The sequence below is a fragment of the Limnohabitans sp. 2KL-51 genome, assembly GCF_003063645.1.
Taxonomy (GTDB): Bacteria; Pseudomonadota; Gammaproteobacteria; order Burkholderiales; family Burkholderiaceae_C; genus Limnohabitans_A.
Genome location: NZ_NESJ01000002.1, coordinates 1 through 55,704, shown reverse-complemented (window position 1 = coordinate 55,704; position 55,704 = coordinate 1). Strand labels below are relative to the sequence as shown.

Here is a 55,704-nt window from a genome sequence, read left to right as displayed (position 1 = left end):
GCGCTCAGGCATCTGCGCCACAAACAAGATGGCCTGGCCCATGTCTTCGGCCTGGACCATCAGTTCGCGTTGCTCGGCAGACGGCGGGACGGGCCGCTTGTTCAGAATGGGCGTGGCCACCTCTCCGGGCAAGAGCGAGGTGGCGCGGATGCCGTGCGTGCATTCTTCCATGTTGATGGACTCGGTCAGGGCCAGCACGGCACGTTTGGTGGCGTTGTAAGCCGGGCCGGTGAGCTTGGACGCATACAGACCCGCCCAAGACGACACGTTGATGATCAAGCCGCTTTGCTGCTGGCGCATGGCGGGCAGGACGGCGTGCACGCAATAAAACAGGCCCGACAGGTTGATGGCCACTACATCGTCCCAGGCCTCGGGCGTGACCACGTCGAAATTGCGCTGCGTGGCATTGGTGCCCGCACTGGTGACCAAGATGTCGATTCGCCCATGTTTGTCCAGAATTTGTTGCGCCGCCGCCTTGACGGCGTGCTTGTCGGCCACGTCCAGCAGCAGGGCCTCTGCACTGCCCAGGGTCTGCAGCGTCGCCAAAGCGCTGGCATTGGTGGCGGCGTTCCGGCCCGAAATCACCACATGAACGCCATCCTTGGCCAAGGCCATGGCACCCGCCAGCCCGATGCCGCTGCCCCCGCCGGTGATCCAGGCGATTTGGCCTTTGAGGGATGTGGTCATGGAGGGCTCCTGTTGAAGTGTTTGAGGTGGTTTGGCCGATGGGGCCGATGGGGCTGATGTGGCAGTTTGGGCCTACAGTGCCTGTATTTAAGCAGCCTTTGCGCTCGGGCCTGCTGCTCAGGTGACAACCGGTGACAGGGCGAGCAGGACCCGTCGTGATGAACAGGCGATCCCTCGGGGCCAGTTGGTTCGTGCTGATGGGGCATGCGGTTTGCGTATGATCCACGTTCTGAACGAATGGAGAGAACATGAGTAACTTTGCTGCCCAGTTGAAAACCGAGATTTCACGCATCGCCAAAAAAGAAACGCGCGCGCAAGCGACGGTTCTGAAAAAGGCTCAAGCCACGCACCGCGCCGAGATCGCCGATCTCAAAAGACGCATCGCCAGCTTGGAAGCCGTGGTGCGCCGCTTGGCCAAAACGTCTGCCCGCCCCACCACACCCCCCAAGGAAGAAGATGAGCCCCAGGGCTTGCGCTTTCGCGCCGATGGCTTTGCGTCCTTGCGCAAAAAATTCGGTGTGTCGGCCACCCAGATGGCCCAGTTGCTGGGCGTGTCCAACCAGTCGGTCTACCACTGGGAGACGGGCAAGTCCAGGCCCCGCGCCGCGCAGCTTCAGGCCATCGCGGCCGTGCGCAAGCTGGGTAAAAAACAAGTGGCGGAGCGTTTGGCGGCGCACGCACAAGAACCAACTGCGAAATAAGTGGGTCAGAGGGCGAGGGGGGCCCCAAGTTCAGCTGTGCGTTTGGCGGTCTGCATTCACTTTCTGACCCCGAACTGCGCGCGTTGTCAGTGACGCCCTTCGTTCTGGTTGTAGCGCATGATGCGCCCGTGACGGCCTGCCTTGTCGCGCTCGATGTCGTAGCAGTCACCCGCAGGGCCCGTGCGCCGTGCCAGCAAGGGGGCCAACAGAGCGTGGTCCTGTGCGTCCAGGCGCATGGCCTCAATGCGTTGTGTGGCCGGCAGGTGGCGCGTCGAGGTGAAACCCATGATGGCGCTGCCCACTTGGGGACGGTCGATCACCCAGCGCGTGGCCACATCACCCAAGCCCACGCCATGGCGCGTGGCGATGGCCTGCAGGGCTTGCAGCAGTTCCTGAAACAGGTCCCAGCCGCCGAAATCTTCGATGATCAGTTTGTATTTGGTGTGTGAGCGGTTGGCCAGGGGCTCGGTGGGCTCGGCTTGGCCCAGCCACGCTTCGCTGAGCAGGCCGCCAGCCAGGGTGCCGTAGCAAAGGAGTTGCACACTGCGCTCTTGGCACAGCGCGACCAGGCTTTGGTTGGGGCGGCTGTCCAGCAGGGAGTACTGCACCTGCGTGCTGACCAGCGGGATACCCGCATCCAGGATTTCCCGGGTCACGGCGGTGTTGAAGTTGGTCAACCCGAGGTGCGCGATTTTGCCTTCGCGTTGCAGATCGCTCAGGATGCCCAGCGCTTGCACATAGCCCGGCTGGGCCAAGTTCCACCAGTGAAACTGCACCAGGTCCAGCTGGTCCACGCCCAGACGTTCCAGCGAGCGGTCGATGATCTCGGTGAGGTAGGCGCGGTCGCATGAGGTCAGGCGGTCGTAGTCGGGCACGCATTTGGTGTGCACCTGAAGCTTGCGGGCCAGGTCAGGGTGCTCGCGACGAAATCGGCCGATCAAGGCTTCCACGCCGATGTAGTGGTCGGCGCAGTCAAAGGTGGTGAGCCCGGCCTGGACGAAGTCGGCCATGTCTTGCACAGCTTGCGCTTGGTTGACCTCTCCGTGGCCGCCTGCCAAGTGCCAGCAGCCCTTGATCAGTCGTGACGCGCGGTAACCTGGTGCCAGCTCGGTGGTGGAAATGCTCATGGTTTTTTGGAGGGGTCTTGTGGAGATGTGGCCAAAGGCTCTGCAGTGACGGCCGCGTGGTTAAACGACCGTGTGCCGCAGCGCCGGATCACAAAGCGGGCCTTGCAATTCGGATCGGGGCAGGCCACGCGGGCGTCGGTGCTCATCCAGTCGTTGGGGTGGCAGGGGCGCTGCTTGGCGGGCAAGATGGGCAGCAGCGCCGCCAGGGTGTAGATGGACCAGCTTTGCCCCGGCGGAAAATGCAGCTGCTCGCCGTGCAGCTCGAAGTGGTCGCCGGCTTTGGCCTTGCACCAGCAAGGACCATCGCCTTCCCACTCCACCCGCAGGTCGAACAATTCAAATTGGTCGTCGCCTGCGGGCTGGCTCATTTGCTCACGCCCAACTCGCGCGACACGCTGGTGATGAGGCCACGGTACTCGTCCAGCGCTTGTTTGGCCGCAGGGGATTTCTTGCTCGCGTCTGCCAGCCATTCGTCTTGCACAAAAGCCAGCTTGCCGCGCAGCTCTTGCAGCAGGGGGCCTTGCACGTCGGTGACCTTGACTCCAGCGGCGGCCAACAGGCGGTCTGCGTCATCTTCCTTGGCCTGCCAGACGGCGGCAAAGCGGCGCACCATGGTTTCACCCGAGAGCTTTTCAATGGCCGCGCGATCACGTGCCTCCAAGGCTGCCCACTTGGCGGCGTTCACCACCACGAACTGGCTGGAATGCGCAAAGCCACCCGGCACATAAGAGGCCGTGGGCATGTGTTGGGTCATCTTGAAGGCGACCACGGTTTCCTTTTGCTGGAACATGCCCTGGATCACGCCCCGCGAGATTTGTTCGTAGGCTTCAGACAGTGGCGAGGAGATGGGCGTCATGCCCAGCGAACGGGTGATTTTTTCGACCGTGGTGCCGGGCACACGGATCTTGATGCCACTGACCGCGTTCATGGAGGTCAAGGCATTGGCCTTGGTGAACAGCTGGTAGGAACCGTTGGTCCACAGACCGAGCAAGACGGTGCCTTCGTGTTCGTTGGCTTGCGCAAAGTGTTTTTGGTAGGTGCGCCAGTAAGCCAGCGAGTTCACCACAGCGTGGTCGGTGGTAAAGGGCAGCTCGCCCATTTCGGTGAACTTGAAGCGGTTGGGTGTGTAGGCGTGCACGCTGAATGCGATGTCGGCCACACCGTTTTTGACCAAGTCAAAGTGGGCTGGCGGCGCACCGAGTGCGGGCAAGACCTGGATTTTGACGCGACCCTCGGTGGCTTTTTCAACATCGGCGGCCCAAGGCTGGATCATTTCGGTGACCACATGGTGCGTGGGGGGCAGCCAGTTGGAAAAGCGCCAGACGGTTTGGGCTTGCGCTGCAAGGGCAAGACTGCCCAGTGCAGTGATCAGCAGGGATTGACGCAGAAAACGGGGGGTGATCATGGGAAAGCTCCTTGGGTTGAGGGTGATGGAGGGGGCGAAGGATTTTTGGGAAGAATCAGGTGATGGAGGGCAGCCACAACGCAATGGCCGGCACAGCGAGCAAGATGCCCAGGCGGATCACGTCGGCCGCCACGAACGCGCTGGCCCCGCGAAACACCACATTCAGCGGGACCGATGGAATCTGGCTGGCCATCATGTAGACGTTCATGCCCACGGGTGGGGTGATCAGAGCCACCTCGATGAGGGTGACGATCAGCACACCGAACCAGATCGGGTCAATGCCGTAGCTGACCACTAGGGGAAACACAATGGGCAGCGTCAGCAAAAGCATGGACATGCTTTCCAAAAAGCAACCCAGCACCAAGTACATGGCACAAATGATGAGCAGAAATTGCATGGCCGACAGGTCCAGGCCCTGAAACACGCCTCCCAACCAGGGTGTGAAGCCCGAGATGGTGATGTACTTGGACAAGACCAATGCGCCAACCAAGATGAAAAACAAGCTGGTGGTGGTGACCGCGGTCTCACGCAGCACCTGTGCCAGCAACTTGCGCGTCAGTCGCCCGCGTGCAATCACCATCGCAAAGGCGCCTGCAGCGCCGATGCCCGCCGCTTCGGTCGGGGTGAACCAACCACCATAAAGCCCGCCAATCACCAAGCCGAACAACAGGACCACACTGCCAATGCCACGCAAGGAATGCAAGCGTTCTGTCCATGTGCTGCGCTCGCCTGCCGGACCCGATTTGGGGTGACGCCATGTGTACACCATGACCGCGCCTACATACAACAAGGCGCCCAACAGGCCGGGCAGAACACCGGCAAGGAACAGCTTGCCGATATCGGTCTGGGTCATGATGCCGTAGACCATGAGGGCCACGCTGGGCGGAATCATGATGCCCAAAGTGCCGGCCGATGCGATGCAGCCGGTGGCCAGCGCATCGCTGTAGCCGTAACGCTTCATCTCGGGGTAGGCCACACGCGTCATGGCGGCCGATGTGGCCAGGCTGCTGCCACAAATGGCCGCAAAACCCGCGCAGGCCAGCACGGTGGCAATCGCCAAGCCGCCACGCAAATGCCCTACAAAACGGTAGGTGGCGCGGTACAGCTCACGCGAGATGTCCGCTTCGTTGATCAGGTTGCCCATCAGGATGAACAAAGGCACCACCGTGAGCGAATAGTTGTTGACGGTGCTGAAGGCGGTTTCACCCACCATGAACAATGTGGGGCTCCAACCCAGGACGCTCAGGCAGCCGACCACGCCCGTGACCAGCATGGCCACGGCAATGGGCACTTCCAAGGCAATCAAGGCCAGCATCACGGCCATGGCGATCAAGGTAGCGGTCATGAGGCCACCTCGACACGGCGCTTGAACCACAAGGCCATCACCGCTGAAAGCGCCATGCTCACGGCCCCAAATCCGGCCACCCACGACAATGGAATCTCGATGTACGGTGCCCGGTCACCTGCTGCGCCGACCCGCAGCATGTACTGAAACAGGGCCCAGGCCAGATAAGCCAAGGCCATGCAGGACAAAATTTTGCGCAGTTCGCGCAGCACGCGCTCCAGGCCCTTTGGCGCACTTCGCCACATCTGCAAGATACCCGCTCGGACATGCTCGTCTTGGGCTGTCACCAGGGGCAAGGTGGCATACACCAGCAAGCCCATGAGCAGCGCCGTCAGCTCGTAAGCCCCGGTGATCGGTCGGCCTGCGATGCGCAGAACCACATCTAGAAAGGCCACAGCGGCCATGGCCGCGAGCACCCAAGAGGCCACATGGACAAACCAAAAAGCAGGCCGTGGCGCAGCTGCGGGCAGGGGGTCGGATGGGTTGGAATTCATGTATTTACCATAATGTGATCACATAATACGGTATCCCTCATGAACAACGCAAGCGTGGATATACTGCCCCATGGCCCGACCCCGACGTGATGCCCCCAGCCCAGAATCCCTGCGGTCGCCGATGCCGGTGTTGCGGCCGGTCTCGCGCGATTCGGTGCAGGACCGCATTTATGCCGAACTCTCGGACGCCTTGATTTGCGGTCGTCTGCAGGGCGGGCAAACGCTACAAATCAGGGACTTGGCCGACGCGTTTCACACCAGTGTGATGCCCGTGCGCGAGGCCTTGCGGCGCTTGGTGGCCGAGGGGGCGTTGGAGTCTGCCACCCAGCGGCCCGTTCGCGTGCCGTACCTGTCGGTTCAGCGGCTGGACGACATTCACCAGACCCGTCTTTTGGTGGAAGGGCATGCGGCCGAGCGGGCTGCCGAGCGCGCGGATGAGCATTTGTTGGCTGCACTTGAAGTGGCCGATGCCGAGTTTTCACACGCATTGCAAACCGGGGATGTGGAGGCCGAATTGCAGGCCAATCGGCGCTTCCATTTCACGTTGTACGAGGCCGCTCAATCGCCCACTTTGTTGTCGATGATTCGCAGCCTGTGGCTGCAAAGCGGCCCTTATGTGCGTGTGGCCGTGGCCCACCACAGCCCCGAGCAGGGGGCGCCACGCACCTTGCACCACCACGGCCTGATGCAAGCCTTGGCGCAACGTGATGCGAAAGCCGCTCGTCGGGAACTGGAGGCTGATCTGGACTGGGCCTGGCGCCTGATGCAGGACAAGGTAGGCCCCAATACCGAAGCATCAGGATTTGCATGATAGAAAAGCAAAAAGCCCACCTTGTGGGTGGGCTCTGTACTTTGTTGATTTGGCTCCTCAACCTGGGCTCGAACCCCAGCAAGATGTGGCCTCTCTAGATTCGGTGTTTGCGCCATGAATCTTTGACTTTGATTTTGTTGCCTTCGAATGTGAATAGGTCACAGCCATCTACTTCGATTCGGGCCCCATCAGATGTGCGTGTGCCGACAAAAGTCCACTCAGAAACACCACGCTGCCCAGCAACAAAGTGTTTGGCGCGGGTCCATTGAGCGTCAGGATAGTTTTGCCACGCTTGCATGAAGGCATGGCGAACGTTTTCCTTGCCGACCTGGCGGGTTCCACAGGCTTCGCTGCCAGTAAAGGTATGAAACACACACCCATCGCTCATGTAGGACATCAGTGAATCAATGTCGTGGTTGTTCCAGGCTTGGGCAAACTCGATGAGTGTTTGCTCTGTCACCTCTGCAGGCGCCAAGGTTTTATCCAAAAAATCAATTAAAGCCATACCGACTGTGGTTTTTTCAATGGCGCCATCCATGTTGTTTTGTTCCAGTAAAGCCACAGAGTCACGATCGTAAAAATGAGGCTTTTGTGGGACGAAATACCGACGGATGCCAATGCCTTTCGCTTCGGCTTTGTTGGCCATATTCAGGGTTCGATCGTGTATGCCGGGCAAGTCCATTTCACTGGAAAACATCAAAAGCGGCGGCTGACCTCGACCGCCATGGACGTAGTAGTCGGCATCATCCAAGTCAATGCCACCTGACAAGGAAACGATGGCCGCTGCGTTGATGCCCAGAGCGTAGGACGCATAAATGGAGGCGAATGCGCCAGCTGAAAATCCGCCTACAGCAATGCGCTGAGGGTCAATCCCCCATTGGTGAGCATGACTTTGAACAAACCTGAACGCGCTGGCGACATCCACGAATGCGCCTTCAATGCCGTTCAGTATTTCTTCGTCTGTCGCAGGTGCCAAACCCATCAGTTCACGAACATGGTCGATGCGGCCTCGACTGATTTGTTGACGGTTGCGCTTGATGGGCGCAGCCTGTGGTGCAGCAAGCTCTTGTGTTAATCGATAGCCCAAGCTGAAACACACATATCCCCTGGCCGCAAAAATTTTGCAGTATTCAGTGACCGGTGTGGTGTGGTGGCCGTCTTGTTCAAAATCGTCATTCGTTTTAGAGCCCCGGTGATAAGCACCCCCGTGCGACAAAATCAAAGCAGGTTTAAGGGCATTCCGATCGGTATTGAGGGGCTTGTAGATGTCCAAGGTCAAGGGGCGAGAACTCGGATGTGGGGTGCCAAAACCAATGGATCCTTCTCCATAGGGTACGTCTGAGAGCATTTCAATTTCAAAAATGGCATGGGCTGCTGGCGCGTTCATTTTTTATTCCTGAAATTCAATCGATTTTTGCACCCGAGCGTTTGACCAAATCGGCCCAAGTTTGGACGTCTTTTTTGAACATATCGCCCCATTGATTCGCCGTTGTGGCCGGCGTGACTGGAAAGCATCCGACGGCATGAATTTGGGTTTGAACCACAGCGGTAGAGAGGATCTGGTTGATGGTTCTGTTCAGTTTTTCAATGATTTCAGCAGGCACACCCGCTGGTGCAAATACGGCTTGCCAGCCCACAGTGTCAAAAGGAATGCCAGACTCCACCAGCGTCGGAACATCAGGGATGGAGGGCAGTCTGTTCAGGCCGTTCAGGGCCAGTGCGCGCATCTTCCCGGCTTTGACTTGAGGCGTTTGTGAAAGAGCATCAAGGATGGCCACTGTCAATCGTCCACCCAGCAGGTCCAAGGGGGCACCACCTGTTGAGTAGGGAACGTGGGTCATTGAAATCCCTGCCAGCCGGTTGATGCTTTCGCCGATCAAGTGCGAGGGGGAACCATTGCCAAAAGATCCGTAATTGACCGATTTGGGATCTTTTTTGGTCAAGGCAATCAAGTCGGCCATGGTTCGAAGGGGGGAGTCAGCCCGAACCAGAACCAGCAGGGGCGCCGTGGCCAGTTTTGTCACCGGGACAAAATCTCGAACCGGGTCATAACTTAAGTTGCGGTAAATGGCCGGTGATATCGCAAAAGAGGCCGATGTGACCAACAATGTGTTGCCATCGGCAGGCTGAGTCGCAGCCAACGCGGTTCCAATGTTGCCAGCAGCACCAGGGCGGGGCTCCACGATGACGGGTACACCCAATTCAGTGCTCAATTTTTCAGCAATCAACCTTGCAATGATGTCGGTCCCACTGCCAGCGGTCCAAGGGGAAATCATCCGAATCGCTTGGTTCGGCCAAACGCCTTTCGCGCCAGTACCCTGCGCCCATAGGTTGGGCAACAGGCTCATAGAAGCCAGGCCGCTGACACTTTGAGCGATGCGACGAATGCTTGTGCGGCGCTCAAGGTCTGCGCTGGGGCTGACCTCTGATTTATTTTGAGGGTGTTTCATCGGATGGATCCTTCAGTGAAGTGACTAAGGCAACGCCCATGATGTCGCATCCATGCATAATCTGAAAGGAATATTTGATTCTGTTGGTATTAGTAAATGCTTATGAAAAAGATTCAGCCAAATTCGAAAAAAATGGATGCTCAAAACCTGCTTCGCCGAATTCGATATCGCCATTTGCAGGTGTTGCTGGCTGTCTCAAGGCATGGCAGCTTGACGGCCGCCGCCGGATCTTTGGACATCACTCAACCTGCCGTCTCTCAGTGGCTTTCGGATATTGAATCGGCAGTGGGTGGGCGCTTGTTTGTTCGCGGCCAACCTTTAAAGCCAACGGCTTTGGCTGCACCCTTGCTGGCACATGCTGTTCGCATGTTGAATGATGCGCAACGTGTCGTTGAAGAAATCAACGCCATCAATGCGGGTGCCACTGGCATGGTTCGGATGGGTGCGATGCAAGTGGCTGCTGCGTCGCTGGTCCCCAATGTCCTGTTGAAGTTTCAAGAAGAATTCCCCACCATCAGTCTTTCATTGATTGAAGACGTCGCTGCGGGCCTATGGGCCAGATTTGAGAGAAATGAGATCGATTTATTGGTCACACGCCTGGATGCGCGTGCCATCGCATCCGGGCTGCCTCAAAAGCGACTTTTTGTAGATCAGCACCGAGTGGTTTGTGGTTTGAAGCACCCACTTTTGTCGCGCAAAAAAATTCAATGGAAAGACATTTCTGCATATCCTTGGCTCATGCCCACGCTTGGCACTCCTCTGAGAAATGCCGTTGAAATGACTTTTGCACGAGAGGGCATAGCCTTCCCAAGGATTTTGCTTTCATCGGTGTCACCGACCAGTAATCCCATTTTTTTGAATTCAACAAATGCTTTGGCCATCATGTCCAGCGCAGCGGCTTCTAACCTGGAGAAAAATGGTGTGCTCAGAACACTGCCATTGACATTGACTCAAGAAATTGGAGATGTTGGCCTGGTTTGGCGAGAAACTTCCCCCGGTCCAAGCTTGAGTGCATTGATCAATGCTTTCGAGTCTGAATGCGAATAGCTGGCAGGGCTGTTGACAGGGCGTTGCCAAACATCACTTCGCATTCGTTTGCAGACCAGGTCGCGCTTGTCCATGACGGTGTGGGGCGTCACTTTTTTGGCCATCGTTGAGTTGTTTGGGGATGCTCGAGCTCAGCATTCAGCCTGTATCCAATCAGGGCAGCCAATGAGCATCGGGTGAGAAGTGTTTCAGGCAAGAAAAAAAGCACTTGGAATTTCTTCTAAGTGCTTGTTTCTATTGGATTTAACTGGCTCCTCAACCTGGGCTCGAACCAGGGACCTACGGATTAACAGTCCGGCGCTCTACCGACTGAGCTATTGAGGAACAGCTTTGCATTATAGGGCGATTTTTAGCCTGTTTTGAGAGGGGCTGTAGATTTATTGAAAATCTTGCAGCCCTGGTTTCAGAAGCTGGCCTTGACCGCCAAACGCAGCGTGCGGGGTGCACCGGGGTACAAGTAATAGTGGCCGTATTGCTTGGGGGATTCGCGCCAGTAACGGCGGTCGGCCAGGTTGTCGATGGCCAGTGTCCATTGCGTGCGCGTGCCTTGTATGCGCGTGTCGTAATGCGTGGCCAGATCGAGCGTGGTCCAAGCGGGGAGTTGGATGGCGCCATCCTCGGTCACACGGCGCGTGCCTTCGTGGTTCAGTCGCAAGCTGCTGCGCAGACCGGGGACGTCTGCGAAGCGGTATTGCGCCACAGCGCGCAAGCCCAGGCTTGGCACGTTCAGGGCGCGTTGGCCGTTCACGCTGGGGTCAATCGCAGCCTCTTGACGCTTGGCATCTGTCCAGGTGGTGGCGATGTCCCATTGCCATTGCGCTTGGGAGAGGCCTGCCGACAACTCCAGTCCTCGGTGGCGGGCTTGTCCGTCGATTTTTCGGGTGCAGGTGTTGGCCTCATCGCAGGCGCCTTCGTCGCCCGCCACAGGGCGGGTGATGTCAAACCAGCTCGCTTGCCAGCGCGTGCGGGCCCATTGGCCTTTGACGCCGATCTCGAACTGTTTGCTTCGCAAGGCGGGCAGGGCTTGACCGGCGTTGGTGTAGCGGCTGCGGTTGGGCGCGACATCGGTTTCAAGGCCTTCGCCGTAGCTGCCGTAGACGAGGTACGCGGGCGTGATCTGGTGCGTCAAGGCCAGCCAGGGTGTGTTGAAGTTGCGCTCGTCTTGCACGGCGTGGCTGCCGTCGGTGCGCTCGCTGGCGCGGTTCAGGCGCGTGTGACGCCAACCCAGCCACAGGGCGGTTTGCGCGCTCAACTCAATCCGGTCATGTAGCGCGATTTCGGTGGTGTATTCGCTGCGTTGGGTGTTCAGCTCGCCCGGTGTGGGCTGGGCCTCGGGGCTGTCGAAGCTGCCGTTGATGTTGCCCGTGCCCGCCCAGTTGTAGGCCTGCATCGCCGAGGGGCGGTCCAGCATTCGGCTGCGCATCAGGCTCAGACCCAGTTGGTGTTGCAGACCGGCCAGCCGTATGGCGCCGCTGAGTTCGGTTTGCAGTGCGTCGCTGCTGCGGCGTTCGTGGTCGCTGCGGTAGTCGTACAGGTCAAAACCGCCATCGCTGCAAAAGCGGTCCCAGCGTTCTTGGGCGCTGCAGCCATAGGCAAAGCTCAAGCGGTCGTCGGTGCGCAAGCGTTGTGCGCCGTATTGCGTGCTCCACAACCAGCCGCCTTCCAAGTTTTGCTTGAAGCGCAAGGTGCCGGTGGTGCCTGCAAACACGCCGGGCACCGACCAATTTTGGCGTGTCAGGTTCCGCTTGCCATCCACCGGGGCGGGCAGGATGTCGCCAAGCAGGCTGTAGGCGTTGACGCCCATTTGCTGGCGTTCGCTGCGCTCAATTTCCCATTCCAGACGGCTGTCGGGCGTGAGACGCCAGTCCATGGCCAAGGCAAAGAGTCGGCGGTGGCCTTCGGTGTTTTTGATGTACGGGCTCAGATCTTCGTAGGCCGCATTGAAGCGGTAGCCCAGCGCCTGGTCTTGGCCAAAACGGCCGCCCAAGTCGAGGGCGATGCTGCTGCTGTGGGCCGGGCCGAAACTGGCGCTGACGTCGCGCACAGTGGTGTTTTGGGCCGAGGGCGGGCGCTTGACCACGTAGTTGACCAGACCACCCGGGGCGCTGGTGCCGGCCTGGATGCCGCTGGTGCCCTTGAACAATTCGATGCGGTCCTTGTTGTCCATCCCAATCATGGTTTCGGCTGAAATGGGCAAGCCTTCGCGGCGGTAGTTGTAGCGGTTGTCCAGCGTGTAGCCGCGCACGCTCAGGCTGTCCCAATACGCGGGCGAGTTGTAGCTGTCGGCCACGCTGGCGTCCAGGCGCAAGGCGTCGGACACGCGCTGCGCACCGATGTCTTGCAGTGTTTGCCGGTCGATCGTGATGGCGCTGAATGGTGCTTGGCGCAGCGGTACATCGGCAAAGCCGCTGACCTGCGAGGGCGCGGTGTCGGTGATGGTGATGTCGGTCAGGTTTTGCGCGCCCAGCCCGGTGGCCGTCAAAAGAGCGATGGCGCTGGCGACGTGGGTGGCGCGAAAAGCAAAGGGGCCGGTAGACCGGCGCGGATGAGACGAAAAGATGGGCGAAAAAAATGCCACGACGTTATTCCTTCAACGTTATGGCAGGTCGGCTGGCTGGGAACGTCATGCGGCCGAAACCGGACGCCGTTCTTTTGACTAGCTTCCCTGCGCGAGGATTACCTCAATCAGGTTCAAAGGGACTTTCTCAGTCGATGGCCTTGCAGCCACCAACACCCCTAGCGAATGCGCCGCTGAATTGCGGTGCGATGTGAATTTTAGGCGATGCCCAAACGCTGGTGCAGCAGCGTGGAGGTTGTCGTGTACTGCAGCAGGGTCTTTTCTTCGGGGCGCAGCAGGGCCACGGCACCGAAGGCGGACAGTGTGGCTTCGTGAAAACCGCACAAAATCAGCTTCTTTTTGCCCGGGTAGGTGTTGATGTCACCTACGGCAAAAATGCCCGGCTCGGAGGTGCCGAAATTTTCGGTGTTGACCACCAGTTGCTTGCGTTCCATCGCCAAGCCCCATTGCGCCAAGGGGCCTAATTTGGGCGACAGGCCCAAACAGGTTTGCAGCACCTCCAGGCTCAGCCATTCGGTTTCGCCTTGCGGGTTGAGCAGTTCCAGCGCTTGCAAGCGCCCAGCTTTTGTGCGCAGGCCTGTGGGCTGACCGGCCACAAAGCGCATGCGGCCTTCGGTGCAGGCTTGGCGCATTTGAGCGGTCAAGCCTGGATCGGCGGTGAACTGATCGCGGCGGTGCAGCAAGGTGACGCTGGCAGCGGCTTGCGGGCCTTGACATGCATTCAGGCAGGTTTGCAAGGCAGTGTCGCCGTCGCCTGCCACCACCAGATGCTGGCCTGCCCAATGCTCGGGCGAGGGGTGCTGCACAAAAACTTGTGTGCCCTCAAAATCCGCCAGGCCGCCCAACACCATGCGGCGCGGCACAAAGGCGCCGACGCCAGCGGCGATGAACAGGGTCTGGGTTAGGAAGCGTTGACCTGCATCGGTGATCACCTGCAGGCGCTGGTCGGGCAGGCGCTCGACGCTGTCCACTTGCTGGCCCAGGTGCAGGGTGGGTTTGAAGGGAGCCATTTGTTGCTGCAAGCGCTCGATCAGTTCAAGTCCGGTGCAATAGGGGATGCCCGGGATGTCGTATATGGGTTTGGTGCCGTACAGCTCGGCGCATTGGCCGCCCACATGGGGCAGGGCGTCGACGATTTGGCAGTGCAAACCTTGCAGGCCCAGCTGAAAGACCTGAAACAGGCCCACGGGACCTGCGCCAATGACCAGCGCGTCGGTGTCGATGGGGGTGGTCATGAGGGGTGGCTAGCGAGAAAAAAGGCCGAAACATTCGGCCATTCGCAAGGATCAGCGGATCAGCTCGGCCAGCTTGCCGGTCTTGTCTTTCCAGTCGTCGGCGTTGGGCATGGGGATTTTGCGCTTGGTGATGCTCTTCCAGCCGGGCAACAAAGCCAGCTCGGCGTTGAGCTTCGTCATGTGCTGCTGGTCGGCGGGCAGGTCTTCCTCGGCAAAGATGGCATTCACGGGGCATTCAGGGATGCACACAGCGCAGTCGATGCACTCATCGGGGTCGATGGTCAGGAAGTTGGGGCCTTCGCGAAAGCAATCCACGGGGCAAACGTCTACACAGTCGGTGTATTTGCATTGGATACAGGATTCGGAAACAACGTGGGTCATGATGGACTTGGAGTGAAAGAGTTTTGCGCAGCCAAACCACGCAGAGCCAACATTTTAAGGGGGTTTCAGGGTCGACCGGGCCCAAGGCTGGCTGTGTCTATGAGGTCAACAGGGCTTTGGGCACCAGGCTGGGGGGGCTTTCAGTTCACCAGCACCGCCCCCGAGGTCTTGTGACTGGCCGTGTCCACCAGCACCAGCGCGCCCAAAATGCGCGACTGCGCAAATGGCAGGGTGGTCAGCGGCTCTTGCAGGGCCAGCGTGACATGGCCGATGGCGTTGGGGGGCAGCGCGGTGGCATTTTCCTCGGCCAGAGTGTTCACGTTCAGGCGGTGAACCACACGCTGCACTTTCACCTTGACCCAGCGGTGGCCATGCAGCGCCCAATACAGGCGACCGGCCACCAAAGGCTCGTCGTCCATCCAGGCGATGGTGGTGCTCAGCTGGCGCTGGCCTTCGGGGCTGCCGTGTTCCGCCAAAAGCCAGTCGCCACGCGACACATCCACTTCTCGGTCGAGCACGATGCCTGCGCTGTGGCCGGCGGCCTTGCCTTGCGGCTGGCGAGTGGCCGACAGCACTTGCGAGACCACGGCGGTTTGGCCGCTCCGGAAGACTTTGACGGTCTGGCCTGGCTCGACGCTGCCGGTGGCCACGCGGCCCCAGAACACGCGGCGGCCCTGGGTGGTGACGCCGGAGTCATGGAACTTTTCGACCCACTGCACCGGGAAGCTGAAGGCCACATCGGTCTCAGCGGGCGTGACCGGCAGGTCTTCGAGGATGCTGAGCAGGCTGGGGCCGCTGTAGCCGCACCAGTCGGCTTGGTCATTGTTCTCGGTGGTCACCACGTTCCAGCCTTTGAGGGCCGACACGGGCACCATGGCGGCGACCTTGATCCCGGCTTCTTTGGCAAATTTTTCCAAAGCGCCCGCGATGTTTTTGTAGGCCACGGTGGCATCGGCCACGGCGTCAAGCTTGTTGATGGCGAACACGATGGAGGGCACGCGCAGCAGGTTCACCAGCAGCGAGTGGCGGCGTGTTTGCGGCAGCAGTTGCAAGTGGGGGTTGGCCCAGTCGAGCTTGATGGCGTCGACCAGCACCACGGCAGCGTCGGCACTCGATGCGGCCGTGACCATGTTGCGGGTGTACTGCTCGTGACCAGGCGCGTCGCCAATGATGAACTTGCGCGATTCGGTGTTGAAGTAGCGGTAGGCCACGTCGATGGTGATGCCTTGCTCACGCTCGGCGCTCAGGCCGTCGGTCAGCAGGGCCAGATCGGTTTCACCCGAGCGCTGCACGCCCGCCAGGTGGTCTTGCAGCACGGCCTTGGTGTCCACCAGCAGGCGGCCAATCAGCGTGCTCTTGCCATCGTCGACCGAGCCGCAGGTGATGAATTTGAGGGCGCTGGCTTGATTGGGGATCTTCATGTTTTTGTCCTGGATCGTGAAAAAAGTAGCTGTCAGGTTTGGCTAAAGCCTGTCATCGCGAGGAGCGAAGCGACGTGGCGATCCATGGGTCTTTGACCTTGCACAGATGCTGGATGGCTACGCTTTGCTCGCCATGACGAAGAGCGCGTGTCAGAAGTACCCATCTTTCTTGCGCTTCTCCATGGAAGCCTCGGACGTCTTGTCGTCCATGCGCGTGGCCCCGCGTTCGCTCACATCGGCGGCCAGCGTCTCGATCACGATCTGCTCAGGTGTAGAGGCCGTGCTTTCCACCGGGCAGGTGCAGGTGATGTCCCCCACGGTGCGAAAACGCACGTCGCGCACCACCACTTCTTCGCCGTCTTTGGGCGGTGTCAGCGCGGTCACCGGCACCAAGAGACCCCGGCGGTCCACCACTTCACGTTTGTGGGTGTAGTAGATCGACGGCAGCGCAATGCGTTCGCGGGCGATGTATTGCCACACATCCAGCTCGGTCCAGTTGCTGATGGGGAACACGCGAAAGTGCTCACCGGATTGCAACTTGTGGTTGAACAGCGTCCACAGCTCGGGGCGCTGGGCCTTGGGCTGCCACTGGCCAAAGCTGTCGCGGTGGGAAAAGATGCGCTCCTTGGCGCGGGCTTTTTCTTCGTCGCGGCGGGCACCGCCAATCAGCGCGTCAAAGCGGAACTCTTCAATCGCTTCGAGCAGTGTGACCGACTGGTGCACGTTGCGGCTCTCGCCCGGGTGGGCCAGGCGCACGGTGCCTTTTTTCATGGAGTCTTCGACGCTGCGCACGATCAGCTCGGCACCCAGTTCCTTGGCGCGCGCGTCGCGGAAGTCGGTCACTTCTTGGAAGTTGTGGCCGGTGTCGATCATGAGCAACGGGTAGGGGATGCAGCCGTTACCGGAGGGGCTTGTTTTTTTCCCGAAGGCTTTTTCGGCGCACTTGAGCATGACCAGCGAGTCCTTGCCGCCCGAAAACAGCAGGGTGGGGCGCTCGAAAGCGGCGGCGACTTCGCGCAGGATGAAGATGGTTTCTTCTTCCAACGCGTCGAGGTGGGCGTTGCTCAGGGTGTGCAGTTCGGTGGGTGTGATGGCGGTCATGGTTTTCTCTTTTCTTTTTGTAGGAGCCCACCCCTGTGGGCGATGCTTCTGTTTTGGGGAAGGGGAATCGCCCACAGGGTGGGCTCCTACAGGGACGGGTTTGACGTTTTTCAGGGCTTGACGTGCAGCCCACATTCCTTGGCGGCTTCGTCCTCCCACCACCAGCGGCCGGCGCGGAACGCTTCGCCCAGGCTGATGGCGCGGGTGCAAGGGGCGCAGCCGATGCTCGGGAAAAACTGGTCGTGCAAGGGGTTGTAGTCCACATGGTTCGTGGCGATGTAGTGCCACACGTCGCCCCAGGTCCACCTGGCCAGCGGGTTGAACTTGGCCAGGTTTTTGGAGGCTTCTTCGCTGGTGTCGCGCAGCGGCACTTCGGCGCGGGCATTGGATTGCTCCTGACGCAGACCCGTGATCCAGGCGCGTTGGCCCGTCAAGGCGCGGGCCAGAGGCTCCATTTTGCGAATACCGCAGCAGGCCTTGCGCAAGTCCATGCTCTGGTACATCGCGTCCTGACCTTTTTCACGCACGAACTGGATGACCGATTCGGGCACCGGGCGGAACACGTTGATGGGTGCGCGCGAATGCGCATGGGTGCGCTCCAGCAGCGCCAGGGTCTCGGTGTGCAGCGCGCCGGTCTCCAGCACAAAGACCGGGATGCCCAGCTGCAGACTGTTGATGAGGTGCGTGATCACCACGTCTTCGGCACCCAGGCTGGAGGCTTGGGTCACGGGCGTAAATTCGGCGGCAGCGCGTTGCAGCAGCGCCTGCGTTTCGGCCAGCTTGGCTGCAAAATTAGGGCTGGCCTTGGCGTTTTGCTCGGTGGCTTTGGCAGGGACATTGCGGGAAGAATTCAGGCTGGAAGTCATGGTGTGTCTTTTGTAGGAGCCCACCCCGTGGGCGATGGTGGGTGGTCCTTCGCAGGGGACATCGCCCACGGGGTGGGCTCCTGCAGGGATGTGCGTCGGCGGGTTGGTTTTGTTGAGAGTCCTGTGGCTGATGACCTCAGGCGGCTTTCGCAAATTGGGGTTTCGTTTCGACAGCCGAGCCTTGGTAGAACCCGGCAAACCTTTTAAATTGGCGTTGCGCCGCCGAAGCGTCCACGCCTTCGCGCAGCACAGCCACGTCAAAGCCGGTGCGCTCCATTTGCACCAACTGGTCAATCAGCACGTCGCCGGTCGCGCGCAACTCGCCCACAAAGCCCAAGCGGCGGCGCAGTAAAAAGGCCTGGCTGTAGGCGCGGCCGTCGGTGAATTTGGGGAACTGCAGATCAATGCGCGTGATGCCATTCAGGTCGAGTGTGCGGGGATCGGCGTCGTTGGCCAGTGTGACGAGCGCAGGCGATGCAACAGCTTTGTGTTCTTGGGCAGAAATGATTTTCATGGTCGTTTTTATTTTGTAGGAGCCCACCCTGTGGGCGATGGTTTCGCAAAATCGCCCACGGGGTGGGCTCCTACAAGAGGGCTTCAGATGGTGGTTTCTTCGGCGGGGTGGCGGGCGGCATTGGCCGCTGCCTTGAATGGGTCTTGCCCCACGCGGCGCAAGGTGTCGATGAAGGCTTCGGCCTTGTGGCCCTGGCTGGTGCGCAGGGCCTTGTAGGTGTCCAAAATCGCTTCGATCACGTCGGGCACTTCAAACGAAGAGAACGAGGGACCGACCACTTTGCCGGGGGTGGTGGGGCCTGAAAGGTCTTTGCCGTCCGAGCCGCCCAGCGTGACCTGGTACCACTCCTTGCCGTCTTTGTCCACGCCCAGAATGCCGATGTGGCCCGAGTGGTGGTGACCGCAGGAGTTGATGCAACCGCTGATGTGAAAGTCGATGTGACCCAGGTCGTTCAGCTCATCCAAGTCTTGGTAGCGCTCGGTGATGGCGGCGGCCAAAGGCAGGGAGCGGGCATTGGCCAGGGCGCAGTAATCGCCGCCGGGGCAGGCGATCATGTCGGTCAAGAGGCCAATGTTGGGCTGGGCCAGGCCCAGCGCTTTGGCTTCGAGCCACAGGGCGTGCAGCTGGTCCAGGCGCACCCAGGGCAGCACCAGGTTTTGGGTGTGGGTCACGCGGGCTTCGCCAGCGGAGTATTTGGCGACCAGTGCAGCAGCGGCATCGAGCTGGCCGGCGGTGGCGTCGCCCGGTGCCTGGCCCAGGCGCTTGAAGGACAGGCTCACGGCACGCAGGGCCGGGTTCTGGTGGGGCTTGACGTTTTGCGCGATCCAGCGGGCAAAGGCTGGCGTCTTGGCCGCTTCGATGCTGACATCCGCTTCGGCTTTAGCTGCCCACTCACCCTGATCTGAAGGCAGGTTCAGCGCCGGTGCCGCAAAGCAGGCGGCCACGCGGTCGAACTCGGCTTGCGGGATGGTGTGCAGCCCGCCGTCCTTGACCAGAATGTCCTGGTACTCGGCTTCGACTTCGTCAAAATAGCGCTGGCCTTCGGCCTTGACCAAAATCTTGATGCGCGCCTTGTACAGGTTGTCGCGGCGACCCCAGCGGTTGTACACGCGGATCACGGCTTCGAGGTAATTCATGATCTGGTTCCAGGGCAGGAACTCGCGAATCTGCGTGCCCACCACAGGCGTGCGACCCATGCCGCCACCCACTAGCACTTTGAAGCCCACTTCGCCCGCCGCGTTCTTCACCATTTGCAGGCCCACGTCGTGCCAGCCAATGGCGGCGCGGTCTTCTTCAGCGCCCGTGATGGCGATCTTGAATTTGCGAGGCAAAAATGCGAACTCGGGGTGCAGCGTGCTCCACTGGCGGATCAGCTCTGCGTAGGGCCTTGGATCGACCACTTCGTCCACGGCCACACCGGCCAGCTCGTCGGTGGTGGTGTTGCGGATGCAGTTGCCGCTGGTCTGGATGCCGTGCAGGTTTACCGTGGCCAAGAGGTCCATCACGTCGGCCGATTTGGAGAGGGGAATCCAGTTGAACTGCACGTTTTGGCGGGTGGTGAAGTGACCGTAGTTGGTGGTCAGCTTGGGCGAAACTTTGGATGAAGGCCAGTCAATTTTGTCTTGCGTGGCCTGGGCTTCGGCCAGCAGGGCGGCGTCGGGCGTGTCGTACTCGCGGGCAATTTGGGCCAGCACTTTGAGCTGGGGTGCCGAGATTTCGCCGTAGGGCACGGCCACGCGCAGCATGGGCGCATAGCGCTGCACGTACCAGCCGTTTTGCAGGCGCAGGGGCTTGAACTGATCGCCTGTCAGCTGTCCCGCTTCAAAGCGCTCGAGTTGGTCACGGTGTTGTGCAGCGCGGGCTCGCACGAACTGTTTGTCAAATTCGGTGTATTGGTACATGAGGGGACTTCTTCAGATCAAAACGAGTTTGGTGCCAGCCCAGGCCAGCAAGACGGAAAGCAAGGAGCGGATCACGCGATCCGGCGTGTGTTGGGTCAGGCGCGAGCCCAGCCAGATGCCGGGCAGCGAGCCCGCCAGCAACTTGGCCAGCAAGGCCCAATCGACCGAACCCATGGAGGCGTGGCCCAAGCCCGCCAGCAGCGTGAGTGGAACGGCATAAGCGATGTCAGCCGCCACGATGCGTGGCAGGGGCAGCATGGGATAGAGCAAGAGCAGCACGGTGACACCAATGGCGCCCGCGCCCACCGAGGTGAGGGTAACCAAGATGCCGATCAGAGCGCCAAACAGCACCGACAGGCTCCAGTGGCGTGGGGTGCTGGCATGGGCTTCGTCGGCATTGGCCAGGTGGCGAGGCACTTGCTTGCCACGCACGGCCTTGTAGAGCATGGCTGCCGCTGTCAGCAGCAGGGCCACGCCCAAAGTGCTGGTCATCAGCGACTTCACCTCGAGGGAGGCCGGCCCCACCCAGTGCAAAAAGCCCAGGGTGACCAAGCAGGCCGGAATGCTGCCCGCACTGAGAAAAATCACTACACGCCAGGGCACGATGCGCTGTCGGGTAAAACTGATGGTTCCGCCCAACTTGGTGAAAGCCGCAAACAGCAAGTCGGTGCCTACAGCCATGTAGGGCTTCACGCCAAAGAAAAAAATCAAGAGCGGCGTCATCAAGGACCCGCCGCCCACCCCCGTCAGGCCCACGATGGTGCCCACGAAAAAACCTGCAAAGACATAAGCCAAATCAACCATGGGGGCGACTTTAAGGGGGCTTTATGCCAAAACAAACGATTTTTTAGTTGGGCATATATTCTTTTGTCTTATATGAGTGGTGTCGGACTCTGGCTCAGTGTTCGCTGCGTTGGAAGGTTCGAAAGGGGTTGAATCCGGTGAGCAATGCCGAGGCGATCAAGATGAGCAGCACGCCAGGCAGCAGACCGGCCGTGAGGGGTTCGTCCAAAAACAAGGCCCCCCAAGACACACCGAAAAGGGGAATCAAAAAAGCCGAAGAGGTGGAGGCGCTGGCCGGGATCTCGCGCATCAGGCGCATGCTGATCCAGTAGGTGAAGCCCGAGGTGAACGCGCCCAGCACCAGCAAAGCCAGCAGCGCGGGCAGGCCCACCGCTTGGCTGGGGGCGGTGGCAGCCGCTGCGGGCACCAGCACCAGAGCGCTGGTCAAGTGCACCACCGCAGAGGCGGGCAGCGCGTGGTGGGCCAGGGTGGCACGCTTCATGAAGATGGCCCCAAAGCCATAACAGCCAGCGGCCACCACGCAGGCCAAGGCGGCCAGCACCACGTCCAGGTCCGGGTTCACTGGCCCCAAACCCAGCAACAAGGTCACGCCCAGAAAGCCGAGCACACAACCGACCCCTTTGCTGGGCGTGAAGCGTTCTTGGGCCCACATCACCCCAGCCAAGACGCCGAACATGGGGGCGGTGGCGTTGAGAACGGCCGAATACCCGGCAGGCAAGACCAGTCCGGCCCAGTTGTACAAAATAAAGGGCACCACCAGCGTCAATATGCCCAGCCCGGTGAGCGATCGCCAATGCGCGCGGGCGGGCCAGGCTTGGCGCGTCCAGCGCATGATGGCGCTGAGCACCAGCGCCGCCAGGGCACAACGCAGGCAAGCCATGGCAATGGGACCAAAAGCCGGGACGGCCACGCGGATGAGCGGAAACGAACCACCCCAAACGGCAGACAAAAGAACAAGTTGGGTGAATTGGCGTCCGTTCATGGCTAGGCCATTATCAGCCGGCATCCAGCGGCCTTGCTCGAGGGGCATGGACTTTTCAAGAGCCCTAAGGTGCAGTCCTCACACTTTCCGCCAAGACATCGGAGACCCTGCGCACCTGAATCTGGGGCGGCAGGTTTTCCCGAACCTTGTAGTTTTGTGCCCGCTCCTGTGATCGGAAGGGTCCTGTGATCACCACAAACTGGCCAAACGGGGAGGCGCTCTTGCGCATGAGCACGCGCGCATTGGCCAGTTCGTTTCGTGTTTGGATCAGGCTTTGGGCCTGCGCGGCGGTTCGAAACGCGCCATGCTCCAGGACAAAAAACTCTGGCGATTGCAGGGCCAGCCACCGCACGCCCCGCAGGGCGATGGCCGGCACTTCGTTGCGGGTGTCCGCGGCATCAGACGCTTGCGGCATGGCGGCGGATTCTGCCGCAACGGCGGATGCCACAAGGTCTTTGGGTTGACTTGGCAATGTATCAAGCGAAGGTGCCGAAGCCGCTGGCGTTGTAGCCTCAGACCGCTTGTCCGCCTCAAAATTTACGGAGTTGGGTTCAGAAAAGTGGAGCGCCGTGCCCCATGCGCCCAAGCCCAACAGGGCCGCCAAGCTCAGCCAGGCCAGACGCTTAAATGGTTGTTTGGATGCGGGGCTCGAGGCCGCTTCGGTCGCGAGGGGGATAGATGCCAGGGTGAGGGGCTCAACCATCCACTGAGGGTTGGGCTCGGAGAGGTTCATGCCCGCGATGGCCGCATTGTTGTGTTCACCCGAGGGATTAAGGCCAAGCAGAACCCAGCGCCAACGCAGGCCGGGCAGGTGCTGCGTGAGATCCTGCAACATCTGAACATCCGAAGCGGACAGCTCTTCGGCGTTGGTGATGATGGAGATTTGCCTCGGCAAAGAGGCTGACGATGGCGTTTGCATCGCCTGTTTCAACCCCAGCTGGGCAATGCCTTGGTTGATGTGGCTGAGCAAAGCCAGGCGTTGTTGACCTGTGAAGTGTTCTACCGCAACAGCTGGGGCCTCTGCGCGCCACAAGGTTTGCAAGGCGTGCTTTGCACGCAATATGGCCTCGTTGTCCTGACGCCAAATGATCAGGTTTTGATCATCCTTTAAAACGACTTGGCCCAGAGCTTCCAACGCAGATTCTGGTACTTTCGGTTGAGATGAGGCGGGTGGGTTGGGGTGAGGCGGACCAAGGAGCATTGGAAACTGAATGTTGCGAAATGGATGGCTCATTAAACACCAAGCAAGCCCAAAGTTTTGTCGCCAAAGCTGTGGGCTTGTCACCCAAGAAGGCGCACACCCATCGTCAGGGATCTGGTTCAGTTGGGCAGGGGGGCTGCGCCAGCGGGCACGCCCCAATGCCCCGCCTGGCTGGCATGCCAGAACTCGGCAAAGGGACTGGGCAGCGTGTGTGGCTCAGACGGCTCACGCAAGAGTTGATCGGGTGCCAGCGTGTCAATGCTGGAAGCCAGGGTACGGGCCTGTCCCTCGGCATTGCGGCCCATGAGGTGTTGCGCCGTGATGTCGCCCGGTTTTTGCAAACCTGCAGCGCCCACCAAGTCGGCCAGTGCGTGCAATGTGTTGGCATGGAAGTAATACACCCGCTCTGCCTTGTCGGTCACCACGATGGCGCGTTGGCGCACCGGGTCTTGCGTGGCCACACCCGTGGGGCAGTGGTCGGTGTGGCAGCTGCGTGACTGGATGCAGCCCAGGGCAAACATGAAACCCCGCGCCGAATTGCACCAATCGGCCCCCAGCGCCAGGCAACGCGCGATGTCAAAGGCCGAAATCACCTTGCCCGCTGCGCCTATCCTGATCCGATCGCGCAGGCCCGCCCCCACCAAACTGTTGTGCACCAGGCGCAGCCCATCGCGCAGCGGCATGCCCACATGGTCGGCAAACTCGATAGGCGCTGCGCCCGTGCCGCCTTCGGCGCCATCGACCACAATGAAATCCGGTGTTTGGCCGGTTTCCACCATGGCTTTGACCACCGAAAACCATTCAGCGGGATGGCCCACACACAGCTTGATGCCCACGGGCTTGCCGCCGGAGAGTTCGCGCAGTTGTGCGATGAAAGCCAGCATCTCCAACGGCGTGCTGAAGGCCGAGTGCCTAGCCGGGGACACGCAGTCTTGGCCCATGGGCACACCGCGCGCTTCGGCAATCTCTGCGCTGACTTTGGCTTTGGGCAAGACGCCGCCATGGCCCGGCTTGGCCCCTTGTGAGAGTTTCAGCTCGATCATCTTGACTTGGGGCGAGCGGGCTTGCTCGGCAAAGCGCACCGGGTCAAAGCGGCCCTCCGGTGTGCGGCAACCAAAATATCCCGAGGCTATTTGCCAAATCAGATCGCCCCCGGGTTCGCGGTGGTGCCGGGAGATGCTGCCCTCGCCGGTGTCGTGCGCGAATTGCCCCATGGCCGCGCCCTTGTTCAGGGCCTTGACGGCATTGGGCGACAAGGCCCCGAAACTCATGCCGGAAATGTTGAGCAACGACAACGCGTAAGGCTGCTGGCATTGGTGTGTGCCCACCGTGACCCTGAAGCCGGCCGGGTCCAGGTGAGTCGGTTGCATCGAATGCGTGATCCACTCGGTTTGCGCGTTGTACATGTCCTTGATGCTGCCAAATCCGCGCTTGTCGTTTTGCACCTTGGAGCGGGCATAGACCATTGCGCGTTGGCTTCGTGAGAAGGGCAGTTTTTCCTCGTCATCCTCCAGAAAATACTGCCGGATTTCCGGTCGGATGTACTCTAGCCCATAACGGATGCGACCCGTGAGCGGGTAGTTGCGCCGCACCGCCTGTCGGGTTTGGGCGTAATCTATGCAGCCCAGCACAAACAGCAGTCCAAAACCACAGCTGAACCAGATCGAATAGGGCAGTGTCACCAGCGCGGCGGGGGCCGTCACCAGCCAAGGCAAATACCTGGAAAAAGACGGCTGTGCCATGGAAGCTCCTGGAAAGTTAGCCGCTGGTCAGACCCGTCGGGGCCTTAGAAAGTGGCGATGAGCGCTGATATTGAATGATGTGGCTGACTTTGTACAGGGTATTGCTGCAAATGAAATTGATACGGCCCCTTGAAACCTGGAGGACTGGTCAAGGGATAGATTCTTGTAGGAACCCACCCCTGTGGGCGATGGGCGTGGCACACGCCCTGCAAAACATCGCCCACAGGGTGGGCTCCAACTCAAAAAAAATGCAAGCTGAAGTGGCTTGAAATCCTGCCCTTCAAGCGGACGCAAAACGCTCGGCCGCCAAGTGTTTGGCCAAAGCCTCGGACAAGGGCAGGGCTTCCTGGTTCATCCAGGCGGCGGTAAGTTCGCCGCACAGCACGGCCAGGCTGATGCCGCGTGCGCCCATCCCCGTGCTCAGACACAGGCCCGGCAGGCGCAGACGGTCGATGGGCCCGACCGCCGGCAAGCGGTTGGGCAAGGTGCAGCGCAATCCAGCCCAGCCGTGGACTCGGTCCGGCCCGAATTGGGTGGCCATGGCCTCGCCCAAGGTCGGCAAGAGCGTGGCCAAGCGCAGCCGGTTGGCGATGTGGTCCTCTGCCCGCACGGGCGAGTGCGAGCAGTCGCGCTCAAAAGTGGCGCCAATGAACCAGCCGGGTGGCCCCTCGGGCGTGGGCACGCCGCTGATGAAGCTGCCGTGGCCGTTGACCGGAAAAGGTGGCAGCCGCTGGCGCTGGGCCTCAGTCAAGTCGGCCATGAGGCCAAAGCTGACTTGCCCGCGCAGAGGATTCAAAGGCACCGCGAAGCCGGGCAAGGGCTGCAGTAAAGACAAGCTGTCAAAAGCGCTGGCCACCACCAGCCAAGGCGCTTGGGCCAAGGTGTGCCCCTGCGCGTTCAGCACGCCCCAAGTCTGGTCGCGCCGTTCGATGGTGTGCACGGCTTGCGACCACCGCACCTGCACGCCCGGCGTTCGCAGCTGCGCTGCCACCAGTTGCCGGGGCCGGACCCAGCCCGCCTGCTCATGCCAGAGCGCGGGCGTATCGGGCGGCAGGCCCGCGGCAGCGATTTGCGCCGCGCTGGCCGGGGCGCTGTGGTGATCGGAGGTGTTAGAGGGCAGACGACGTTTGCCCGCGAGGTTGTGTTCCAGAACGCCGGTCTGCGCCCAATCGGTACCGCTTTGCAAAAGTGCCTGTGCGCGTTGCAGCGTGGCCTGCACCCCCGCACGCGTGATGCGCGAGAGCACGTTGTCGTCAGGTGAAACGTGGGGGGCGGCCAAGCCCGCAGGCAGGCCCGACGCGCCAGCGCCGACCCCTGGTGCCTGGTCCAGCACCGTGACCGACCAGCCGCGCACGGCAAGACTGTGGGCCACGGCCGAGCCTGACAAGCCAGCGCCTATGACCAGCGCTTGGCGCGTCTCGCAAGCGTAGCTCAAGGGTTCAAAAATGGGGAATCAAGTGCCGCTGGGCATCAGCTGGCGGCAGGGGGCACATAGCCCTGAGCAGCGTCTGCGCCATCACCGAAGAAATGGTTTTCCATTTGGCGCGCCAGGTATTGGCGGGCACGCAAATCGGCCAGGTTCAGGCGGTTTTCATTGACCAGCATGGTCTGGTGCTTGAGCCAGTCGGCCCAGGCCTGCTTGCTCACGCCTTCCCAGATGCGCTTGCCCAACTCGCCGGGGTAAGGCGGAAAATCCAGACCTTCTGCTTCTTTGCCGAGTTTGATGCATTGAACGTTGCGTGCCATGATGATTGTCAGCCTTGATGTATCTTAAGAAGCGCTGGTTATACGGATATAGAATTTCCGTATTTCCAGTTGGAAGCGGTTCACACGAAAATACGGGTTGTTGGTGCAACAGCAACGTGTTTTTTGTGGACTTGCAGGCCGCAACTGTAGCAAGTTTTCAGCATCCCCCCAGGGCTTTGGGTCTCTTGACTCCCCACACACAGCAACACCAAATGAGTGCATTTCTTGAAGAACGCGTTTTAAGCGTTCACCACTGGACCGACCGCCTCTTCAGCTTCACCACCACCCGTGACCAGGCCCTGCGCTTTTCGAATGGGCACTTCACCATGATCGGCCTGCGCGGCGACAACGGCAAACCGCTGTTAAGAGCCTATTCCATTGCCAGTGCCAACTACGAAGAGTATCTGGAGTTTTTGAGCATCAAGGTGCCCGATGGCCCGCTGACCTCCAGGCTGCAGCACATCCAGGTGGGCGACACCATCGTGGTCGGCCGCAAGCCCACCGGCACCTTGCTCATCGATTATTTGCTGCCCGGCAAGAACCTTTACCTCATGGGCACAGGCACCGGTCTGGCACCGTTCATGAGCATCATCCGCGACCCCGAAACTTACGAGCGCTTTGAAAAAGTGATCCTGGTGCACGGTGTGCGTCAGGTCAATGAACTGGCTTACCACGACTACATCACAAAAGAGTTGCCTGCCCACGAGTTTCTGGGCGAGATGGTGAGCCAGCAACTGCTGTACTACCCCACCGTGACCCGCGAGCCCTACCAAAATCAGGGCCGCGTAACGGACCTGATGGAAAGCGGCAAGTTGTTTGCCGACCTGCGCCTGCCCCCGCTCAACCCCGAGACCGACCGCGTCATGATTTGTGGTTCGCCCGAAATGCTCAAGGACCTCAAGCGCATTTGCGAAGCGCGTGGCCTCAAAGAGGGCAACACCAGCACGCCGGGTGCTTTCGTGATCGAGCGGGCATTTGCCGACGCCTGAGGCCCGCAGGGCTTTGTTCAACCGATCGCTCACACCTGTACCGACACGGGGGAACAATGCCCCCTTGTTTTTTGAAGAGACCTCATGAAACTGTCCGTTATCTCTCCCCAACGCTGGATGTTGTTGATGGCCTTGTCAGGCATCGGCATGCTGGCCTTCGGCTTGTATTTGCAACACGTGGTGGGTTTGAACCCATGCCCCATGTGCATCGTGCAGCGCTACGCATTGGTTGGCGTGGTGGTGCTGGCTTTGATCGGCTGGCGTTTGAGCGGCATAGGCTTGGCTGCATCCAGTCTGCTTTTGACCCTCGCTGCGGGCTTTGGCGCATTCACCGCCGCCCGCCAAAGCTGGCTGCAGTGGTACCCGCCCGAGGTGGTCAACTGCGGGCGCGACTTTTACGGCATGGTCGAAAACTTCCCGCTCAACCGCGCCATCCCCATGATCTTCAAAGGCAGCGGTGACTGCAGCAAGATCGACTGGACCTTTTTGGGCGGATCGATCGCCAACTGGTCGTTCGTCTGCTTTGTGCTGTTTGGCTTGCTGGGACTTTGGGTGGCCATACAGTCCCGCTCGGCTCATACGTCATAACTGAGCGGCAGCGCCGGGTTGAACTGGCGTTTTTCCACGGCCAATCTGGATGGACGGGCTGACCGGCGGCCCTGCGCTGTGGCTGGCCCTGGGTTTTTCGGGCTGACCCTGGCGCAGCCCGTTCAAGGTGACAATACCGGCTCCTTCTGTTGCCCCTGCATGTCTGCCCCTGTTCATCCCCCCGTTCCCCATGTTGTCCTGGTCATCACCAAAGGCGAAGCCGGTGGTGCCCAGACGCATGTGCTGGAGCTGTGCCGCGCCCTGCAGGGCCGGGTGCGCTTCACGGTGGTGATTGGCGGTAACGACACACACAGCGTGCTGGGTCAAGCCCTGGGTGATTTGGGCATTGCGGTGCTGGCGTTGCCGAGTTTGCAAAACTCGCTCAACCCCCTCAAGGTGATCACTTCGGTGCGGGCCATGCTGGCGCATTTGCGCGTGCTGCAGCCCGATGTCATCCATGCCCACAGCGCTGTGGCGGGGGTGATCGCACGTCTGGCGGGCAAGCTGCGGCAAATTCCGGTGGTCTACACGGTGCATGGCTTTGGCTTCAAGTCGCAAGCGCCTTGGCTGATTCGCACCAACGCCTGGCTGGCCGAGGCCGTGCTGGCCGCCTGGACCACGCGCATGGTTTGCGTGTCGGCCTACGAAAAACAATTGGCTGCGCGTTTGCCCATGCCGCCCGAGCGGGTGAGTGTGGTGCACAACGCGCTGGCCGATGTGCCTTGGCGCAGCGACATGAGCACCCAGCCCCCGAGCCTGGTCATGGTGGCCCGCATGGCCGCGCCCAAGCGGCCCGATGTTTTGATCGAGGCCCTGGCCCTGCTGGCACAAATTGGCCTGCAGCCCCCAACCCGAATTTTGGGGGGTGGGCCGGACCTGGCCCGTCACCAACAAGCCGCCGCCCCGATGCCGCACATCCAACTGGAGGGTGACGTGATCGACGTGGCCCAGCGCCTGGCGCAGCACCAGATTTTTGTGCTCTTGTCCGACCACGAGGGCCTGCCGATCTCCATTCTGGAGGCCATGCGCGCGGGCATGGCGATTGTGGCCACGCGCTTGCCCGGCATAGAAGAAATGCTCACGCACGAGGAAAGCGCCTGGCTGGTGCCCAACACCCCGCAGGCCGTGGCCGATGCGCTGCAGACCCTGCTGGCCGATGCCCCCTTGCGCCAGCGGCTGGGCAGCGCCGCACGCGCGCGCTACGAAGCCCAGTTTCAGCCCCAAGCCATGGCCGAGCCGGTGCTGGCCATTTACCAACAAGCGCCCTTGATGCACACCGCCCGCTGGCCCATGACGCGTCCGCGCCGCCACACCCAGCAACTGGCCTCGCAGCAAGCGCACCGCCAAAGCGCCCACTTGGTCTGGAGCCTGCTGGGCTTGGCGATGATCGGCCTGGCCTACGCCATCAGCCAGGCCCTGATGGCCAGTGGCCTGGCCACGGTGGACTTTGGGCGCACTGTGCTGGCCAGTCTGGTGCCCTATGCGTTGGCGGCGCACCTGCTGTACCGGGGGGCGCACATGCCTGCGGCCGAACGCGGCCCCCTGCTGCTGGTCACCACTGGCTTGCCGTTTTGGCTCACGCCCTTGGCTTTTGCCTTGCTGCAGCAGCCCTATTCACGCGGCGCTTTGCTTTTGACCTATGTGCTGTGCACCTTCTGGTTTTGGCTGGCCGACCAGTGGTTTTTGCGGCACCGGCCTTTGCGTCTGGTGTACCAAGACCCGCGTGTGCCCGTCCTGCTGGCCCCCTGGCTGCCCGCGCCCGACGGCCAGGGTTTGCTGCGCATCCGCTTGCTGCCCTGGCCCGAGCAGGGCATGCCACCTGGCACGGCGCTGGCGTGTGACGGCGCGGTCGTGTTGCCTGCTAAGTCTTTACCCCCCAGACCCGAGCGTCAGCGTTTTTTGACTGCGCTCAAGCTGCAGCACATCCGCCTCTACAGCCCCGAGACCTTGCAGCAAAGCCTGACCGGGCGCATGGCGAACGAGACCCTGCAAAACGAGCTGTGGCAAACCGATGGCAACCCGGCGTACGACCTGGTCAAGCGCCTCATCGATGTGAGCGTGGTGCTGGCCCTGCTGCCGCTGTGGTTGCCGCTGGCGTTGTTGGTGGCCGGTGGTGTCAAGATTGACTCGCCCGGCCCGGCCCTGTTTAGCCAGCGGCGCACGGGCATGCACGGCCAAAGTTTCCGAATCTGGAAGTTCCGCAGCATGCGCCACGAAACGCAACTTAGCCCCCAGTTCGCCCAGGCCAACGACACGCGCATCACCCGCTTCGGGCATTGGATTCGCCGCACCCGGCTCGATGAAATTCCGCAGCTGTTCAACGTGCTGATGGGGCACATGAGCCTGATCGGCCCACGCCCCGAGCAAGACGGTTTTGTGCAGCAGTTTGCCGAGCAAATGCCCAGCTACCCCTACCGACACCTGGTGCGCCCCGGCCTGACCGGCTGGGCCCAGGTGCAGCAAGGTTATGCGGCCAGTGCCGATGAAACCGCCATCAAACTCAGCTACGACCTTTACTACATCACGCACTACAGTCTGGCCATGGACTTGCTGATCGTGTTCAAAACCATCCAGACCGTGCTGACCGGGCGCGGTGCGCGCTGAGCCTGCCCATGTCAAGCCCTCGCCACCTCTTGTTGTTGACCGAAGAGTCCGGCGTGGGCGGGGTACAGACCACGCTGCATTGGCTCGAATCGGGCCTGGCCGAGCGCGGCTGGCAAGTCACGCGGCTGCCGGTGCGCCAGGGGCGGCCATCATTGTGGGCCTGCTGGCAGGCGGCGCGGCGGGCGCAGGTGCTGGTGGCCTCCAACAACTTCAGGCCGGCCTATGCGGCGGTGGCCCTGGCTTGGTTGGCCCGCAGGCCCAGCGTGGTTTGGGTGCACGGCCCTTTGCATGAGGTGTTGCAGCAAGCTGGGACTTCGCGCCTCAAAATAGGTTGGCTGCGCACGGTTTACCAAAGGGCCAGCCAACTGGTGTGCGCCTCACAGACCTCGTATGACAGCCTGCTGCGCGTGATGGCGGGTGCCCGGTGTGCAGCCCCTCAAAACCTGAGCGTGATCCGCAACCCGGCGGTCTTGCCCGGTGCGGGCCAAGATGACGCCGCCATGCCTGCCACCGAGGTCATGGCGCTGGGCTTTGTCGGCCGCTTGTCGCCCGAAAAACAGCCTTTGCAATTGCTGCCCATGCTGCGCCTTTTGCCTGCCGCTTGCCAACTGCATGTGGTAGGCGATGGCGAGTTGATGGGCGCGATGCGCAGCGCCGGACAAGACCTGCTGGCCCAAGGCCGCTTGCACCTGCACGGCCAGCAAACCGTGAGCGCACAGACCTATCGGGCCTGGCGGGCCACGGTGCTGTGCTCGCGCTACGAGGGTTACCCCATGACGGCGCTGGAGTCGCTGGCCTGCGGCGTGCCCTGCGTGAGCACACCCATCCCCGCGATGCAGGAAATGCTGGGCACGCAGGCCCCGCTCTGGCTGGCGCGCGATGACAGCCCCGCCGCGCTGGCCCAGGCGGTACAGCGCTGCCTGGCGCAAGCGCCGGCCGAGCGGCAAGCGGCCATTGACCTGTTGCAACAACAGCACCGCCTAGAGGCCTTTGTGCAGGCCTGGGACCAAGTGCTCACTCGATTGCTGCAACGGAGAGGGAAGGGGCTAAAGCAAGGACCAAAGCAAGGGCCAAGGCAGGGCCATGTTGCGGTACAAACGGACGCATCGCGCGATGACACCTCCTCAGGAGGGCGGTCGTGATCACTGTCCACTTTGTGCACGGCGCCCGCTCTTATTTGCCTGAGTTGGCCGCTTACCAGGCCCATATCGAGCACCTGGGCCATGCCGTGCAGATGCACACCCAGGCCTACACCGTGCCTGAAGACGCCCAGGCCGTGTGGTGGATTTGCGGCCGCGTGCCTGCAGACCAAGCCCGACGCTTGAAAGGCGCGGTGCAGGTGCACGAATACGCCTCGGCCAGCGTGGCCCCCTTGGCTTGGCTCAAGGACCGCATCAAACAGTGGCAGCACCCGGTGCCTGACTTTCGGGTGTTCCAAAGCGACTGGGTGCGCCAGCGCATGGGCTTTGGCGACAACGCGACTGGCGCTGTGCCCTACGCCCTGCGCGACATGGGGGTGCCCGACTTTTTTTTGACGGCGCAAGCGCTGCAGCCGCCCGAGTTTGACCTGGTCTATCTGGGCGAGATGCGCCGATTGCTGCACTTTGTGCCGCTGTTGCAAGCACTAGGGCAAGCGGGATTGAGCTTGCTGCTGGTGGGCGATGTGCCCCCGGCTTTGCAAGAGCGCCTGGCCACGCTGGGCCACATCCAGAGCACCGGGCGTGTGCCGCAAGACCAAGTGCCTGCGCAACTGCTGCGGGCCCGTGCGGGCTTGAACCTGATGCCCGATGTGTTGCCTTTGAGTGAGCAAACGTCCACCAAGATGCTGGAGTACTTGGCGCTGGGCTTGCCCGTCATCAGCAATTCTTATGCTTGGGCGCAGCGCACCGCGTTGGTCCATGCCGGGCGGGTGCAACTGCTGGACGTGCAAGCTGCAGCGCCCGAATGGCTAGCCGCCGTTCAGCGTCTGCCCACGCTTCAAACCGATCGCCAGCACCTGCAGTCCTTGCGCTGGTCTCAGCAGCTGCAAGGCTTGCCGGTGTGGGCCACCTTGTTTAGGGCCGACAGATGAAACGGTGGAAAGTTTGGCAATCCTTGCCCCGCGCCACAGCCCCCGCCGCCCTGGGCAGCTTGGTGTCGTTGGCAGCGCAGGGTTTTTTGGCGCTCGCACTGTTTCGGCTGTTCAGCCCCGAAGAGGTGGGGGTGTTTTCTGCCACCAGCCAACTGGCCTTTTTCTGGGCCAGCTTGGCACTGGCGCAAAGCCCTTTGAGCCTGCTGGCCGAGCGTGACCAAGAGCCCCGCGCCGCCGCGCGCCGCGCCTGGCGGCAAAGCGCCTGGCGCATGCTGTGGCTGGCCCCGGTGGCGGCGCTGGGGGCGGTTTGGTCGGGTTTGGGACAAGCGGCGCAGGTTTGGGCCTGGGCTGCCGCCTTGGGCCTGACACAGCTGAGCTGGCTGCTGGCGCAAAGCCTGACTTTGCGGGTGGGCAGCCTTTGGTCCATGGGATTGGTGCGCATGGTGCCGCCCGTGCTGGCAGCAACCGCGGCGGTGCTGGGGGCCGTGCTTTTCCCGGAGCGTGGCGAGGGCCTCGAGCTGCCCGTACTTTTGGTGTCGGCCTGCTTGGGCTACCTGGTTGGGGCCGCGTGGATGTGGCTAGCTTTTCAACCGGCGTCACCTGCTGACCTGGCTTTGTCAGCCGAAGCAGGCAGCGACTTGCAGCTAGCCCAGTCAGCTGCGCCGACTTCTTCCGACCCGCGCAGTGCCCGACTCAAGATGCTGCATACCCTCACCGACGGCCTGGCCGCCACGGCGCTGGCGCTGAGCTGGCCCGCCCACTACGGCGTGCAAGAAGCCGGCTGGCTGCTGGCGCTGCTGCGCCTCTTGAGCTTTATTCCGGCGCTGGTGCACACGGCCTGGGCGCAGGTGGTGCTCAGCAGCGATACCCAGGTGCGGCTGCGGCCGATTCATGTGGCCTATGGCGCGTCTGCGCTGGTGTTGGGCGTGGGGGCGTTGGTGTCAGCAGCGGTACTTTGGGGTTGGCTTGATGCGCGTTGGCAAGGCCTTTTGAACTTCGTCTGGCCGCTCGTTGCATGGCAAATGGCGGCCTGCTTCATGGCTGCTTTTGCGCATTTGCCCTTCCAAAAAGGGTTGGCGGCGATGTACTCGTGGCTGTGTGTTGGCATCAACGCGGTTTTTATCGCCTTGTGCCTGGTTGGGTCTGCGGTCTTTGATTTCACCGCCAGCGCGCACCTGGGCTGGATTTCTGCTTTCATGGTCCTGAGCCTTGGGGCCTTGGTGCTGTGGATCGCTCTCAGCCCGTTTCGGCATGCGGTGGCGCCCGGCAGTTCTGAAGCGCTTTGAGCACAGGATGCAGGCCGAGTCCAAGGCATGGGCTCGCGTTTCAAGCCCGGGGTCGCGCCACCACCACCACGTTGTCGGCCCATATCGGACGCCAGTTCGCCAGAGCCGACAGCACCTTTCCTTTGAAAGAGGTGGCCGGGGCGATCTGGCAACTCCAGAATTGTTCGGGCGCATAGCCGCCCCTGCTGAGCAACTTGGCTACGGTGAAGGGTGAATACCAGCACAAGTGGTCGGTATTGATGCGCTCGACATTGCCCAGGCTGTTCCGGAAATTGCGCAGGCTCAGCCCATTGGGCACCGAAACGATCAAGGGCACTTGAGGCAGGACCTGAGTTATGCGGCGCAAGAAAGCCACCGGCTCTTGCAGGTGCTCCAGCACATCGGGCAGCAGCACATGGGTGGGGGCAAACCGCACGGCCAGCTCGGCAAACTCGGTTGAAAACACGTCCAGGCAGTGCAGGTGGGGTACGCCCAGGCCTTGTGCCAAGGCTACGGCTTGGGCATCGATGTCCACTCCCATGCAAAACTGGCTGTGGGCGATGACATCGTCGTGGAGCCAAGTGCCTTGCACGCGTTTGTCGGTAATCAGGGGACCATGGTCGGCAAAGCCCAGGTGCAGCACTCGCCCGCCTGCGATCAGACCGCTGAGTGTGGCGTTGCGGCCGTGGGATTGAAATTGCAAGGGCAAGCACGAAGCCCGGTCAGCCTCGAATTGCCGATCGGTCAGCACATCCAACAGGTCAGAAACGGGTTTTTGAAGAGGCGGCATAAAAAATACAATAGACGATTGAAGATTTTAAGCAGAGGTCGCGTGTGACGGTTTGGCGCTTTGCACTTGGCGAAACACACTGAACGGTTGGAATGAACGCGACTTTAGAAATACTGGGCATCACCGTCCCGATTTACCTGACCATTGCCCTGGGTTATGTGTGCACGCGCATGGGGCTGTTTGCCAAGGCCGAGATGCAGGTGTTTGGGCGTTTCACGCTGCAGCTGGCCCTGCCTGCATTGCTATTCAACGCGCTCTCGCAACGCAGCGTGGCGGAGATCCTGAACCTGAACTATTTGCTGGCCTATGCCCTGGGGTCTTTGCTGGTGATTGGGCTGGGCCTGTGGTGGGCGCGCAAGGTACTGGGCCAGAGCCTGAGTTACAGCAGCATGATGGCCATGGGCATGTCGTGCCCGAACAGCGGCTTTGTGGGTTACCCCATCATTTTGTTGTCTTTTGGCCCGGTGGCGGGGGTGGCGCTGGCTTTGAACATGGTGGTCGAAAACTTTTTGCTGTTGCCTTTGCTGCTGGCCATTGCTGACGCGCAGGGCCAGCCCGGGCAGTGGAAAAGCGTGTTGCTGCAGACCTTGAAAAACGTGCTTAGTAACCCCATGATTTGGGGCGTGGTGGCGGGTTTTGCGTTTTCGCTCTCTGGCCTGCAGATGCCTGCGCCTGTGGCGCGTACCGTCGATTTGTTTGCGCAGTCCAGCGCTGTGCTGGCGCTGTTTGTGATTGGTGGCTCTTTGGTGGGCTTGCAGGCGCGGGGGCTGCAGGGAACGGTGCTGCCGATTGCTCTGGGCAAGCTGGTGCTGCACCCGCTGGCCATGTGGGCGGTGCTGGTGTGGCTGGTGCCGATTGCAGATCCGGCTTTGCGGGCCGCAGCTTTGCTCACCGGGGCCATGCCCATGCTCGGCATCTTCACCATCTTGTACCAGCGCCACGGCCACAGCACGGTGAGCGCTGCGGCTTTGTTGGTGACCACAGTGCTGTCGTTCTTCACACTCAGTGCGCTGCTGTGGCTCTTGCAGGTGCACCCTGTGTGATGGGGCTTTGTCGGCCCTTAAGGTCAGTGGCCCCGACACCGGGGTGGGTATTGAAAATGCGTTCGTGGCCCGCTGATAGACTTGCCGCTTGAAAAATTTCAGACCCTCCACTGCCCGCACCACCGCCCGAGTGCCCTCAGACCCAGCGCACGCTGGCATGCACCATCTGCCCGAAGAGCCGATTGACGTGGTTTATTTGTGGGTGGACGGCAACGATTCGAGCTGGCGAGCCAAGCGCCAAGCTGCTTTGGCGCAATTGCCCCGCGACACGGGCGCGGCCATGGCGCGTTACAGCAATGTGGAGGGCCGCTTTCGGGACAACCATGAACTGCGCTACAGCTTGCGGGCGCTGGAGAAATTTTTCCCGCAACACGGCCATGTGTATATCGTGACCGATGCGCAAGCGCCGGACTGGCTGCGCCCCTCGGACCGATTGACGTTGGTGGACCACCGTGAGCTGATGCCCGAGGCCTCTTTGCCTACCTTTGACTCGGGCCACATTGAATCGTGGATTCACCACATTCCGGGCTTGTCCGAGCGTTATTTTTACTTCAACGACGATGTGTTTTTGGGCGCGCCTTTGAACCCGGCCGACTGGTTCACGCCCAACGGGTTTTACCTGACCTGGTCAGACGAGCCGCCCGTCACCGACGAGGCCATGCGCATGGACGCAACTTCGCTGGAGAACGCTTGCCGCTTATCGATAGAGTGGCTGAGGGCGCAAGACGCGCTTTACCAAAGCACATTTCGCACGTTTGCCCATTCGCCCCGGCCCATGCGGCGCTCGCTGCTGCTTGCGCTGGAGGGCGCGGCCCCCGAGTTGTTTGCGGGTGTGCGCTCGACGGTTTTCCGAAGCTGGGACAAGCCGACCATCGTGTCGGACTTTGTGCTGCGTTGGGCGCTGGCACACAGCTTGGCACAGATGCGCACTTACCGTCACCGCCATGTGTCCACGGGTGACGTCGATCAGCATTCCCAACTGCAGGCCTTGGCGGCCGAGTTCGGTGCGCTTGATTTCTTTTGCATCAACGACACCACAGATGACGCGCACTTGGACGATCCGCGTTTGCAACAGGTGCAGTCGGTGCTGCAGGCGATGCTGCCGCAGGCTTCGGGCTTTGAGCAGTCACAGGGCATTGCGGTGAGCGGGTCGGCCGTGCTGGCCGGGGCCGCCGAGATTAACCAAGGGGTGCAAGCGGCAGCGGCCCACCAAACCCCGGTGTCAGGATCGCGCCGCAGGGCTTGATGAAAAACGCAAGTTCAGGATGAAGATGACAAGCAAGTTGAGGAGGGCAACCTCACTGCAAAAGCGGGACTGCAGCCCAGCACTCAGGACGCAGCCCAGTGCTCGGGATCGAAGCCCAGTGCTCGGGATCGAAGCCCTTAGCTCAGGCGTTGGCCACCGGGCTGGGGCCTTCGCGAAAAGAGGCCGCCAGCGCCACGGCTTCTTTCACGTCCACGCAAATGCCGTCGGCGCCCAAGCTGCGAGCGTCATGTTTTTGCAAAGTGAAAATGGGGCCGCCGAGCAGCACGCCCGGTTCGGGGTTGCCCGATGCGGCCTTGAGGGCGCGGATCAGACCGGGCAGGGCTTTGAGTTGCGTTTCGGTGGCGCACGAGATACCAATGACGTCAAACCACTCGTTGTTGACCGCGTGCACCAGCTCTTTTTCGGAGACTGAAATTTCGATGACCACGTCCCAGCCGGCTTTTCGAAAGAAGTCGGACACGATGGTCATGCCCAAAAAATGCTGCGAGCCTGGGGCTGAGGCCAACATGATGCGCTTTACGTCGCCGCCCAGTTGCGGACCGTTTTGGTATTCGAAGCCCAGGCGGTGTGTGATCTCGTGCATGCGCACCAGGCCACAAGTGACTTCGGTGAAGTCGCACAGGTCTTGATCCCACATCTGGCCCAGCTGCCGCGCAGCAGGGGCGATCAGATCCAGGAAAATCCGGTCGGTGGTGACGCCCTGGTGCAGCAGCTCGTCGACGAATTGGGTGGTTTCGCTGGCCTGACTGGATTTGCTCAGGGCCACAAACGTGGCCAGTTGTTTGGGCGAGATGCCAGGGCCCAGTGCGGCGGGGTCAACTTCGGGCAAGGACACCCGGTGAGCTTGCACCAGGCGTGGAATGATCTGGGTCTCGATGGCCTCGGTCAAAGACCTTTTGCACTCTTCTTGTGCATTCAAGGCGTCGGCTTTGTTGGGCTGCGACCGAAAGGCGCTCAATTGCTGCCCCAGGGACGACATGAGCGTGAGCAATGCGCTTGTGTGTCCCTTCAACGGGTTGAAGTGGAGGCCCGGTAAATTGAGGTACATGGAAAAGTCCAAGAGTGTCCTTAGACCTTAACGGTTTCAAGGCCTTATCGCAAGACTCTAGGGGCAAGGAGGTCTAGGGGTAATCACCTGTAAAAAGTGTCCATTGAGGTCTTTTTGGGCCTATTCCAGTCTCTCGCGCAGAGGATGAGCCTGGCGCGAAGTGATATCGCCGACAACGAGGCCAGGCAGCGGGTCTGACGTTTTTTTGCCTCATGCCTTCAAGCCCGTGGCTTACCAGCGGAGGCCGCGCGCTTTGAGCAGTTCGATCGCGATGTCTGGGCGGTCTGTCACCAGGCCGTCTACCCCCAAGTCCAGCATCTGGCCCATGGTTTCGCGGTCGTTCACGGTCCAGGCCAGCACTTTGAGGCCCAGGCTTTGGGCCTCGCGCACTTTCTGGGCATCCAGCTCCCGCCAGAACGACGACCAATGCGTGCCGCCAGCGGCTTTGATCATTTTGGGCACCGAGCCGTGTTGCGCGTGCTGAAACCCCGCAGTCCAGGCCGAGGGTTGGCCTGCCTTGATGCCCAGGTTGTCCAAAGCCGCCAGTTGCGCCGTGATGTAAACCGTGGGCATGCCAGGGGCGGTTTTTTGCACGGCCTGCAGGGTGCGCCAGTCGAAGGACAAAATCTGCACCCGCTCGCTCATGCTGTGTTCCTTGATCTCCTTGAGCAGCAGCTGCACAAAGCGCTCGGGGTCTGGCGTTTGGTCGGGGCGCTGTGGCGTGATTTTGGTTTCGATGGCGAATTTGACTTGCGTGTGGCCTTGGGCCTTGACCAGCTCGAACAGGTCTTTCAAACGGGGAATGCGAACACCGTCCAAGTCCTTTTGCGCTGAAAAAGTCTGGGCGTAGCGCGATGTTGGCTTGATGCGTCCGACATCGTAGCTTTGCAGTCGTTCAAACGTCAGTTGCCGGATGTCAGGGCCTTTGTTGCTCAGAAAGCGCCCTTGCGCGTCGCGGGTGATGTCGGGGTTCAAAGCCGGATCGTGGCTGATCACCAGCACATCGTCCTGTGTGACCACCACGTCCAGCTCGAGGGTGGTCACACCCATTTGCAGTGCCAAGGCAAAGGAGGGCAGGGTGTTTTCGGCCAGCAGGCCGCGTGCGCCCCGGTGGCCTTGCAGGTCAATGGTGCGTTGCGCTGGGCTGGGCAGGCTCAAGGCCATCAGCAGTGCGCACAAGGCGACTTTCAGGCGCATCCGATGGCTGTTCATGCGGGCTCTTTGACTGTCTTGACAGTTTCAGGTGCCGATCACGCCGCCATCTTTTTTGCGAATGGCCACCGTGGACGAGCGCGGCCGCCCACCGGGGGTGTAGTCAGGCCAGTTGGAGAATTTGGCAGGGTCGGCCGGGTCGCTGCGGTCGGTGGGGGTTTCTCCGGGATGCTGGATGCTGATGAACATCGTGGTGCCGTCTGGGGTCAGGTCTACGCCCGTGACTTCGCAGTTGGTGGGACCGGTTAAAAACCGGCGGGTTTCGCCGGTGACCGGATCGCAGGCCAGCATCTGGTTGTTGCCCACGCGGGCCAGTTCGCCTTTGTACATCTGGGTGGCGTGGGTGTCGGTTTGTATCCACAGCACGCCGCGCTGGTCAAACGCAATGCCGTCGGGGCAAGCGTAAATGTCGCCGTTGATGTTGCCTTTGGCTTCGGCGCGTTCGTTGGCCGGGTCTCCCGCCAGCACCATCAGGTTCCATTCGAAGCGGCGGCCATCAAAATCGCCTTCGTCTTTCCAGCGGATGATTTGGCCCATGACGTTGTTGACGCGCGGGTTGGCCGCATCCACGCCCGGTTTGCCAGGTTCGCCGCGCTGGCTGTTGTTGGTCAAGGTGCAATAGACCCAGCCGCTGTCCGGGTCGATGGTGAGCCATTCGGGGCGGTCCATCTTGGTGCCGCCCAGCAAGTCGCTGGCTTGTCGGGCCTTGATGACGACTTCGCCTTGGTCAGCAAAGCCGTTGGCCGCCGTCAGTGGCCCCTGGCCGTGCACCAGCGGCAACCACTGGCCCCGACCATCGGCGTCAAAGCGCGCCACGTACAAGGTGCCGTGGTCCAGCAACTCCTTGTTGGCCTGGGCTTGGGTGAGGCCCTTGCCTGCCGGTGCAATCTTGTCGCGGCTGACAAATTTGTAGATGTATTCAAAGCGGGCGTCTTCGCCAGAGTAGACCACCGCGCGGCCATCTTTGGTCACGCCCACCCAGGCGCCTTCGTGCGCAGCGCGGCCCAAGGCTGTGCGTTTGATGGGGGTGCTGGTGGGGTCCATCGGGTCGAGTTCAACGACCCAGCCAAAGCGGTGGTATTCGTTGGGGTTTTGTTTGAGGTCAAAGCGTGCGTCGTGTTTCTCCCAGGCGTAGAGGCCATCCTTGCGGGCACCCCAGCGGCTTTGGTCGGGCGTTGGCTTGTCGGCTCCGCCAAAGTAAAAAGCAAAATTCTCTTCGCCTGACAGGTAGGTGCCCCATGGGGTTTTGCTGCTGGCGCAGTTGTTCAGAGTGCCCAGCACGGTGCGGCCCTCGGGGTCTGCGGCCGTGCGCATCAGGGGGTGGCCAGCGGCCGGGCCGCCCACGCTGAAGGGGGCGCTCATGGGCAGGCGGCGGGCGTAGCGCGAGGGGCGCACCATCTGCCATTGCTGGTTCTTCAGTTCGACTTCGATGACCGACAGGCCGTGCGCGTTTTGCGATTTGCGCACTTTTTCGAGGTTCATGTTCCTGAAGCCACCCACATGCAGCAATCCGTCGTCGGTGTATTCGTGGTTGATGGCCAGCAGGCCACGGCGCGAGCCTTCCAGCGCAAAGAAGGCCAGCCCGTCGTGGTGCATGCCCATTTGCACCGCTTGCTCGTCGGCGGTGTTGGAGCCGTCCGTTTTGAAAGCGGGCATGTTGCCGGGGATGCCCACCGCCTCGCCCCACGGGGCCAACGATGTGGCCACATAACCTTCTGGCACCACCAACTTGTCACCCATGCCCACCGGAATGCCTTTGAAGCCAAGTTTGGGCTGCGCTGCTCCCAAACTGGCACAACCCGCCAACGGGGCCAACACAGTGGCCAGCGACAAGGCTGCACCGCCTTGTAAAAAGCGGCGGCGCGAGGCGGCAATAACTTGGTGAATGTCTGGGTTGGACGAACGGTTGCTGTCTTCCATGGTGCTGAAGTCTTTGGCCATGATGGGTTCACTCCTGGGTTTGAAATTGGTCAGCGTTTTTGCCTTTGAAAGGCGCGTAAAAGCTTTTGATGGCGGCCATGTCGGCGTCCACATCGCCCGTGGGCGTGAACACCGGGCCCAGGCCGCTGCGGCGGGTGCTGTAGTCCATGTAGGCCAGCACGATGGGGACTTGGGCTTGCTGGGCAATGTAATAAAAACCGGTTTTCCAGTAGCGCGTTTTGCTGCGCGTGCCTTCTGGGGGCACGATCAATTGCACCGGGCCTTGTGCTTGTGCCAGTGCTTGCGCAGAGGCCGCGACCAGGTTGGTCGATTGCTCGCGGTTGACCGCAATGCCGCCCAGCCAGCGCATGAGTGGACCGAAGGGGAACGTAAAAATGCTTTGTTTGCCCATCCAGTAAGGCGTCAGGCGCAGGGCAAAGGCCACCATCAGCGTGTAAGGAAGGTCCCAGTTGCTGGTGTGTGGCGCGGCAATCAGTACGCTTTTGTGTCCGGCATGCGGCAAGGCCCCTTCGACACGCCAGCCTTTGAGGCGCAAAAAACCGATGGAAAACCAGCGCAGTGAGGTGTTGACGACCGGTGTGGTGAAGATGGTTCGATGCATGAAATGAGAGTATGGCGCAAGCATCAAGACATTGGCTGGTTTGCAACAAGAAATGCCGATTTTTTGTGACCGGTTTTGACGCTGTGAGCGACACGATTGATCCGGCCTCATGAAGTTTGCTTGGCCTCTGTATTTGCCAGCCATGCGGCGATATTTGTGGCTTTGGGAGCCCACCCCTGTGGGCGATGGTTTGCAGGGGGATACTGTTAAGGGTGTGTGCCACACCCATCGCCCACGGAGTGGTCTCCCATAAAAATTCAGCGCTTTGTGCATGGGCATCTTGAGGTTTTATGATTCACACCAAAACCCCGAGGGAGAACCGCATGGCTGGTGCGTTGAATGGATTGCGTGTGCTGGATTTGACCAGTGTCCTGATGGGCCCGTTTGCCACGCAACTCCTGGCCGACATGGGGGCGGATGTGATCAAGATCGAGTCGCCTGCCGGGGACACGGTGCGCGGTATTGGTCCGATGCGGCACGCGGGGATGGGCTCGATTTTTTTGCATGTCAACCGCAATAAACGCAGTCTGGTGCTGGACCTTAAAAAGACTGAGGGCCTGGCTGCTTTTCTCAAGCTGGTCGAGACGGCCGATGTGGTGGTCTACAACATCCGGCCACAGGCCATGCTGCGCCTGGGCATTGATTACGAGCGGCTCAAAGCCATCAATCCGCGCATCATTTATGCCGGCCTTTATGGCTACAGCGAGAAGGGGCCTTATGCGGGCAAGCCGGCTTACGACGACTTGATTCAGGGCGCTGCGGCTGTTCCCAGCCTGATGAGCCGCGCCAGTGGCGGCGAGCCGCGCTATGTGCCCCTGACCCTGGCCGACCGCACGGTGGGCCTGATGGCGTCCAATGCCATTTTGGCGGCGGTGATTGCGCGCCACCAGACCGGCGTGGGGCAGGCGGTAGAGGTGCCCATGTTCGAGACCATGGCGCAATATGTTTTGGGCGAGCACATGGCCGGTGCCACGTTCGAGCCGCCCATGGGGGAGACCGGTTACCCGCGCTTGCTGGTGCAAGAGCGCCGACCCTACCCCACCAGCGATGGCCATTTGTGCGTGCTGATTTACACCGACCACCACTGGGAAAAATTTCTGGGGCTGATTGGCCAGGGGCAGTTGTTTGAACAGGACCCGCGTTTTGCCAGCATTGGCGCGCGGACCCAGCACATCAACGACTTGTATCGCCTGGTGGCGCAGGCCATGGCCACGCAAAGCACAGAGGTCTGGACGGCGCGACTGAACGAGGCCGACATTCCCTGCATGCCCATGCACGATGTTGATAGTTTGTTACAAGACCCGCATTTGTTGGCGGTTGGCATGCTGCAGGATGTGCAGCATCCCAGCGAAGGCCATTTGCGCGAAATCGGTGTTCCGGTGAGCTTTTCTGGCACCCCGGGTTTGTCTGTGCAAAAACCAGCCCCGCGTTTGGGCCAGCACAGCGCCGAGGTGTTGCGCGAAGCGGGCCTGAGCGATGCTCAGGCGCAAGCGCTGCACAAGCAGTGCGTGACCCGAATCTAAGCTAATGTGGGAGCCCACCCCTGTGGGCGATGGTTCGCAGGGGGGCTGTTGAGGGCGTGTTCCACGCCCATCGCCCACGGGGTGGTCTCCTACAGAAATGCGGCGCTTCGTGGGTGGGCTCCTACAAAAATGCTGCGCTTCGTGGTCGGGCTTTTTCAGGCCTTCATGGGTGCGGGCTGGTGAATTTTGAGGGGAACCCAGCCCTCTTCGCCAGAACGTCATTCGGCCTTGGCGCCCGAGTCTTTCACGGCCTTGGCCCAGCGTGGCATTTCGGTGCGCAGGTGGGCCGCGTATTCGGCGGGTGTGCCGCCCAAAATCTCAGCGCCTTGTGCGGCCAAGCGTGCGCGCAGGTCGGGGTGGGCCAGCGCCTTGTTCACTTCGGCGTTGAGCTTTTGCACGATGTCGGCCGGTGTGCCGGTGGGCACCACGATGCCTTGCCAAGCGGCGGCATCAAAGCCGGGCATGCCCGATTCGGCCAGGGTGGGCAGGTCGGGCAACAGGGTTGAGCGCTTGATGCTGGTCACGGCCAGGCCGCGCAGGCGGTTGTCACGCACATAGGGCAAGACCGTGTTGATGGTGTCGATCATGAACTGGGTTTGACCCGCTGCCAGATCCACCAGGCCCGGGGCGCTGCCTTTGTAGGGAATGTGCTGGGTCAACACGCCGGTTTGTGAGGACATCATGGCGCTGGCCAAATGCGTGATGGTGCCGGTGCCTGAAGAGCTGTAGTTCAGTGCACCGGGGCGCGACTTGGCCAGGTCCAGAAATTCCTTGACGCTGCGCGCAGGCAGCTGCGGGTTGACCACCAAAACCATAGGAACACTGGCCGTCAGGGCCACGGGCGCAAAGTCTTTCAGGGTGTCGTAGTTGACCTTGCCGTACAAGGCGGGGCCAATGACGATGGCCGATGTGTTGTAGAAAATCGTGTAGCCATCGGGCGTGGCTCGGGCGGCCAGTTCGGCGGCTAGGTTGCCACCTGCACCGGGCTTGTTGTCGACGATGACTTGTTGACCCAGTTGTTCGGACAGGCGTTGCGCCAGCACCCGCGAGACCAAATCGGTGGGGCCGCCGGGCGGGAAGGCGATGATCATGCGCACCGGGCGCGTGGGCCAGCTTTGCGCCCACACGCTGGTGGCCATGAAGGCCAGCAAGAGGCCGGTCAAGAAACGACGTTGGATGGTCATGATCACACTCCTTAAGAATTGAATTGGTCGAGCACTTGGCCTGGCCCGTGTGGATGGTCCACATAGTCCTGACCGTCATGCACTTTCACACCATTGACCCAGACGCCATGCACGCCTGTGGCCTCGCGCACCATGCGCGTGCCGCCGCCAGGTAAGTCCTGGCGCGGCAAGGGTTTGGAGATGCCCACGGTGGCCGGGTCGAACAGCAACAGGTCGGCGGGCAGGCCCACTTGCAAACGGCCTCGGTCGGGGATGCGAAAGCGGTCAGCGGGCTCGCTGGTCAGGCGGCGCACGCCTTCTGCCAGGCTGAAGTGCCCGGTGTCGCGCACCCAGTGCGCCAGAAAATACAGACCAAAGCCCGCGTCGCACATGTAGGTGAGGTGGGCACCAGCATCTGACAGTGTGATCACGCTGGCGGGGTGCTTGAGCGACGGGGCTACACCGTCGTCGTTGTTGTTGAAAAACTTGCCCACAAAATGCGTGCCCAGGTCTTCAGACAGGGCCAAGTCAAAGAACACATCCACCGGGTCCAGGCCGCGCTGGTCGGCCAGGGCCTGGATGGTGACGCCTTCGAGTGCCTGGTTTTCTGGGCGCATGGTTTGCCCCACCTCGATGTGCCGCCAGTTGCCCAGAAACAAAATGCCCGCCTTGGGCTGGCGCAGGTTCTGGCGAAAGGCTTCGCGAAATTCGGCCGAGCGGTACAAGCCGGGCAGGGCATCCACAGTGGCGGTTTTGACCGCATCAAAGGCCGCATGGCTGAGCAGCACATAGGGATCGGTCAAGGTGAAGTCAAACGACAGCGGCTGGCAGCTGGTCAGCACATACAGCTCGTTGCCGCGGGCCAAGGCCTGGGCACAGCGCTCGTAATAGGTGGCCCCCAGCGCCGGGTTCGCCTCGTTGTACATGGTGAGCACGGTGGAGATGTAGCCAGGCCGTCCCGTGTCCTGCACGATGGACTCCATCACGTCGGGGCTGGCGCGGGAGCCGGTCGCCATCATGAACACGCCCTTGTTTTTTTCGCCCAGCACCCCTGCCAAAGCCCGCAACTCGCCTTCAGAGGCGATGGTGGACGGCATGGGGATGCCGCCGAAGCCGCTGTGGTTGGGTGAAAACGAAGACGCAAACCCAATGGCGCCATGGTCCATGGCATCGCGCACCAGGGCTTGCATGGTCTGCAGTTGGTCCTCTGTGGGATCGACCTGGGCAGAGCCATCTGCGCCCATCACGGCGGTGCGGATGACGGAGTGGCCTGCAAACACGGCGGTGTTGACGTAAGGGCCGATGCGGCGCAATTGGTCCATGTATTGGCCAAAGGACTCAAACTGCCAGTTCACACCGGTGAGCAAGGATTGCAAGTCCATCCCCTCGACCACGGAAAGGTTCTTCAGCATGGTCTCGCGCAGCGGCGCAGGGCAGGGCGCAATGCCAAAGCCGCAATTGCCGATCACGGCGGTGGTCACCCCCAGTGCGGGTGAAGGCGACATGGTGCGGTCCCAGGTGACTTGCGCGTCGTAGTGGGTGTGCAGGTCCACGATGCCGGGCATCAGGGCCAGACCCTGGGCATCGATGCTGTCCCGGGCTGGGCCGTCCACCTGGCCGATGTGGGTGATGCAGCCTTGCGAGACGGCGACATCCACCTGTTTTGCAGGAGTGCCTGTGCCGTCAAAAACCTGTGCATTGCGGATGATCAAGTCATGCATCTGTCGAAAGCCTTGCGTGTTTTGAAAGTGAAGCGTGTGAGGTGTTGAATCGCTGTTTCACTATAAACAGTTGCCCTCATTCGCCTGTCGCGGACTGGATATCAGGGTTTTCCGCAGGCAAGGCGGGGCTAGTCGGCCATGCCGATTGGCGTTCAGTGGGCCATGTTTTCCAGGCTCGCCAACGTTTGCCTGAACCTGCGCGCCGCAGGCGTTTCCGTGTCGGGTCGCCACAGAAGGGCAATGCCAATTTCGGTGTTTGCACCCGGTCCGTGCACCTTCCGAAACACGACGCGCGGCATGGCGTGGCGCGTGGCCACAGAGGGCACCAAGGCCACACCCAAACCACTTTCGACCAAGCTGACCACGGTCTGCACCTGCACGGCTTCTTGCTGCACTTTGGGCACAAAGCCCGCTTGCTGACACGCGAGCAAGGCCATGGCGTGCAGGCCCGGCACCGCTTGCGCGCTGTACATGACAAAGGGCTCGGCCGCAAGGTCGGAGAGTTTGAGTTTGGGCCTGGCCAGCAGTGGGTGATCTTCGGGCAGTGCCGCCACAAACACATCGCGTTCGACGGGCGTCATTTCGGCCTGGGTGGCCCGCACCATGGGAAACCTCAAAAGACCCGCATCCAGCTCACCTTGTTCTACTTGCTCGATCAGGCGGCTGGTGGTGGACTCGGTCAGCACCAACTCGACATCCGGGTAGCGCGCACGAAAGAGTGGCATGAGCCTGGGCATCAGCGAATAAGTGGCCGAGCCGATGAAGCCGATGCGCAGCGTGCCCGCTTCCCCGCGTGCCGTGGCCGTGGCCATGCGACCGAATTGCTCGGTATGGAACAAGGCCCGACGCGCGTCGTCCAGTGCGGCCTGACCCGCCGGCGTGAGGCTGGTGCCACGACGCGTGCGCTCGAACAGCCGCACCCCCAGGTCTTCTTCGAGTTTGCGGATCGAGGCCGACAGCGGCGGCTGCGAGATGTGCAGCCGCTCGGCCGCGCGGTGGTAGTTCAGGGTTTCGGCAAGGGCCACAAAGTGGCGTAATTGGCGGCTGTCCATTGATATCCAATAGCTATCACAGAGGTGAAAACAAATATTAGACGAAAACAACTCTGGCCTAAATAATGGCTGTCAGAACAACCCTCTTTTTTATGCAGCCCCTTCATGGAATACGGGTCTTGGACCTGTCCAGCGTGATCTTTGGCCCCTTGGCCAGCCAAGTGCTGGCCGACTACGGCGCAGAGGTCATCAAGGTGGAACCGCCTGAAGGCGATTCAACCCGCTACACCGGCCCTGGGCTGGAGACGGGCATGGCCGCCATGTTCATGGGGGCCAACCGAAGTAAAAAAAGCCTGGCGCTCGACCTCAAGCAGGCACAGGCGCAGCAGGCGCTGCAGTCAATGGTGGCTTCTGCCGATGTCTTCATGCACAGCATGCGCCCGCAAAAACTGGCGGCCCTGGGCATTGACCCTGAGACGCTGCGCCATCGCCATCCCCGGCTGGTGTACGCCAGTTTGCTGGGTTTTCTTCCTGGGCCTTACGAGGGCAGGCCTGCGTACGACGATGTGATTCAGGGCATGTCGGGGCTGGCCGACCTGATGGAACGCCAGACGGGTGAGGTGCGTTACCTGCCCACCATTGCCGCTGACAAGACCTGTGGGCATGTCGCGGCGCACGCCATTTTGGCCGCCTTGATGCAGCGCGAGCGCACGGGGCAGGGGGCGCTGGTCGAAATACCGATGTTCGAGTCCATGGTGGGCTTCAATCTGGTAGAACACTTTTACGGCCAGCACTTTGTGCCGCCGCTCTCGGGCGCGGGCTACCCGCGTGTGTTGGCCCCCTGGCGCAGGCCCTACCGCACGGCCGACGGGCACGTGGCAATGATGCCCTACACCAGCACGCACTGGCAGCGGTTCTTTGCCGAAGTGGGGCGCCCGGACTTGGCCGAGGACCCGCGTTTTTCCGACATCTCGCAGCGCACGCGTTACATTGCCGAGTTGCTGGAGCTTGCGTCTGGTTTTGTGAAGTTGCACAGCACCGCCCACTGGATTGCGACATGCGAGCGGCTCGAAATTCCTGCGGCGCCTGTGGGTCGGCTTGACGATTTGCCGCAAGACCCGCATTTGCTGGCCACTGGTTTTTTTGAGTCGGTGAACGACCCGGCCATGGGCCAGGTGCGCTTTCCTGGCGTGCCTGTGCGCTTTGACGGCCAGCGCCCGCCCGTGGCCCTGCCCCCGCGTCTGGGTGAGCACACCCGTTCCTTGCTGGAGGCAGCGGGTTTGTCGGCCGAGCAGATTGCCGCGATGCTGGTCAGTGGTGCAGCAGTAGCCTCTTCTTTTTCCAAAACGGCTGGAGTTTCCCGTTGATGAGCACCTTGTTTTCGCCCCCTGTGGCGGTGGACCGCAACTTGCCCCAGTTGGGTCGAGGCTTTGTCTGGCAAGACCTGACGGTGGGCCAGCGCATGCGCACTTTTAGGCGCACCCTCACCGAGACCGACCTGGTCAATTTCATTTCTGTCACGGGCATGCTGGAGGCCATCTTCATCGAAGAAGACTACGAAGGTGCTGCGATGGCCGGACGACCCGTGCCCGGGGCACTGACCTACACGCTGATTGAAGGCTTCATCTTGCAGACCATGATCCAGGGCACGGGCCTGGCCATGCTGGAGTTGCACCAAAAGATCCTGGCCCCGGTGGTGGTGGGCGACACCATTGAAGCCGTGATCGAAGTCACCGACATCCGGCCCACATCGCGCCATGGTCGCGCTGTTGTGACCTCGCGCATCGACGTGTTCAACCAGCAGGGTACGCCCGTCATGACCTATACCGCTACACGCTTGCTGGCCGGCAGACCCGCGGCCTGAGCCCATTCAAAAAAATTCTATTCATTGAAGGAGACCACACCTTGAAAATCCAATCCACTTTCCGCAGAACCCTGCTGGGCCTGGCTGCTGCAGCTTGTTTGCCCTTGGCCGCTTGGGCGCAGGCCTACCCCAACAAGCCCATCACCTTGCTGGTGCCTTTCCCGCCCGGTGGCCCGACCGATTTGGTGGCGCGTGTGCTGGCCAAGAAAATGTCTGAGCAAATGGGCCAGTCCATCGTGATCGACAACAAGCCCGGTGCCAACGGCAATATTGCGGCCGTGGCGGCAGCCAAGGCTCCGGCAGATGGTTACACCGTGCTGTACAACACCTCGTCCATCACCTTGAGCCCTGCCCTTTACAAGAATCTGGCTTATGACGTGCAGCGCGATCTGGCGCCCGTGGCGCTGACGGCCGTGGTGCCCTTGGCGTTGGTGGTCAATCCCGGAGTGCCTGTCAACAACGTGCGCGAGTTCATCGCTTACGCCAAAGCCAATCCGGGCAAGTTGTCTTATGGCTCGGCCGGTAACGGCAACGTGACTCACCTGGCGGCCTTCCAGTTGGTGCGCCACCACGACATTGATGCCACCCATGTGCCTTACCGTGGCAGCGCACCGGCTGACGTGGACCTGGTCGCAGGTCAGATCCAGTTCATGACCGACACCATCAACTCGGTCATGCCTTTCGTGAAGGACAAGCGCCTGAAATTGTTGGCAGTGACGACCAGTCAGCGCATGTCGCTTTTCCCGGATGTCCCCACACTCAGCGAGACCGTGATGCCTGGCTTTGAGGCGGGGGCTTGGCAGGGCATCATGGTGCCGGCCAACACGCCCAAAGCGGTGGTGCAGCGCCTGAACGCCGAAATCAACAAAGCTTTGCAAAGCGCCGAGGTCAAAGAAAAGTTGGCGCTGCAAGGGGCCGAGCCGCTGGGCTCGACACCTGAAGAGTACGGCGCCTACGTGAAAAAAGAACTGGCCCGCTGGGCAGCTGTGGTCAAGGCCACAGGTGTGACGCTCGAATAAAAACCCAACCCATACCAAGAGACTCACCATGTCCACACGCCGACACATCTTTCACGCCTTGACCACAGCAGCACTTCTGGCGGCTTCTTTGGGCGTCACTGCGGTGCACGCCCAGAGCGCTGCGCCAGCAGCTTTTCCGTCCAAACCCTTGCGCTTTATCGTGCCCTTTCCTCCGGGCAGCGGCACGGACACCTCAGCACGCTACTTTGCCAAGAAGCTCACCGAAGTGACGGGTCAATCCGTGATCGTGGACAACAAGCCTGGCGCCAACGGCTTCATTGCCGTGCGTGCGGTGCAAAGTGCGCCTGCCGATGGTTACACCGTTTTTGTGGGCAGCAACTCCACATTGGCAGTGAATGCGGCGCTGTTCAAGTCCTTGCCCTATGACCCAGTGGCCGATTTCGCGCCGCTGACCATGATGATGCGCGCGGCATCCCTGTTGATCGTGCCTGCTCAATCCGAGTACAAGACCGTGGCCGATCTGGTGGCCGCCGCCAAGGCCAAACCCGGGCAACTCAATTACGGGGCAGGTTCGGCCGGGTACCAGTTGATGGCTGAGGCTTTCAACGATGCCACCCGCATCCAGGCGATGCATGTGCCGTTTAAAGGGGCGAGCGAAGTGGTGTCGGCCGTGACGGCTGGAACGGTGCAGTTTGCTTTTGCCGAGATGACGAGCGCGCAGGAAATGGTCAAGGCGGGCAAGCTGCGTGCGCTGGCTTTTGCGTCCGAACAACGCTCGCCCACACTGCCCGCTGTGCCCACCGCCACCGAGGCGGGCTTGCCCGGTTTCACGGCCTACACCTGGGTGGGCGCGATGGTGTCTGCCAAGACCCCCAAGGCCGAAACCGACAAATTGGCCAGCTTGCTCACGGCCATCGAGCGCTTGCCCGAAACGCGTGAGTTCTATGAGCGCCTCGGTGCCGAGGTCATGAATGGCGGCCCAGAAGAAATGCGCGCTTTCCAGGCGTCCGAGATCAAGCTGTGGAAACGCATTGCCACCAGCGCCAAAGTGGAACAGCAATGAGCGCTGGCAGCGAAGACTCCGGCCCACGCGGTGCGCTCTCGCACCTCCGCGTGCTCGACCTCTCGCGTGTGCTGGCGGGTCCTTGGGCCGCGCAGACCTTGGGTGACTTGGGCGCTGAGATCATCAAAGTCGAGCGCCCCGAAACGGGCGACGACACCCGTATCTGGGGGCCACCCTACCTGAAAGACGCACAGGGCGAGCCCACGCGTGACGCGGCGTATTACCTGTGCACTAACCGCAACAAAAAATCGATCGCTGTTGACCTGAATACACCCGAAGGCCAGCAACTCGTGCAGCAATTGGCGCTGCAATGCGATGTGCTGATTGAAAACTTCAAGGTGGGCAGCTTGAAGCAGTTCGGGCTGGACTATGACACTTTGCACGCCATTCACCCCCGGCTGGTCTACTGCTCGGTGACCGGCTTTGGCCAGACTGGACCTTATGCTCAGCGTGCGGGTTATGACTTTTTGATCCAGGGCATGGGCGGGCTGATGAGCATCAGCGGCCAGCCCGATGGCACGCCGGGCGCTGGCCCCATGAAGGTGGGTGTGGCGCTCACCGACATCCTGACTGGCTTGTACGCCAGCACCAGCATCTTGGCGGCCTTGCAGGCCCGAGAGGTGACGGGGCATGGCCAGCACATTGATCTGGCGCTGCTGGATGTGGGCGTGGCTTGCTTGGCTAACCAGTCGATGAACTACCTGCACAGCGGTGTGGCCCCCAAACGCATGGGCAACGCCCACCCGAACACGGTGCCGTATCAGGACTTTCCGACGGCCGATGGGCACATGATTTTGGCGGTGGGCAACGACGGGCAGTTCGCCCGCTTTTGCAAAACTGCAGGGCGGCCTGAATGGGCAGGCGATGCGCGCTTTGTGACCAATGCCGGGCGTGTTCAAAACCGCGTGGCCTTGATTGAGTTGATGAGCGAACTCACCTTGACCCGCAGCACGCGCGAATGGGTCACCTTGCTCGAGTCGGCAGGTGTGCCCTGTGGCCCGATCAACACCATTGCCGATGTGTTTGAAGACCCGCAGGTGAAGGCGCGTTGCATGCAGATCCACATGGACCACGCAGCGAGGGACGATGTGGCCTTGGTGGCCAGCCCGATCCGCATGTCGGACACGCCTGTGCAATACCGCCACGCGCCGCCTCTGCTGGGGCAGCACACCCGCGAGGTGCTGGGCCAGGTGCTGGATTTAAAGGAAGAAGCCATGGACCGATTGTTTGAAAAAGGGGTGTTGGCATGAGCCAGCTTGATTCGTTGAACCCATCGGCCATTCCTGCGCAAGACGAAGCGCTGCGCCAGGAGGTACGGCATTTTTTGGTGGAGGTCATGCGCGGAATGCCGGCCCATGTGCGCGCCCGCTCTTGGTCGGGTTATGACCCGGCCTTCAGCCGTGAGCTGGGCCGCCGGGGCTGGCTGGGCATCACGTTTCCGCCAGCCTATGGCGGAGCAGGGCGCAGCGCGTTTGCACGCTATGTGCTGGTGGAAGAATTTCTGAACTTTGGTGCGCCTGTGGGCTCGCACTGGATCGCCGATCGTCAGAGCGGGCCTTTACTGCTCAAGTACGGCACCGAATCGCAAAAACAGCGCTACCTGCCTGCCATTTGCCAGGGCGAGGCCTTCTTTTGCATTGGCATGAGCGAGCCCGGTGCCGGCTCGGACCTGGCCAGCGTGCGCACCCGCGCCGCGCCCAACGAAACGGGCTGGCTGCTGAACGGCCAGAAGATCTGGACCACCAACGCCCACAACTGCCATTACATGATCGCCCTGGTGCGCACCAGTGGCGAGACGACCGACCGGCACAAGGGCTTGTCGCAGGTCATCGTGGACTTGTCCTTGCCGGGGGTCACGGTGCGGCCCATCGTGGACCAGTCGGGCGACAGCCATTTTTGCGAAGTCTTTTTCGAGAACGTGCAGCTGGGGCCTGACGCCCTGGTGGGCGACGAAGGCGGGGGCTGGGAGCAGGTCACGGCCGAGCTCGCATTTGAGCGCAGCGGACCCGAGCGGTTGTTTTCCAGCATCGCCTTGTTCGACGAATGGCTGGCCTATGTGCGCACGCCGCAAGGCCGCACCCCACAGGCCCAGCGCTTGGCGGGCAAGATCCTGAGCCAGTTGGCGCCGCTGCGCGCCATGTCGGTGGCCATCACCGAAAAACTCACTCGGGGTGAAAGCCCTGTGGTTGAAGCGGCCCTGGTTAAGGACCTGGGCACAGGCGTGGAGCAGTTGATTCCGGCGGCGATTGCCGACGATTTGTTTTCGCGTGACGCGGCCGATGTGCCGGCCGAGTTGCTCAACACGCTCAACTACATCACGCAAGTGGCGCCCAGCTACTCGCTGCGCGGCGGCACGCGCGATATCTTGCGCGGCATGATCGCCCGTGGCCTGGGTCTGCGTTGAAAAGGAAAAACCATGGACGATCTTTTTTCTGACGCCGTGAAGGCACTGTTGACGGACCACTGCACACCCGCCGTGGTGCGCGTCATTGAAGCGGGGCAAGCCCACGCCCCTTTGTGGCAACAGCTCGAAGACTCGGGCTTTGTCGATGCGCTGGTGCCCGAATCTGCTGGGGGCGCGGGGCTGGCTTTGGCCGATGTGTACCCGGTCCTGGAGCTGTGCGGCAGCTTTGCCGTGCCCGTGCCTTTGGGCGAGACCTTGCTGGCGCGTGGCTTGTTGGCCCATGCGGGTGTGTCCGTGCCAAGGGGCTCGGTGGTCTTCGGCACGGGGCAGCTTGGCAGCGATGGCCGTTTGGATTGCGCGCAGGTGCGATGCGGTACACAAGCCGATTGGGTGCTGGTGTCGTGTGGCGGTGCTTGCCGTCTCTTGCCTGCGGCCGATGCCCAGGTGCAGGTGGCTGGGTTTTGCCTGGACGCACAGATGAGCTGGCCCCAAGCGGCTTGGGACGCTGCACACGCAGTGCCTGGAGCGCACGACCTCATGACCTTGCAGGCGGCCCTGTACGCAGCCCAGTTGGCAGGTGCTTTGACGTCCGTGTTCAGCCGCACGCTGCAATACGCCAACGACCGCCAGCAGTTTGGCAAGCCAATTGGCAAGTTCCAGGCGATCCAGCACCAGCTGAGCCTCATGTCCGAGCACGCCTTTGCCGCCCGTATGGCCGCCCAGTTGGGCTTGTGCGCGACGGGCCAGGTGCCCGACCGTCTGCGCGTGGCCATGGCCAAGGCCCGTACCAGCGAGGCTGCGCTCGAGGTGGCGGGCCTGAGCCACTCTATCCACGGTGCGATCGGCTTCACACGCGAGTTTGATTTGCAGCTATACACCCGCAGGCTGCACGCTTGGCGGCAGGCGGCCGGGTCAGAGTCTTACTGGCACGACGTGCTGGGCCAGGCCCTGCTGGACAGCCCAGAGCCCTTGAGCCTGGACCTGATGCGCACACTCACCGACGTTGTTGTCTGACCTTTTATTTCCGGAATTGCCATGAGTTCATTTCTCAACATCACCCGTGAGGGCAGCATCGCCATCCTCACCATGAGCCAGCCCGAGACCCGCAACGCCCTGACCGGCAACACGGCGGTCGAAGAATTTGTGCAGGCTTGTGCCGACATCACCCGGGACACCAGCATCCGGGTGGTCATCCTCACGGCCGAAGGCCCGGTCTTCAGCTCGGGCGGCAACGTCAAGGACATGCTGCGTTACCAGACGCAACAACTCATGCCCGACGTCATCCGCGAGGAATATCGCAACGGCATCCAGCGCTTGCCCAAGGCGCTGTACAACCTCGATGTGCCCGTGATCGCCGCCATCAACGGCCCGGCCATTGGCGCAGGGCTTGACTTGACCTGCATGTGCGACATCCGCATCGCGTCGGACAAGGCCACCTTTGCCGAGAGTTTTGTGAAAGTGGGCATCGTGCCGGGCGACGGCGGGGCCTGGCTCTTGCCGCGTGCGGTGGGCGCGTCCAAAGCCGCCGAGATGGCGTTCACGGGGGAAGCCCTGACGGCCCAGCAGGCGCTCGATTGCGGCCTGGTCTCTCGGGTGGTGGCACCCGATCAATTGATGCCCGAGGCGCTGGCGCTGGCGCGCAAGATTGCGGCCAACCCGGGCGGTGTGCTGCGCATGACCAAGCGTTTGCTGCGTGAAGGTGAGCGCAGTTCATTGGAGTCCTTGCTGGAGTTGTCGGCGGGCTATCAGGCCATCGCCCACATGACCACGGATCACCACGAGGCGGTGAACGCCTTCATCGAAAAGCGCCCGCCCAAATTTTCTGCTTGAAGGCGTGTTCCACGCCTATCGCCCACGGGGTGGGCTCCTACAAAAATGCGCTGAGAGCCTGCCGTTGTAGAGCCTGCCGTTGTAGACATGATGGATGACCTGCCCACCTGACAAACGTGGGTTAAGTTGATGGGTGCGAAACCTTTATCAACCCAGTGCCATAACTCAGGAGGCAGGTCATGAAACAGTTTAACGATATCTACGTG

At 61.3% G+C, this 55,704-nt stretch carries 50 protein-coding genes, 1 tRNA gene and 1 riboswitch (1 of these 52 only partly in view); of the genes, 20 read left to right on the top strand and 31 right to left on the bottom strand.

From position 1 onward, the window contains the following. Positions 1 to 687, bottom strand: the 5' portion of a protein-coding gene (locus tag B9Z49_RS01910) for an SDR family oxidoreductase (protein ID WP_108351764.1). 81 nt of this gene lie to the left of the window's left edge; only the first 687 of its 768 coding nucleotides appear in the window; the start codon lies at positions 685 to 687; its stop codon lies off the left edge, out of view. A gap of 248 nt (positions 688 to 935) precedes the next feature. Here B9Z49_RS01910 and B9Z49_RS01905 point away from each other — a divergent pair, with 248 nt between their 5' ends. Beyond that, positions 936 to 1,388, top strand: coding sequence for a helix-turn-helix transcriptional regulator (locus tag B9Z49_RS01905; protein ID WP_108351763.1), 453 nt, complete (start codon positions 936 to 938; stop codon positions 1,386 to 1,388). An 86-nt stretch (positions 1,389 to 1,474) separates the two neighbouring features. Here B9Z49_RS01905 and B9Z49_RS01900 read toward each other — a convergent pair whose 3' ends face one another. The 5 genes from B9Z49_RS01900 to B9Z49_RS01880 are packed head-to-tail and all read right to left on the bottom strand — an operon-like array spanning position 1,475 to position 5,759. Then, positions 1,475 to 2,515, bottom strand: coding sequence for an aldo/keto reductase (locus tag B9Z49_RS01900; protein ID WP_108351762.1), 1,041 nt, complete (start codon positions 2,513 to 2,515; stop codon positions 1,475 to 1,477). Further along, on the bottom strand, positions 2,512 to 2,883 hold the full coding sequence (locus tag B9Z49_RS01895; RefSeq protein WP_108351761.1) for a TIGR04076 family protein: 372 nt from the start codon (positions 2,881 to 2,883) through the stop codon (positions 2,512 to 2,514). Before B9Z49_RS01895 ends, B9Z49_RS01900 begins: the two co-directional genes overlap by 4 nt. After that, complete coding sequence (locus B9Z49_RS01890) at positions 2,880 to 3,920, bottom strand: TRAP transporter substrate-binding protein (RefSeq protein ID WP_108351760.1); 1,041 nt, start codon at positions 3,918 to 3,920, stop codon at positions 2,880 to 2,882. The genes B9Z49_RS01895 and B9Z49_RS01890 overlap by 4 nt, the downstream gene beginning before the upstream one ends. 55 nt (positions 3,921 to 3,975) lie before the next feature. Continuing rightward, the gene (locus tag B9Z49_RS01885) at positions 3,976 to 5,265 is read right to left on the bottom strand and encodes a TRAP transporter large permease (protein WP_108351759.1); all 1,290 of its coding nucleotides are present in this window, start codon (positions 5,263 to 5,265) and stop codon (positions 3,976 to 3,978) included. Continuing rightward, positions 5,262 to 5,759, bottom strand: a complete 498-nt coding sequence (locus tag B9Z49_RS01880) for a TRAP transporter small permease (RefSeq protein WP_108351758.1) — start codon at positions 5,757 to 5,759, stop codon at positions 5,262 to 5,264. Before B9Z49_RS01880 ends, B9Z49_RS01885 begins: the two co-directional genes overlap by 4 nt. Positions 5,760 to 5,829: 70 nt before the next feature. Here B9Z49_RS01880 and B9Z49_RS01875 point away from each other — a divergent pair, with 70 nt between their 5' ends. Beyond that, positions 5,830 to 6,570 (top strand): GntR family transcriptional regulator, encoded by a 741-nt coding sequence (locus B9Z49_RS01875; protein ID WP_108351757.1) that lies wholly within the window; start codon positions 5,830 to 5,832, stop codon positions 6,568 to 6,570. A 94-nt stretch (positions 6,571 to 6,664) separates the two neighbouring features. On the opposite strand, the gene B9Z49_RS22470 is transcribed toward B9Z49_RS01875, so the two are convergent. Then, positions 6,665 to 7,957 (bottom strand): nuclear transport factor 2 family protein, encoded by a 1,293-nt coding sequence (locus tag B9Z49_RS22470; RefSeq protein ID WP_108351756.1) that lies wholly within the window; start codon positions 7,955 to 7,957, stop codon positions 6,665 to 6,667. Positions 7,958 to 7,973: 16 nt separating this feature from the next. Next, positions 7,974 to 9,020, bottom strand: coding sequence for a tripartite tricarboxylate transporter substrate binding protein (locus B9Z49_RS01865; RefSeq protein ID WP_108351755.1), 1,047 nt, complete (start codon positions 9,018 to 9,020; stop codon positions 7,974 to 7,976). A 102-nt stretch (positions 9,021 to 9,122) separates the two neighbouring features. Here B9Z49_RS01865 and B9Z49_RS01860 point away from each other — a divergent pair, with 102 nt between their 5' ends. After that, a complete protein-coding gene (locus tag B9Z49_RS01860; RefSeq protein ID WP_158273398.1) occupies positions 9,123 to 10,067 on the top strand; it encodes a LysR substrate-binding domain-containing protein in 945 nt (314 codons plus the stop codon). Positions 10,068 to 10,315: 248 nt separating this feature from the next. Here B9Z49_RS01860 and B9Z49_RS01855 read toward each other — a convergent pair. The 15 genes from B9Z49_RS01855 to B9Z49_RS01785 all read right to left on the bottom strand — a co-directional run bounded on the left by B9Z49_RS01855 (position 10,316) and on the right by B9Z49_RS01785 (position 26,539). Beyond that, positions 10,316 to 10,391: transfer RNA gene (locus B9Z49_RS01855), tRNA-Asn, on the bottom strand. A 79-nt stretch (positions 10,392 to 10,470) separates the two neighbouring features. After that, positions 10,471 to 12,645, bottom strand: a complete 2,175-nt coding sequence (locus B9Z49_RS01850; protein WP_233254468.1) for a TonB-dependent siderophore receptor — start codon at positions 12,643 to 12,645, stop codon at positions 10,471 to 10,473. 67 nt (positions 12,646 to 12,712) lie between these two features. Beyond that, a riboswitch (TPP riboswitch) is annotated at positions 12,713 to 12,815 on the bottom strand. 27 nt (positions 12,816 to 12,842) lie between these two features. Further along, a complete protein-coding gene (locus tag B9Z49_RS01845) occupies positions 12,843 to 13,880 on the bottom strand; it encodes an NAD(P)/FAD-dependent oxidoreductase (RefSeq protein WP_108351753.1) in 1,038 nt (345 codons plus the stop codon). A 51-nt stretch (positions 13,881 to 13,931) separates the two neighbouring features. Further along, complete coding sequence (gene fdxA / locus B9Z49_RS01840) at positions 13,932 to 14,261, bottom strand: ferredoxin FdxA (protein WP_108351752.1); 330 nt, start codon at positions 14,259 to 14,261, stop codon at positions 13,932 to 13,934. Between the two features lie 140 nt (positions 14,262 to 14,401). Further along, entirely contained in the window at positions 14,402 to 15,682 is a 1,281-nt protein-coding gene (locus B9Z49_RS01835) for a sulfate adenylyltransferase subunit 1 (protein WP_108351751.1), read from the bottom strand. 150 nt (positions 15,683 to 15,832) lie between these two features. Beyond that, on the bottom strand, positions 15,833 to 16,783 hold the full coding sequence (cysD, locus tag B9Z49_RS01830; RefSeq protein WP_108351750.1) for a sulfate adenylyltransferase subunit CysD: 951 nt from the start codon (positions 16,781 to 16,783) through the stop codon (positions 15,833 to 15,835). A gap of 110 nt (positions 16,784 to 16,893) precedes the next feature. Next, positions 16,894 to 17,649 carry a phosphoadenylyl-sulfate reductase gene (locus tag B9Z49_RS01825; RefSeq protein ID WP_108351976.1) on the bottom strand — a complete coding sequence of 252 codons (756 nt, stop codon included), beginning with the start codon at positions 17,647 to 17,649 and terminating at the stop codon, positions 16,894 to 16,896. Positions 17,650 to 17,785: 136 nt separating this feature from the next. Beyond that, positions 17,786 to 18,163, bottom strand: coding sequence for a DUF934 domain-containing protein (locus B9Z49_RS01820; protein WP_108351975.1), 378 nt, complete (start codon positions 18,161 to 18,163; stop codon positions 17,786 to 17,788). Positions 18,164 to 18,246: 83 nt separating this feature from the next. Continuing rightward, a complete protein-coding gene (locus tag B9Z49_RS01815; protein ID WP_108351749.1) occupies positions 18,247 to 20,064 on the bottom strand; it encodes a nitrite/sulfite reductase in 1,818 nt (605 codons plus the stop codon). A gap of 12 nt (positions 20,065 to 20,076) precedes the next feature. Next, positions 20,077 to 20,868 carry a sulfite exporter TauE/SafE family protein gene (locus tag B9Z49_RS01810; protein WP_108351748.1) on the bottom strand — a complete coding sequence of 264 codons (792 nt, stop codon included), beginning with the start codon at positions 20,866 to 20,868 and terminating at the stop codon, positions 20,077 to 20,079. A 94-nt stretch (positions 20,869 to 20,962) separates the two neighbouring features. Then, positions 20,963 to 21,898 (bottom strand): DMT family transporter, encoded by a 936-nt coding sequence (locus tag B9Z49_RS01805; RefSeq protein ID WP_233254467.1) that lies wholly within the window; start codon positions 21,896 to 21,898, stop codon positions 20,963 to 20,965. Between the two features lie 16 nt (positions 21,899 to 21,914). Continuing rightward, on the bottom strand, positions 21,915 to 22,985 hold the full coding sequence (locus B9Z49_RS01800; protein WP_108351747.1) for a hypothetical protein: 1,071 nt from the start codon (positions 22,983 to 22,985) through the stop codon (positions 21,915 to 21,917). 185 nt (positions 22,986 to 23,170) lie between these two features. After that, a complete protein-coding gene (locus tag B9Z49_RS01795; protein WP_108351746.1) occupies positions 23,171 to 24,793 on the bottom strand; it encodes an FMN-binding glutamate synthase family protein in 1,623 nt (540 codons plus the stop codon). 280 nt (positions 24,794 to 25,073) lie between these two features. Then, complete coding sequence (gene mnmC / locus B9Z49_RS01790; protein ID WP_108351745.1) at positions 25,074 to 26,228, bottom strand: FAD-dependent 5-carboxymethylaminomethyl-2-thiouridine(34) oxidoreductase MnmC; 1,155 nt, start codon at positions 26,226 to 26,228, stop codon at positions 25,074 to 25,076. Between the two features lie 35 nt (positions 26,229 to 26,263). After that, entirely contained in the window at positions 26,264 to 26,539 is a 276-nt protein-coding gene (locus B9Z49_RS01785) for an oxidative damage protection protein (protein ID WP_108351744.1), read from the bottom strand. Between the two features lie 212 nt (positions 26,540 to 26,751). Here B9Z49_RS01785 and B9Z49_RS01780 point away from each other — a divergent pair, with 212 nt between their 5' ends. The 6 genes from B9Z49_RS01780 (at position 26,752) to B9Z49_RS01750 (ending at position 34,077) form a co-directional block, all read left to right on the top strand. Continuing rightward, positions 26,752 to 27,528, top strand: a complete 777-nt coding sequence (locus B9Z49_RS01780; protein ID WP_108351743.1) for a ferredoxin--NADP reductase — start codon at positions 26,752 to 26,754, stop codon at positions 27,526 to 27,528. Positions 27,529 to 27,612: 84 nt separating this feature from the next. Further along, complete coding sequence (locus tag B9Z49_RS01775; RefSeq protein WP_108351742.1) at positions 27,613 to 28,116, top strand: disulfide bond formation protein B; 504 nt, start codon at positions 27,613 to 27,615, stop codon at positions 28,114 to 28,116. Positions 28,117 to 28,275: 159 nt separating this feature from the next. Next, positions 28,276 to 30,720 (top strand): sugar transferase, encoded by a 2,445-nt coding sequence (locus tag B9Z49_RS22135; RefSeq protein ID WP_233254466.1) that lies wholly within the window; start codon positions 28,276 to 28,278, stop codon positions 30,718 to 30,720. 8 nt (positions 30,721 to 30,728) lie between these two features. Continuing rightward, positions 30,729 to 31,862, top strand: a complete 1,134-nt coding sequence (locus tag B9Z49_RS01760) for a glycosyltransferase (RefSeq protein ID WP_146188439.1) — start codon at positions 30,729 to 30,731, stop codon at positions 31,860 to 31,862. Next, positions 31,859 to 32,791 carry a glycosyltransferase gene (locus B9Z49_RS01755; RefSeq protein WP_108351740.1) on the top strand — a complete coding sequence of 311 codons (933 nt, stop codon included), beginning with the start codon at positions 31,859 to 31,861 and terminating at the stop codon, positions 32,789 to 32,791. The genes B9Z49_RS01760 and B9Z49_RS01755 overlap by 4 nt, the downstream gene beginning before the upstream one ends. After that, positions 32,788 to 34,077 (top strand): hypothetical protein, encoded by a 1,290-nt coding sequence (locus tag B9Z49_RS01750; RefSeq protein ID WP_108351739.1) that lies wholly within the window; start codon positions 32,788 to 32,790, stop codon positions 34,075 to 34,077. Before B9Z49_RS01755 ends, B9Z49_RS01750 begins: the two co-directional genes overlap by 4 nt. A 40-nt stretch (positions 34,078 to 34,117) precedes the next feature. Here B9Z49_RS01750 and B9Z49_RS01745 read toward each other — a convergent pair whose 3' ends face one another. After that, positions 34,118 to 34,846: a bifunctional 2-polyprenyl-6-hydroxyphenol methylase/3-demethylubiquinol 3-O-methyltransferase UbiG gene (locus tag B9Z49_RS01745; RefSeq protein ID WP_108351738.1), complete on the bottom strand. Its 729-nt coding sequence runs from the start codon at positions 34,844 to 34,846 to the stop codon at positions 34,118 to 34,120. Positions 34,847 to 34,938: 92 nt separating this feature from the next. Between B9Z49_RS01745 and B9Z49_RS01740 the strand changes: the two genes are divergently transcribed. Next, positions 34,939 to 35,889 (top strand): AEC family transporter, encoded by a 951-nt coding sequence (locus B9Z49_RS01740; protein WP_108351737.1) that lies wholly within the window; start codon positions 34,939 to 34,941, stop codon positions 35,887 to 35,889. Positions 35,890 to 35,977: 88 nt separating this feature from the next. Next, positions 35,978 to 37,135, top strand: a complete 1,158-nt coding sequence (locus B9Z49_RS01735) for a stealth family protein (RefSeq protein ID WP_233254465.1) — start codon at positions 35,978 to 35,980, stop codon at positions 37,133 to 37,135. A gap of 142 nt (positions 37,136 to 37,277) precedes the next feature. Here B9Z49_RS01735 and B9Z49_RS01730 read toward each other — a convergent pair whose 3' ends face one another. The 4 genes from B9Z49_RS01730 to B9Z49_RS01715 form a co-directional block, all read right to left on the bottom strand. Then, positions 37,278 to 38,204: a B12-binding domain-containing protein gene (locus tag B9Z49_RS01730; protein ID WP_233254464.1), complete on the bottom strand. Its 927-nt coding sequence runs from the start codon at positions 38,202 to 38,204 to the stop codon at positions 37,278 to 37,280. 231 nt (positions 38,205 to 38,435) lie between these two features. Continuing rightward, positions 38,436 to 39,416 (bottom strand): glycerophosphodiester phosphodiesterase, encoded by a 981-nt coding sequence (locus B9Z49_RS01725; RefSeq protein ID WP_233254463.1) that lies wholly within the window; start codon positions 39,414 to 39,416, stop codon positions 38,436 to 38,438. A 27-nt stretch (positions 39,417 to 39,443) separates the two neighbouring features. Beyond that, a complete protein-coding gene (locus B9Z49_RS01720; protein ID WP_108351736.1) occupies positions 39,444 to 41,357 on the bottom strand; it encodes a PhoX family phosphatase in 1,914 nt (637 codons plus the stop codon). Between the two features lie 7 nt (positions 41,358 to 41,364). After that, positions 41,365 to 41,958, bottom strand: a complete 594-nt coding sequence (locus B9Z49_RS01715; protein ID WP_108351735.1) for a 1-acyl-sn-glycerol-3-phosphate acyltransferase — start codon at positions 41,956 to 41,958, stop codon at positions 41,365 to 41,367. A 323-nt stretch (positions 41,959 to 42,281) separates the two neighbouring features. Here B9Z49_RS01715 and B9Z49_RS01710 point away from each other — a divergent pair, with 323 nt between their 5' ends. Further along, complete coding sequence (locus B9Z49_RS01710) at positions 42,282 to 43,481, top strand: CaiB/BaiF CoA-transferase family protein (protein WP_108351734.1); 1,200 nt, start codon at positions 42,282 to 42,284, stop codon at positions 43,479 to 43,481. A gap of 218 nt (positions 43,482 to 43,699) precedes the next feature. Here the strand turns inward: B9Z49_RS01710 and B9Z49_RS01705 are convergent, their stop codons facing one another. The 3 genes from B9Z49_RS01705 to B9Z49_RS01695 form a co-directional block, all read right to left on the bottom strand. Then, positions 43,700 to 44,665 carry a tripartite tricarboxylate transporter substrate binding protein gene (locus tag B9Z49_RS01705; protein WP_108351733.1) on the bottom strand — a complete coding sequence of 322 codons (966 nt, stop codon included), beginning with the start codon at positions 44,663 to 44,665 and terminating at the stop codon, positions 43,700 to 43,702. 11 nt (positions 44,666 to 44,676) lie between these two features. Then, positions 44,677 to 46,365, bottom strand: coding sequence for an amidohydrolase family protein (locus tag B9Z49_RS01700; protein WP_108351732.1), 1,689 nt, complete (start codon positions 46,363 to 46,365; stop codon positions 44,677 to 44,679). A gap of 152 nt (positions 46,366 to 46,517) precedes the next feature. After that, the gene (locus B9Z49_RS01695; RefSeq protein WP_108351731.1) at positions 46,518 to 47,417 is read right to left on the bottom strand and encodes a LysR family transcriptional regulator; all 900 of its coding nucleotides are present in this window, start codon (positions 47,415 to 47,417) and stop codon (positions 46,518 to 46,520) included. A 92-nt stretch (positions 47,418 to 47,509) separates the two neighbouring features. Here B9Z49_RS01695 and B9Z49_RS01690 point away from each other — a divergent pair, with 92 nt between their 5' ends. From B9Z49_RS01690 to B9Z49_RS01655, 8 genes are read left to right on the top strand one after another with little or no spacing between them, the layout of a single operon-like run. Next, positions 47,510 to 48,724, top strand: coding sequence for a CaiB/BaiF CoA-transferase family protein (locus B9Z49_RS01690; RefSeq protein WP_108351730.1), 1,215 nt, complete (start codon positions 47,510 to 47,512; stop codon positions 48,722 to 48,724). Further along, complete coding sequence (locus B9Z49_RS01685) at positions 48,724 to 49,221, top strand: MaoC family dehydratase (RefSeq protein ID WP_108351729.1); 498 nt, start codon at positions 48,724 to 48,726, stop codon at positions 49,219 to 49,221. The genes B9Z49_RS01690 and B9Z49_RS01685 overlap by 1 nt, the downstream gene beginning before the upstream one ends. A gap of 41 nt (positions 49,222 to 49,262) precedes the next feature. Continuing rightward, positions 49,263 to 50,240: a tripartite tricarboxylate transporter substrate binding protein gene (locus tag B9Z49_RS01680; RefSeq protein WP_108351728.1), complete on the top strand. Its 978-nt coding sequence runs from the start codon at positions 49,263 to 49,265 to the stop codon at positions 50,238 to 50,240. Between the two features lie 28 nt (positions 50,241 to 50,268). Then, positions 50,269 to 51,264, top strand: a complete 996-nt coding sequence (locus B9Z49_RS01675; protein ID WP_108351727.1) for a tripartite tricarboxylate transporter substrate binding protein — start codon at positions 50,269 to 50,271, stop codon at positions 51,262 to 51,264. Next, the gene (locus tag B9Z49_RS01670; RefSeq protein WP_108351726.1) at positions 51,261 to 52,514 is read left to right on the top strand and encodes a CaiB/BaiF CoA-transferase family protein; all 1,254 of its coding nucleotides are present in this window, start codon (positions 51,261 to 51,263) and stop codon (positions 52,512 to 52,514) included. Before B9Z49_RS01675 ends, B9Z49_RS01670 begins: the two co-directional genes overlap by 4 nt. Beyond that, entirely contained in the window at positions 52,511 to 53,668 is a 1,158-nt protein-coding gene (locus B9Z49_RS01665; protein ID WP_108351725.1) for an acyl-CoA dehydrogenase family protein, read from the top strand. Before B9Z49_RS01670 ends, B9Z49_RS01665 begins: the two co-directional genes overlap by 4 nt. A 12-nt stretch (positions 53,669 to 53,680) precedes the next feature. Beyond that, entirely contained in the window at positions 53,681 to 54,682 is a 1,002-nt protein-coding gene (locus tag B9Z49_RS01660; protein WP_108351724.1) for an acyl-CoA dehydrogenase, read from the top strand. A gap of 21 nt (positions 54,683 to 54,703) precedes the next feature. Beyond that, positions 54,704 to 55,498 carry a crotonase/enoyl-CoA hydratase family protein gene (locus B9Z49_RS01655; RefSeq protein ID WP_108351723.1) on the top strand — a complete coding sequence of 265 codons (795 nt, stop codon included), beginning with the start codon at positions 54,704 to 54,706 and terminating at the stop codon, positions 55,496 to 55,498. The last annotated feature ends 206 nt before the right edge of the window (positions 55,499 to 55,704 follow it).

What these genes read in the sequence shown, in the direction of transcription:
- B9Z49_RS01905 (WP_108351763.1), top strand. Translation starts at nt 936, where the DNA reads ATGAGTAACTTTGCTGCCCAGTTGAAAACCGAGATTTCACGCATCGCC.
- B9Z49_RS01900 (WP_108351762.1), bottom strand. Translation starts at nt 2,515, where the DNA reads ATGAGCATTTCCACCACCGAGCTGGCACCAGGTTACCGCGCGTCACGA.
- B9Z49_RS01895 (WP_108351761.1), bottom strand. Translation starts at nt 2,883, where the DNA reads ATGAGCCAGCCCGCAGGCGACGACCAATTTGAATTGTTCGACCTGCGG.
- B9Z49_RS01890 (WP_108351760.1), bottom strand. Translation starts at nt 3,920, where the DNA reads ATGATCACCCCCCGTTTTCTGCGTCAATCCCTGCTGATCACTGCACTG.
- B9Z49_RS01885 (WP_108351759.1), bottom strand. Translation starts at nt 5,265, where the DNA reads ATGACCGCTACCTTGATCGCCATGGCCGTGATGCTGGCCTTGATTGCC.
- B9Z49_RS01880 (WP_108351758.1), bottom strand. Translation starts at nt 5,759, where the DNA reads ATGAATTCCAACCCATCCGACCCCCTGCCCGCAGCTGCGCCACGGCCT.
- B9Z49_RS01875 (WP_108351757.1), top strand. Translation starts at nt 5,830, where the DNA reads ATGGCCCGACCCCGACGTGATGCCCCCAGCCCAGAATCCCTGCGGTCG.
- B9Z49_RS22470 (WP_108351756.1), bottom strand. Translation starts at nt 7,957, where the DNA reads ATGAACGCGCCAGCAGCCCATGCCATTTTTGAAATTGAAATGCTCTCA.
- B9Z49_RS01865 (WP_108351755.1), bottom strand. Translation starts at nt 9,020, where the DNA reads ATGAAACACCCTCAAAATAAATCAGAGGTCAGCCCCAGCGCAGACCTT.
- B9Z49_RS01860 (WP_158273398.1), top strand. Translation starts at nt 9,123, where the DNA reads ATGAAAAAGATTCAGCCAAATTCGAAAAAAATGGATGCTCAAAACCTG.
- B9Z49_RS01845 (WP_108351753.1), bottom strand. Translation starts at nt 13,880, where the DNA reads ATGACCACCCCCATCGACACCGACGCGCTGGTCATTGGCGCAGGTCCC.
- fdxA (WP_108351752.1), bottom strand. Translation starts at nt 14,261, where the DNA reads ATGACCCACGTTGTTTCCGAATCCTGTATCCAATGCAAATACACCGAC.
- B9Z49_RS01835 (WP_108351751.1), bottom strand. Translation starts at nt 15,682, where the DNA reads ATGAAGATCCCCAATCAAGCCAGCGCCCTCAAATTCATCACCTGCGGC.
- cysD (WP_108351750.1), bottom strand. Translation starts at nt 16,783, where the DNA reads ATGACCGCCATCACACCCACCGAACTGCACACCCTGAGCAACGCCCAC.
- B9Z49_RS01825 (WP_108351976.1), bottom strand. Translation starts at nt 17,649, where the DNA reads ATGACTTCCAGCCTGAATTCTTCCCGCAATGTCCCTGCCAAAGCCACC.
- B9Z49_RS01820 (WP_108351975.1), bottom strand. Translation starts at nt 18,163, where the DNA reads ATGAAAATCATTTCTGCCCAAGAACACAAAGCTGTTGCATCGCCTGCG.
- B9Z49_RS01815 (WP_108351749.1), bottom strand. Translation starts at nt 20,064, where the DNA reads ATGTACCAATACACCGAATTTGACAAACAGTTCGTGCGAGCCCGCGCT.
- B9Z49_RS01810 (WP_108351748.1), bottom strand. Translation starts at nt 20,868, where the DNA reads ATGGTTGATTTGGCTTATGTCTTTGCAGGTTTTTTCGTGGGCACCATC.
- B9Z49_RS01805 (WP_233254467.1), bottom strand. Translation starts at nt 21,898, where the DNA reads ATGCCCCTCGAGCAAGGCCGCTGGATGCCGGCTGATAATGGCCTAGCC.
- B9Z49_RS01795 (WP_108351746.1), bottom strand. Translation starts at nt 24,793, where the DNA reads ATGGCACAGCCGTCTTTTTCCAGGTATTTGCCTTGGCTGGTGACGGCC.
- B9Z49_RS01785 (WP_108351744.1), bottom strand. Translation starts at nt 26,539, where the DNA reads ATGGCACGCAACGTTCAATGCATCAAACTCGGCAAAGAAGCAGAAGGT.
- B9Z49_RS01780 (WP_108351743.1), top strand. Translation starts at nt 26,752, where the DNA reads ATGAGTGCATTTCTTGAAGAACGCGTTTTAAGCGTTCACCACTGGACC.
- B9Z49_RS01775 (WP_108351742.1), top strand. Translation starts at nt 27,613, where the DNA reads ATGAAACTGTCCGTTATCTCTCCCCAACGCTGGATGTTGTTGATGGCC.
- B9Z49_RS22135 (WP_233254466.1), top strand. Translation starts at nt 28,276, where the DNA reads ATGTCTGCCCCTGTTCATCCCCCCGTTCCCCATGTTGTCCTGGTCATC.
- B9Z49_RS01760 (WP_146188439.1), top strand. Translation starts at nt 30,729, where the DNA reads ATGTCAAGCCCTCGCCACCTCTTGTTGTTGACCGAAGAGTCCGGCGTG.
- B9Z49_RS01750 (WP_108351739.1), top strand. Translation starts at nt 32,788, where the DNA reads ATGAAACGGTGGAAAGTTTGGCAATCCTTGCCCCGCGCCACAGCCCCC.
- B9Z49_RS01745 (WP_108351738.1), bottom strand. Translation starts at nt 34,846, where the DNA reads ATGCCGCCTCTTCAAAAACCCGTTTCTGACCTGTTGGATGTGCTGACC.
- B9Z49_RS01740 (WP_108351737.1), top strand. Translation starts at nt 34,939, where the DNA reads ATGAACGCGACTTTAGAAATACTGGGCATCACCGTCCCGATTTACCTG.
- B9Z49_RS01730 (WP_233254464.1), bottom strand. Translation starts at nt 38,204, where the DNA reads ATGTACCTCAATTTACCGGGCCTCCACTTCAACCCGTTGAAGGGACAC.
- B9Z49_RS01725 (WP_233254463.1), bottom strand. Translation starts at nt 39,416, where the DNA reads ATGAACAGCCATCGGATGCGCCTGAAAGTCGCCTTGTGCGCACTGCTG.
- B9Z49_RS01720 (WP_108351736.1), bottom strand. Translation starts at nt 41,357, where the DNA reads ATGGCCAAAGACTTCAGCACCATGGAAGACAGCAACCGTTCGTCCAAC.
- B9Z49_RS01715 (WP_108351735.1), bottom strand. Translation starts at nt 41,958, where the DNA reads ATGCATCGAACCATCTTCACCACACCGGTCGTCAACACCTCACTGCGC.
- B9Z49_RS01710 (WP_108351734.1), top strand. Translation starts at nt 42,282, where the DNA reads ATGGCTGGTGCGTTGAATGGATTGCGTGTGCTGGATTTGACCAGTGTC.
- B9Z49_RS01705 (WP_108351733.1), bottom strand. Translation starts at nt 44,665, where the DNA reads ATGACCATCCAACGTCGTTTCTTGACCGGCCTCTTGCTGGCCTTCATG.
- B9Z49_RS01700 (WP_108351732.1), bottom strand. Translation starts at nt 46,365, where the DNA reads ATGCATGACTTGATCATCCGCAATGCACAGGTTTTTGACGGCACAGGC.
- B9Z49_RS01695 (WP_108351731.1), bottom strand. Translation starts at nt 47,417, where the DNA reads ATGGACAGCCGCCAATTACGCCACTTTGTGGCCCTTGCCGAAACCCTG.
- B9Z49_RS01690 (WP_108351730.1), top strand. Translation starts at nt 47,510, where the DNA reads ATGCAGCCCCTTCATGGAATACGGGTCTTGGACCTGTCCAGCGTGATC.
- B9Z49_RS01685 (WP_108351729.1), top strand. Translation starts at nt 48,724, where the DNA reads ATGAGCACCTTGTTTTCGCCCCCTGTGGCGGTGGACCGCAACTTGCCC.
- B9Z49_RS01675 (WP_108351727.1), top strand. Translation starts at nt 50,269, where the DNA reads ATGTCCACACGCCGACACATCTTTCACGCCTTGACCACAGCAGCACTT.
- B9Z49_RS01670 (WP_108351726.1), top strand. Translation starts at nt 51,261, where the DNA reads ATGAGCGCTGGCAGCGAAGACTCCGGCCCACGCGGTGCGCTCTCGCAC.
- B9Z49_RS01665 (WP_108351725.1), top strand. Translation starts at nt 52,511, where the DNA reads ATGAGCCAGCTTGATTCGTTGAACCCATCGGCCATTCCTGCGCAAGAC.
- B9Z49_RS01660 (WP_108351724.1), top strand. Translation starts at nt 53,681, where the DNA reads ATGGACGATCTTTTTTCTGACGCCGTGAAGGCACTGTTGACGGACCAC.
- B9Z49_RS01655 (WP_108351723.1), top strand. Translation starts at nt 54,704, where the DNA reads ATGAGTTCATTTCTCAACATCACCCGTGAGGGCAGCATCGCCATCCTC.